The 56,851-nt window shown below is 56.5% G+C and carries 57 protein-coding genes and 1 pseudogene (1 of these 58 running past the window's edge); 20 read left to right on the plus strand and 38 right to left on the minus strand.

Translation table 11 applies throughout. The features are described from left to right. A protein-coding gene (locus tag NYE85_RS02350; protein ID WP_259002697.1) for a translocation/assembly module TamB domain-containing protein crosses the window boundary here: on the minus strand, positions 1-1,126 show its 5' portion. It extends 2,693 nt beyond the left edge of the window; 1,126 of the gene's 3,819 nt are visible here — the first part of the coding sequence; it begins with the start codon at positions 1,124-1,126; its stop codon lies off the left edge, out of view. After that, on the minus strand, positions 1,123-2,859 hold the full coding sequence (locus NYE85_RS02355; RefSeq protein WP_259002698.1) for an autotransporter assembly complex family protein: 1,737 nt from the start codon (positions 2,857-2,859) through the stop codon (positions 1,123-1,125). Before NYE85_RS02355 ends, NYE85_RS02350 begins: the two co-directional genes overlap by 4 nt. 202 nt (positions 2,860-3,061) lie before the next feature. On the opposite strand from NYE85_RS02355, the gene msrA reads away from it, so the two are divergent. Both msrA and NYE85_RS02365 read left to right on the plus strand, forming a co-directional pair. Further along, positions 3,062-3,700, plus strand: coding sequence for a peptide-methionine (S)-S-oxide reductase MsrA (gene msrA / locus NYE85_RS02360; RefSeq protein ID WP_259002699.1), 639 nt, complete (start codon positions 3,062-3,064; stop codon positions 3,698-3,700). A 203-nt stretch (positions 3,701-3,903) separates the two neighbouring features. Beyond that, positions 3,904-5,235, plus strand: a complete 1,332-nt coding sequence (locus NYE85_RS02365) for a hemolysin family protein (RefSeq protein WP_259002700.1) — start codon at positions 3,904-3,906, stop codon at positions 5,233-5,235. Positions 5,236-5,306: 71 nt separating this feature from the next. On the opposite strand, the gene NYE85_RS02370 is transcribed toward NYE85_RS02365, so the two are convergent. Continuing rightward, on the minus strand, positions 5,307-5,513 hold the full coding sequence (locus NYE85_RS02370; RefSeq protein WP_039991278.1) for a DUF1107 domain-containing protein: 207 nt from the start codon (positions 5,511-5,513) through the stop codon (positions 5,307-5,309). 325 nt (positions 5,514-5,838) lie between these two features. Between NYE85_RS02370 and NYE85_RS02375 the strand changes: the two genes are divergently transcribed. Next, the gene (locus tag NYE85_RS02375; RefSeq protein WP_259002701.1) at positions 5,839-6,396 is read left to right on the plus strand and encodes a YtfJ family protein; all 558 of its coding nucleotides are present in this window, start codon (positions 5,839-5,841) and stop codon (positions 6,394-6,396) included. Here the strand turns inward: NYE85_RS02375 and cysQ are convergent, their stop codons facing one another. After that, positions 6,397-7,137, minus strand: a complete 741-nt coding sequence (gene cysQ / locus NYE85_RS02380; protein WP_259002799.1) for a 3'(2'),5'-bisphosphate nucleotidase CysQ — start codon at positions 7,135-7,137, stop codon at positions 6,397-6,399. Positions 7,138-7,391: 254 nt separating this feature from the next. On the opposite strand from cysQ, the gene NYE85_RS02385 reads away from it, so the two are divergent. Together NYE85_RS02385 and ytfE are read left to right on the plus strand one after the other, a co-directional pair. Then, positions 7,392-9,344: a bifunctional 2',3'-cyclic-nucleotide 2'-phosphodiesterase/3'-nucleotidase gene (locus NYE85_RS02385; protein WP_259002702.1), complete on the plus strand. Its 1,953-nt coding sequence runs from the start codon at positions 7,392-7,394 to the stop codon at positions 9,342-9,344. Positions 9,345-9,466: 122 nt separating this feature from the next. Next, positions 9,467-10,132, plus strand: a complete 666-nt coding sequence (gene ytfE / locus NYE85_RS02390) for an iron-sulfur cluster repair protein YtfE (RefSeq protein WP_259002703.1) — start codon at positions 9,467-9,469, stop codon at positions 10,130-10,132. A 45-nt stretch (positions 10,133-10,177) separates the two neighbouring features. Here ytfE and fklB read toward each other — a convergent pair whose 3' ends face one another. Beyond that, complete coding sequence (gene fklB / locus NYE85_RS02395) at positions 10,178-10,798, minus strand: FKBP-type peptidyl-prolyl cis-trans isomerase (protein ID WP_259002704.1); 621 nt, start codon at positions 10,796-10,798, stop codon at positions 10,178-10,180. 263 nt (positions 10,799-11,061) lie between these two features. Between fklB and NYE85_RS02400 the strand changes: the two genes are divergently transcribed. Then, positions 11,062-11,751 (plus strand): OapA family protein, encoded by a 690-nt coding sequence (locus NYE85_RS02400; protein WP_259002705.1) that lies wholly within the window; start codon positions 11,062-11,064, stop codon positions 11,749-11,751. Here the strand turns inward: NYE85_RS02400 and NYE85_RS02405 are convergent. The 6 genes from NYE85_RS02405 to NYE85_RS02430 all read right to left on the minus strand — a co-directional run bounded on the left by NYE85_RS02405 (position 11,748) and on the right by NYE85_RS02430 (position 14,002). Next, a complete protein-coding gene (locus NYE85_RS02405; RefSeq protein ID WP_259002706.1) occupies positions 11,748-12,104 on the minus strand; it encodes a DUF488 domain-containing protein in 357 nt (118 codons plus the stop codon). The genes NYE85_RS02400 and NYE85_RS02405 overlap by 4 nt on opposite strands. 112 nt (positions 12,105-12,216) lie before the next feature. After that, positions 12,217-12,669 carry a 50S ribosomal protein L9 gene (gene rplI, locus NYE85_RS02410; RefSeq protein ID WP_004955963.1) on the minus strand — a complete coding sequence of 151 codons (453 nt, stop codon included), beginning with the start codon at positions 12,667-12,669 and terminating at the stop codon, positions 12,217-12,219. A 39-nt stretch (positions 12,670-12,708) separates the two neighbouring features. Then, positions 12,709-12,936, minus strand: coding sequence for a 30S ribosomal protein S18 (gene rpsR, locus NYE85_RS02415; RefSeq protein ID WP_000135199.1), 228 nt, complete (start codon positions 12,934-12,936; stop codon positions 12,709-12,711). A 4-nt stretch (positions 12,937-12,940) separates the two neighbouring features. Continuing rightward, complete coding sequence (gene priB / locus NYE85_RS02420) at positions 12,941-13,258, minus strand: primosomal replication protein N (protein ID WP_259002708.1); 318 nt, start codon at positions 13,256-13,258, stop codon at positions 12,941-12,943. An 8-nt stretch (positions 13,259-13,266) separates the two neighbouring features. Continuing rightward, on the minus strand, positions 13,267-13,665 hold the full coding sequence (gene rpsF / locus NYE85_RS02425; RefSeq protein ID WP_004933634.1) for a 30S ribosomal protein S6: 399 nt from the start codon (positions 13,663-13,665) through the stop codon (positions 13,267-13,269). A gap of 142 nt (positions 13,666-13,807) precedes the next feature. Beyond that, entirely contained in the window at positions 13,808-14,002 is a 195-nt protein-coding gene (locus NYE85_RS02430) for a hypothetical protein (protein ID WP_259002710.1), read from the minus strand. A gap of 114 nt (positions 14,003-14,116) precedes the next feature. On the opposite strand from NYE85_RS02430, the gene NYE85_RS02435 reads away from it, so the two are divergent. Beyond that, positions 14,117-14,383, plus strand: coding sequence for a DUF1471 domain-containing protein (locus tag NYE85_RS02435; protein WP_259002711.1), 267 nt, complete (start codon positions 14,117-14,119; stop codon positions 14,381-14,383). Positions 14,384-14,479: 96 nt separating this feature from the next. On the opposite strand, the gene yjfP is transcribed toward NYE85_RS02435, so the two are convergent. Beyond that, positions 14,480-15,232 (minus strand): esterase, encoded by a 753-nt coding sequence (gene yjfP, locus NYE85_RS02440; RefSeq protein WP_259002712.1) that lies wholly within the window; start codon positions 15,230-15,232, stop codon positions 14,480-14,482. Positions 15,233-15,408: 176 nt separating this feature from the next. On the opposite strand from yjfP, the gene bsmA reads away from it, so the two are divergent. Beyond that, positions 15,409-15,720, plus strand: a complete 312-nt coding sequence (gene bsmA, locus NYE85_RS02445) for a biofilm peroxide resistance protein BsmA (RefSeq protein WP_259002714.1) — start codon at positions 15,409-15,411, stop codon at positions 15,718-15,720. An 18-nt stretch (positions 15,721-15,738) separates the two neighbouring features. Here bsmA and NYE85_RS02450 read toward each other — a convergent pair whose 3' ends face one another. The 16 genes from NYE85_RS02450 to nnr form a co-directional block, all read right to left on the minus strand. After that, positions 15,739-16,137, minus strand: a complete 399-nt coding sequence (locus NYE85_RS02450) for a DUF350 domain-containing protein (protein WP_004955973.1) — start codon at positions 16,135-16,137, stop codon at positions 15,739-15,741. A gap of 50 nt (positions 16,138-16,187) precedes the next feature. After that, complete coding sequence (locus tag NYE85_RS02455; RefSeq protein WP_259002716.1) at positions 16,188-17,816, minus strand: isovaleryl-CoA dehydrogenase; 1,629 nt, start codon at positions 17,814-17,816, stop codon at positions 16,188-16,190. A gap of 123 nt (positions 17,817-17,939) precedes the next feature. Next, complete coding sequence (gene rlmB / locus NYE85_RS02460; RefSeq protein ID WP_259002718.1) at positions 17,940-18,671, minus strand: 23S rRNA (guanosine(2251)-2'-O)-methyltransferase RlmB; 732 nt, start codon at positions 18,669-18,671, stop codon at positions 17,940-17,942. Between the two features lie 86 nt (positions 18,672-18,757). Beyond that, positions 18,758-21,241: a ribonuclease R gene (rnr, locus tag NYE85_RS02465; protein ID WP_259002719.1), complete on the minus strand. Its 2,484-nt coding sequence runs from the start codon at positions 21,239-21,241 to the stop codon at positions 18,758-18,760. 198 nt (positions 21,242-21,439) lie between these two features. Further along, a complete protein-coding gene (gene nsrR / locus NYE85_RS02470; protein WP_004955978.1) occupies positions 21,440-21,865 on the minus strand; it encodes a nitric oxide-sensing transcriptional repressor NsrR in 426 nt (141 codons plus the stop codon). Between the two features lie 255 nt (positions 21,866-22,120). Continuing rightward, the gene (locus tag NYE85_RS02475) at positions 22,121-23,419 is read right to left on the minus strand and encodes an adenylosuccinate synthase (RefSeq protein WP_259002721.1); all 1,299 of its coding nucleotides are present in this window, start codon (positions 23,417-23,419) and stop codon (positions 22,121-22,123) included. Between the two features lie 97 nt (positions 23,420-23,516). Beyond that, entirely contained in the window at positions 23,517-23,717 is a 201-nt protein-coding gene (locus tag NYE85_RS02480) for a DUF2065 domain-containing protein (protein WP_004955982.1), read from the minus strand. 66 nt (positions 23,718-23,783) lie between these two features. Then, positions 23,784-24,788: a protease modulator HflC gene (gene hflC, locus NYE85_RS02485; RefSeq protein ID WP_004955984.1), complete on the minus strand. Its 1,005-nt coding sequence runs from the start codon at positions 24,786-24,788 to the stop codon at positions 23,784-23,786. Between the two features lie 3 nt (positions 24,789-24,791). Continuing rightward, positions 24,792-26,045 (minus strand): FtsH protease activity modulator HflK, encoded by a 1,254-nt coding sequence (gene hflK / locus NYE85_RS02490; RefSeq protein WP_259002724.1) that lies wholly within the window; start codon positions 26,043-26,045, stop codon positions 24,792-24,794. A gap of 113 nt (positions 26,046-26,158) precedes the next feature. Next, positions 26,159-27,439, minus strand: coding sequence for a ribosome rescue GTPase HflX (gene hflX, locus NYE85_RS02495; RefSeq protein ID WP_004955986.1), 1,281 nt, complete (start codon positions 27,437-27,439; stop codon positions 26,159-26,161). A gap of 98 nt (positions 27,440-27,537) precedes the next feature. Beyond that, entirely contained in the window at positions 27,538-27,846 is a 309-nt protein-coding gene (gene hfq / locus NYE85_RS02500) for an RNA chaperone Hfq (RefSeq protein ID WP_004955988.1), read from the minus strand. A gap of 234 nt (positions 27,847-28,080) precedes the next feature. Next, positions 28,081-29,025 (minus strand): tRNA (adenosine(37)-N6)-dimethylallyltransferase MiaA, encoded by a 945-nt coding sequence (miaA, locus tag NYE85_RS02505; RefSeq protein WP_259002725.1) that lies wholly within the window; start codon positions 29,023-29,025, stop codon positions 28,081-28,083. Further along, positions 29,018-30,901, minus strand: a complete 1,884-nt coding sequence (gene mutL / locus NYE85_RS02510; protein WP_259002726.1) for a DNA mismatch repair endonuclease MutL — start codon at positions 30,899-30,901, stop codon at positions 29,018-29,020. Before mutL ends, miaA begins: the two co-directional genes overlap by 8 nt. Positions 30,902-30,922: 21 nt before the next feature. Further along, positions 30,923-32,734 (minus strand): N-acetylmuramoyl-L-alanine amidase AmiB, encoded by a 1,812-nt coding sequence (amiB, locus tag NYE85_RS02515; protein WP_259002727.1) that lies wholly within the window; start codon positions 32,732-32,734, stop codon positions 30,923-30,925. 7 nt (positions 32,735-32,741) lie between these two features. After that, a complete protein-coding gene (gene tsaE, locus NYE85_RS02520) occupies positions 32,742-33,212 on the minus strand; it encodes a tRNA (adenosine(37)-N6)-threonylcarbamoyltransferase complex ATPase subunit type 1 TsaE (protein WP_259002730.1) in 471 nt (156 codons plus the stop codon). A 13-nt stretch (positions 33,213-33,225) separates the two neighbouring features. Further along, positions 33,226-34,737: a bifunctional ADP-dependent NAD(P)H-hydrate dehydratase/NAD(P)H-hydrate epimerase gene (gene nnr / locus NYE85_RS02525; protein WP_259002732.1), complete on the minus strand. Its 1,512-nt coding sequence runs from the start codon at positions 34,735-34,737 to the stop codon at positions 33,226-33,228. On the opposite strand from nnr, the pseudogene queG reads away from it, so the two are divergent. Continuing rightward, positions 34,736-35,587 (plus strand): annotated as a pseudogene (gene queG / locus NYE85_RS02530) (tRNA epoxyqueuosine(34) reductase QueG); the annotation flags it as partial. The gene nnr and the pseudogene queG overlap by 2 nt on opposite strands. Before the next feature lie 210 nt (positions 35,588-35,797). Here queG and orn read toward each other — a convergent pair. Next, the gene (orn, locus tag NYE85_RS02535; RefSeq protein ID WP_259002733.1) at positions 35,798-36,343 is read right to left on the minus strand and encodes an oligoribonuclease; all 546 of its coding nucleotides are present in this window, start codon (positions 36,341-36,343) and stop codon (positions 35,798-35,800) included. A 242-nt stretch (positions 36,344-36,585) separates the two neighbouring features. Here orn and rsgA point away from each other — a divergent pair, with 242 nt between their 5' ends. The 3 genes from rsgA (at position 36,586) to mscM (ending at position 41,982) form a co-directional block, all read left to right on the plus strand. Beyond that, positions 36,586-37,635: a small ribosomal subunit biogenesis GTPase RsgA gene (gene rsgA, locus NYE85_RS02540; protein WP_259002734.1), complete on the plus strand. Its 1,050-nt coding sequence runs from the start codon at positions 36,586-36,588 to the stop codon at positions 37,633-37,635. A gap of 74 nt (positions 37,636-37,709) precedes the next feature. Then, a complete protein-coding gene (asd, locus tag NYE85_RS02545; protein ID WP_259002735.1) occupies positions 37,710-38,606 on the plus strand; it encodes an archaetidylserine decarboxylase in 897 nt (298 codons plus the stop codon). Positions 38,607-38,619: 13 nt separating this feature from the next. Next, positions 38,620-41,982, plus strand: coding sequence for a miniconductance mechanosensitive channel MscM (gene mscM, locus NYE85_RS02550; RefSeq protein WP_259002736.1), 3,363 nt, complete (start codon positions 38,620-38,622; stop codon positions 41,980-41,982). A gap of 63 nt (positions 41,983-42,045) precedes the next feature. Here mscM and epmA read toward each other — a convergent pair whose 3' ends face one another. Beyond that, on the minus strand, positions 42,046-43,023 hold the full coding sequence (epmA, locus tag NYE85_RS02555; RefSeq protein WP_259002737.1) for an elongation factor P--(R)-beta-lysine ligase: 978 nt from the start codon (positions 43,021-43,023) through the stop codon (positions 42,046-42,048). A gap of 498 nt (positions 43,024-43,521) precedes the next feature. Here epmA and frdA point away from each other — a divergent pair, with 498 nt between their 5' ends. The 5 genes from frdA (at position 43,522) to blc (ending at position 47,444) form a co-directional block, all read left to right on the plus strand. Next, entirely contained in the window at positions 43,522-45,318 is a 1,797-nt protein-coding gene (frdA, locus tag NYE85_RS02560; protein ID WP_259002738.1) for a fumarate reductase (quinol) flavoprotein subunit, read from the plus strand. Further along, the gene (locus NYE85_RS02565; protein WP_259002739.1) at positions 45,311-46,045 is read left to right on the plus strand and encodes a succinate dehydrogenase/fumarate reductase iron-sulfur subunit; all 735 of its coding nucleotides are present in this window, start codon (positions 45,311-45,313) and stop codon (positions 46,043-46,045) included. The genes frdA and NYE85_RS02565 overlap by 8 nt, the downstream gene beginning before the upstream one ends. Positions 46,046-46,061: 16 nt before the next feature. Continuing rightward, positions 46,062-46,454 (plus strand): fumarate reductase subunit FrdC, encoded by a 393-nt coding sequence (frdC, locus tag NYE85_RS02570; protein WP_259002741.1) that lies wholly within the window; start codon positions 46,062-46,064, stop codon positions 46,452-46,454. 12 nt (positions 46,455-46,466) lie between these two features. Continuing rightward, positions 46,467-46,826, plus strand: a complete 360-nt coding sequence (gene frdD / locus NYE85_RS02575; protein ID WP_259002742.1) for a fumarate reductase subunit FrdD — start codon at positions 46,467-46,469, stop codon at positions 46,824-46,826. An 87-nt stretch (positions 46,827-46,913) separates the two neighbouring features. Beyond that, on the plus strand, positions 46,914-47,444 hold the full coding sequence (blc, locus tag NYE85_RS02580) for an outer membrane lipoprotein Blc (protein ID WP_259002743.1): 531 nt from the start codon (positions 46,914-46,916) through the stop codon (positions 47,442-47,444). Here blc and sugE read toward each other — a convergent pair. The 4 genes from sugE to efp form a co-directional block, all read right to left on the minus strand. Beyond that, on the minus strand, positions 47,441-47,758 hold the full coding sequence (gene sugE, locus NYE85_RS02585) for a quaternary ammonium compound efflux SMR transporter SugE (RefSeq protein WP_198773936.1): 318 nt from the start codon (positions 47,756-47,758) through the stop codon (positions 47,441-47,443). The genes blc and sugE overlap by 4 nt on opposite strands. 206 nt (positions 47,759-47,964) lie before the next feature. Continuing rightward, the gene (locus tag NYE85_RS02590) at positions 47,965-48,096 is read right to left on the minus strand and encodes an entericidin A/B family lipoprotein (protein WP_004956032.1); all 132 of its coding nucleotides are present in this window, start codon (positions 48,094-48,096) and stop codon (positions 47,965-47,967) included. Between the two features lie 121 nt (positions 48,097-48,217). Beyond that, entirely contained in the window at positions 48,218-48,349 is a 132-nt protein-coding gene (locus NYE85_RS02595) for an entericidin A/B family lipoprotein (protein WP_004956035.1), read from the minus strand. A gap of 71 nt (positions 48,350-48,420) precedes the next feature. Next, positions 48,421-48,987 (minus strand): elongation factor P, encoded by a 567-nt coding sequence (efp, locus tag NYE85_RS02600; protein WP_259002745.1) that lies wholly within the window; start codon positions 48,985-48,987, stop codon positions 48,421-48,423. Positions 48,988-49,029: 42 nt separating this feature from the next. Between efp and epmB the strand changes: the two genes are divergently transcribed. Continuing rightward, complete coding sequence (gene epmB / locus NYE85_RS02605; RefSeq protein WP_259002746.1) at positions 49,030-50,058, plus strand: EF-P beta-lysylation protein EpmB; 1,029 nt, start codon at positions 49,030-49,032, stop codon at positions 50,056-50,058. 68 nt (positions 50,059-50,126) lie between these two features. Here the strand turns inward: epmB and NYE85_RS02610 are convergent, their stop codons facing one another. The 4 genes from NYE85_RS02610 to NYE85_RS02625 all read right to left on the minus strand — a co-directional run bounded on the left by NYE85_RS02610 (position 50,127) and on the right by NYE85_RS02625 (position 53,546). Further along, positions 50,127-50,471, minus strand: coding sequence for a DUF4156 domain-containing protein (locus NYE85_RS02610; protein ID WP_039991297.1), 345 nt, complete (start codon positions 50,469-50,471; stop codon positions 50,127-50,129). 363 nt (positions 50,472-50,834) lie between these two features. Beyond that, a complete protein-coding gene (gene groL / locus NYE85_RS02615; RefSeq protein ID WP_259002748.1) occupies positions 50,835-52,481 on the minus strand; it encodes a chaperonin GroEL in 1,647 nt (548 codons plus the stop codon). A gap of 45 nt (positions 52,482-52,526) precedes the next feature. Continuing rightward, positions 52,527-52,820 (minus strand): co-chaperone GroES, encoded by a 294-nt coding sequence (locus tag NYE85_RS02620; RefSeq protein WP_025123790.1) that lies wholly within the window; start codon positions 52,818-52,820, stop codon positions 52,527-52,529. A 234-nt stretch (positions 52,821-53,054) separates the two neighbouring features. Beyond that, positions 53,055-53,546 (minus strand): FxsA family protein, encoded by a 492-nt coding sequence (locus NYE85_RS02625; protein ID WP_259002750.1) that lies wholly within the window; start codon positions 53,544-53,546, stop codon positions 53,055-53,057. Between the two features lie 352 nt (positions 53,547-53,898). On the opposite strand from NYE85_RS02625, the gene aspA reads away from it, so the two are divergent. Further along, positions 53,899-55,335 carry an aspartate ammonia-lyase gene (gene aspA, locus NYE85_RS02630; RefSeq protein WP_004956055.1) on the plus strand — a complete coding sequence of 479 codons (1,437 nt, stop codon included), beginning with the start codon at positions 53,899-53,901 and terminating at the stop codon, positions 55,333-55,335. Between the two features lie 125 nt (positions 55,336-55,460). Then, the gene (locus NYE85_RS02635; RefSeq protein ID WP_259002752.1) at positions 55,461-56,762 is read left to right on the plus strand and encodes an anaerobic C4-dicarboxylate transporter; all 1,302 of its coding nucleotides are present in this window, start codon (positions 55,461-55,463) and stop codon (positions 56,760-56,762) included. Positions 56,763-56,851 lie beyond the last annotated feature (89 nt).

The raw sequence follows: 56,851 nt of genomic DNA on the forward strand, positions 1-56,851 counted from the left end.
TCAGCCGTTTGCCTTCCAGCGTCAGCACCAGCGGTAAACCGGCCTGTGCCAGTTGAGTTTGCAGATCCAACTGCGCCCCCACCGGTCCGGACAGATTCATCGCCACGCTTAACGCCTCACGCAACGCGCCACCGACGTTCAGCTTCACTTTTTCGCCCTTCAGCGGCTCCACGTTCAGCGTGCCGTTGGCGACCATTTCCACCGGCCACTGGTCTTTCAACGTCGCCTGCCCGTGCGCAAACAGCGTGCCCTGCGGAGATTTGACCTCGAACTTATCCAGTTGCAGATGCTGATCCAGGGTGCTGGCCTGTAACAGCAGGCTGGTGATCAGTACGTCGGTATCGCCGGTCAGGCGCAGTTGCTCGCCACGGATCTCCTTCACCGTGATATCCAGCGGCAGGCGAACCTCCGGCAAATCCGGCAACAACGGCTTAGCAAACAGCGCCTTCAGCGTTTCCCCCAATGGGGTTTCCTCTGGCTGTGGTGCAGGTTTCGGCGACTCAAGCGTGCGCTCGCCGACCTGTTTGGCCACCTCAACCGCCGGTTGCACCGCCTCCGGCAACGGGTTTTGCGGGGTTTTTGGCAGCGCGATCAACAATGCACCGATCCTGGTCGGCATCAGGGTCAATGCACGTTGCTGCCATTGCGCTCCGGTGCTGAATTCGCCCAGCGAAATGGCAGTGTCGTCAACGCTGACCTTGACATTGTTCAGCGCCAGTTTGCGCAGGATAATCGGGTACGGCGTACTGAGATTGGCCGTCGGCTCGTCGCTGTCGGCGACCGGCTCCGACGGCGTCATTTCGCTGGTCTTCACCACCACGTCAACGTCGTCGGCGGTCAGCGCATTAACGCACAGCGAGCTACGCTTGAAACAGGACAGGTCGAGCGAAAGGTGGAATTGACCGGCATTGACCGTCACCCCGGGCATCTGATACTTGACGCCCTTCAGCGTCAGATCGCGCCAGCCGCCGGTGACGCTGGCAATGTCCAGTCCTGGCACCCAGCGCGCCGCCGCGTTAAGAGTCATATGCAAACCGCTGGTGGTGCCCAGCAGGAACGCCACGCCCCCCACCAGCAACAGCAGCACAATCAGAAAGCCAAGACAGATCTTTTTTACCAGGCTCATAGTTCGGGCCCCAAACCGATATAAAATTGCATCCCGTGGGTTTCCTTATCCCCGACCGGAGCGGCAATATCCAGTTTCACCGGGCCAACCGGCGATTGCCAACGTACGCCGACGCCAGCGCCGGTTTTGAAGTTGCTCTGTTTAATGTCGTTCACCGCTTCGCCGGAGTCGACGAACACCGCGCCCCACCACTTGCCGGTAACGTTGTATTGGTATTCCACCGAGCCGGTCAGCATTTTTGACGCACCGGACAGTTTGCCGTCCTCGTCACGCGGGGAGATATTCTTGTATTTGTAGCCACGAATGCTGCGGTCACCACCGGCGAAGAAGCGCAGATCGGGAGGAACCTTGTCAAAGTCGTTGGTTTCGATCCAGCCGACCTGGCCGCGCAGTACAAAGCGATGCTTGTCCGCCAGCGTGCGGATCCATACGTTTTGCGCCTGCATCAGCGCAAAATCGACGCCGGAGCCCCAGGTGGTGTCGGAAACGTCGATCGAATAGCGCTGTGAATCGCCCCAGGTCGGCATCAGCCCGCCGCGCGAGCGGGTGCGACTGACGCTGACGCCTGGATAAAGCAGCGCGGTGGTGTTGGTGACGTTACCCTGGGTAAAGTGGTCGAGCCGCCCGGTCAGGTTGATGGCATGCTGCCAGCCGCTGGACAGATCCCAGTTGCGCGATACCACTACCTTGGTACTGTCGGATTTGGTGTCGTTCCAGTCTTCATGCTTATAACCCCCCTGTAACAGGTAGTACTGTTCCAGCGGGTTTTTCAGCAACGGGATTTTATACGACAGATCCAACTGCTGCTCCGGGCCGGACAGATACAGGCTGGTTTCCAGGCTGTGGCCGCGATCGTTGAGCCAAGGCTTCTTCCAGGTGCCTTTAATACGTGGCCCGACGTCGGTGGAATAACCGACGCCGGCTTCGATGATATTGCGTTTGCGCGGCGTGACCAGCGCATCCAGCGGCAAAACCTTGTTCTCTTTGGCGTCGTCGAAATCAGGGGAAACCACCACCGAATTAAACCAGTTGGTCGCCGACAAACGGCGGTTCAGCTCAGCCAGATCCTGCGAGCTGTAATAGTCCCCCTGATGAAAGGGCACCAGATTTTGCAGATAGTCTTCACGGATTTGCGCGCCCTGAAAGCTCACTTTGCCAAAGCGATAGCGTTCGCCGCTGTTAAAATCAATGTCCCAAAACGCTTTATGCAGCTCTTCGGAGACGCCGAGCTGGCTTTTGGTCAGTTCTGCGTCGAAATAGCCCTTGCGCAAAGCCAGACCGGTAAGTGACCCTTTGAAGCCGTCATATTTGCCATGGTTAAGAATTTCACCGATGGTCGGCCGGCCTTTTTTGACCAGCGCCAGGTAGTCTTCGTCTTCCCTGGCACCGCCCTGCAGCGTGATGTTGGCACCGGCGATGCGCACCGGTTCGCCCGGGCTCACCCTGGCATGCAACACCGGGCGCGAAAGTTTGGGGTTGTTGTCGAGGGTGAAATCAATGGTCGGTTCATAATAGCCGAGCGCACGCAGCCCCTGCTTGATGGCATCCGCCACGCGAGCGCGGAAACGCCCGCCGTCGCTCACCTCTTCCGGAGTGATCGATGACAAACGAACGCGAACGTTTTTTTCCAGTTCCCCACTAAGACCTTCCACCTGCAACCGGATATTGGCCGATAACGCCGCTGGTGCGACAAACAGCGCGCATAAAACGCAAAGGGCACGATATCGTGGCACGCGTTCTCCTTAATTATTTTACTTTCCTGTCAATGTCGCCGTTCTGACGCCGACGCATTATTGGCTTTTTGCGCTCAAAATACTGCGTTAAGCTTATACGTAATCGCAACATGGGGCTTATTGTGAGCAAAGAAGCGGCGAGTTACAACTCACGCAGCCCGTGTTGGGTAAATTCTTACTGTGACAATAGGAGTCAACCGTGGTGCCTTATACCGATCAATCCAATATCCTCAATAAAGCCGATGCGCTGCCTGGCCGCACCACACCGATGCCGGTGGCCCCGCTTAATATTGTTACCCAGCATTCGATGACCCAGGTGCCGGAAGGCATGGAAGTGGCCATTTTCGCCATGGGCTGCTTCTGGGGCGTCGAGCGCCTGTTCTGGCAACAGCCAGGTGTTTATAGCACCGCCGCCGGCTACAGCGGCGGGTATACCCCCAATCCAACCTATCGCGAAGTGTGCAGCGGCCAGACCGGTCATGCCGAAGTGGTACGGGTAGTATTCGACCCCGCCGTGGTCAGCTACAGCCAATTATTGCAGGTATTCTGGGAAAACCACGATCCAGCACAGGGGATGCGTCAGGGCGGCGATATCGGCACCCAATATCGTTCGGCGATCTACACCCTGTCGCCAGAGCAGCAGGCGCAGGCGGAAAGCAGCATGGTGCGCTTTCAGCAGGCGATGGACGCCAGCGGCGACTCGCGCACCATTACCACGGAAATTGCGCCAGCGCTGCCGTTTTACTATGCAGAGGACGATCATCAGCAGTATCTGGAAAAGAACCCAGGCGGTTACTGCGGGCTGGGCGGCATCGGCGTCTGCCTGCCGCCGCAGGGCTAAGGCGTTAATTTTTAACCGCTGGCGGCCTTCGTCGGGCTACTGCTATACTATCCAGGCCGCGCTTGCGGCCTGTTTTTTCGCGAGGCATAACAGATAGCCAATGCGGTTGAATAGGCACACAATGCCGCGCGCAACAATTCTTTTGACAATGTATTACCCTTCCTCAAGAGCGCCGTCATCCCGTCGGCACGTATGGATAGATTATGTTAAACAGTATTTTACTGATTCTTTTTCTGATCGCCGTGAGCGCATTTTTCTCACTGTCGGAAATTTCTCTGGCTGCGTCGCGCAAGATCAAACTCAAGTTGATGGCCGACGAAGGTAACCTCAATGCCGCCAAGGTACTCAAACTGCAAGAAACGCCGGGGCTGTTCTTTACCGTAGTGCAAATTGGCCTGAACGCGGTCGCCATCCTCGGCGGTATCGTCGGCGATGCGGCGTTTTCACCGTCCTTCCAGGTGTTGTTCGATCGTTTCCTGCCACCAGAAATGTCTGAGCAGGCCAGCTTCATCTGCTCGTTCGTGCTGGTCACCAGCCTGTTTATTCTTTTCGCGGACCTCACCCCGAAGCGCATCGGTATGATTGCACCAGAGACGGTTGCCGTCCGGATCATCAACCCGATGCGTTTCTCCATCGCCATTTTCCGACCGCTGGTATGGTTCTTCAACGGTATGGCAAACCTGATCTTCCGCCTGTTCAAACTGCCCATGGTGCGCAAGGACGACATCACCTCCGACGACATCTATGCCGTGGTTGAGGCCGGTGCACTGGCCGGCGTACTGCGCAAGCAGGAACACGAGCTGATAGAAAACGTCTTCGAGCTGGAATCGCGTACCGTGCCGTCGTCAATGACCTCGCGTGAAAGCGTGGTCTACTTCGATTTGCGCGAAAGCGAAGAAAGCATCATCGCGAAAGTGTCGACGCATCCGCATTCCAAATTCCTGGTTTGCGATGGTCACATCGATCAGGTGGTGGGCTATGTGGATTCGAAAGACCTGCTGAACCGCGTACTGGGTAATCAAAGCCTGGTATTGAGTAGCGGCGTACAGATCCGTTCGGCACTGATCGTGCCAGACACGCTGACGCTGTCCGAAGCGCTGGAAAGTTTCAAGGCCGCCGGCGAAGACTTCGCGGTGATCCTCAACGAATACGCGCTGGTGGTAGGCATCATCACGCTTAACGACGTCATGACCACGCTGATGGGCGATCTGGTCGGCCAGGGGCAGGAAGAGCAAATCGTGGCGCGTGACGAGAGTTCATGGTTGATTGAAGGCGGTACGCCGATCGACGACGTGATGCGCGTGCTGGATATCGACGAGTTCCCACAGGCTGGCAACTACGAAACCATCGGCGGCTTTATGATGTATATGCTGCGCAAGATCCCGAAACGCACCGACTTCGTCAAGTACGCTGGCTACAAGTTTGAAGTGGTGGATATCGACAGTTACAAGATTGACCAGTTGCTGGTCACCAAGTTGAGTGACAAACCGGCGGCGGTACTGCCGAAGGCCCCGGACGAAAACCTGACGGCCTGAGTCGGGCTGAAACATCAGCGGCCCCGTTGAGGGCCGCAATTACATCTCTTTTTACTGCAACGCCTGGCGTATCAACCCATTTCAGATTGCAGCAACAACACCTGTCGGTTAACTTCGGACATCACGCTGAGATGGCGTTTGTCGCGAACCTTCGGCACCAGAATTTTACCCTTATCGAATTCAAATGCGCCGACATCCTTGATATACAGCCTTCCACGGAACAGGGTTTTCACGTATTTTGCAACTTTCAATGGGTTATAACGCTGGAAGATTCTCATTCTTTTACTCTCCTCCCGTTGGACCATGCGCTCCGCGAGCCGCTAAAGTGGCAGCCTCTATCCAGAGAGCGCAACATGATTGCATGGGTGTAGACCTAGTTAAGACTATTTTGTTCACTTTCGCTTGGTCATCCTCACTGGATTTACACTTTTTGACAGAATTGTATATGATAATTTATAACCTTTTCAGAATATCCCTTCAAAATACAGGCATTAAGCGTCGAAAGGGAAAACTGAGAGCACGCCAACAGGACAGACCTCCGATCAGCACCTATGCTTTAGGATCTGGAGACTGTCTTCATCGTTCCCCCTACAAGGAGAAAGCATGAAAAAAAGTAACATGCTAATTGTATCCCTGCTGTTTGCTCCCTTACTGGCCTGCGCGCATAACTTTCAAATCCAGCAGCGCGTTGCGCCGGTCGGCGTCAGCGATCGGGGAGAGTTAAACTACGCCAATGATGATTTTAGCTACAAAAACTGGAATAGCGGTCAGCTCAGTGGAAAAGTGCGAGTGATCCAGCATATTGCCGGCCGCAGCTCCGCCAAGGAAATGAACGATCCGCTGATTGAAGCCATCAAGCAGGCCAAGCTACCACGCGATCGTTACCAAACGACGACAATCGTCAATACCGATGACGCCTTGGTTGGCACCGCAATGTTCGTGCGCAGCAGCATTGAAGACAGCAAGCAAGAATTCCCGTGGTCGCAGTTCATCGTCGACAGCAACGGCAACGTACGTAAAGCCTGGGATCTGCAACCGGGCGGTTCGGCGATTATCGTGCTGGATAAGCAGGGCAAGATTCAATTTGCCAAAGACGGCAAGCTGACGGCAGAAGAAGTGCAGCAAGTGATGAACAAGCTGCACCAGTTGTTGGCTGACTGATCAGAACAGCGAAACCCGGAAGCCGGGGTTGAGGAATGATTCACGCGGGGTATAAAGCAATGGCTTGCCCTGCCAGTCATGAATCTGCGCCCCGGCGGCCACCGCTACCGCATGCCCGGCCGCGGTGTCCCAGATATTGGTCGGCCCGAAACGCGGGTATAACTGCGCCTTCCCCTCGGCGACCAGACAGAACTTCAGTGAGGACCCGACCGCAACCGTCTGGTGCACGCCGAGCTGATTTAAATAATCCTTCAGCTCATTGTCGCTATGCGAACGGCTGACCACCACCAGTGGCGGCGTTCCTTCCTTGACGCGAATGGCCTGCCGTTGGCCGTTCTCTTCCTTCCACGCTTTGCCACGCTCGGCCAGATACAGCACCTCCAGCGCCGGCGCGTATACCACACCCATTACCGCCTGGCCGTCTTCGATCAGCGCGATATTGACGGTGAACTCGCCGTTGCGCTGCAAAAACTCCTTGGTACCGTCAAGCGGATCAACCAGCCAGTAACGCGTCCAGGTTTGCCGCTGTTCCCAAGCGGGTGGGTCTTCTTCTGACAACAGTGGAATGTCCGGCGTCAGCGCCGCAAGGCCGCTCTTGATGATGTGATGCGCAGCCAAATCGGCCGCCGTCACCGGTGAGTCGTCTTTTTTCTGCACGACATCAAGCGGTTGCTCCCCGTTGTATACCGCCATGATCGCCGCGCCCGCATCGCGGGATAGCTGGCAAATTTGCTCTAACATCATTCACCTCTGTTTATACTTCCGTGGGAAATTTTCCCCTGTCTTAGCTAGCAGACTAGTTTTTTTTGCGTGGAATATCCATCTCCGCCGCTTAACCCACGGTAATTCCTCATATCTTGTTCCGCTCAACTGTGAACTTCCCCGCGTTACCGGCGCTGATTTTCTGCCAAACTTCACAGTTTAATGAGAACATCCAATGTAATTGCAACAACCTCTGCGATAACAAACTAAAAATGGCATGGAGAACCGTCATCATGATCACGCGACCACTGTCGTTGTCCACTCTCGCCCTATTGGTCTGCGCCTCGGCGCAAGCGGCTACGGTCGATTTGCGCGTGCTGGAAACCAGCGACCTGCACAGCAATATGATGGACTTTGATTACTACAAGGATAAGCCCACGGAGAAATTCGGCCTGGTTCGCACCGCCAGCCTGATCCAACAGGCGCGCCAGCAGGCCACCAACAGCGTGCTGGTCGACAACGGCGACATTATTCAAGGCAGCCCGCTGGGGGATTACATGGCGGCCAAGGGGTTGAAAGCCGGCGACATTCATCCGGTATATAAAGCGATGAATACGCTGGACTACGCGGTAGGCAATATCGGCAATCACGAATTCAACTACGGCCTGGACTATCTGAAATCCGCCATCGCCGGCGCCAGGTTTCCTTACGTCAATGCCAACGTCATTGATGCAACGACCCAAAAGCCGCTGTTCACTCCGTACATCATCGTTGATACGCCAGTAACCGATCGCGACGGCCAAAACCACACCCTGCGCATCGGCTACATCGGGTTTGTGCCGCCGCAGATCCTGGTGTGGGACAAGGCCAATCTGCAAGGCAAGGTAACGGTTAACGACATCACCGAAACCGCCAGACGCTACGTACCGGAAATGCGCCGGCAAGGCGCCGATCTGGTGATCGCCATTCCGCACTCCGGTCTGTCCAGCGAACCGTACAAAGCCATGGCGGAAAACTCGGTTTATTATCTCAGCCAGGTGAAAGGCATCGACGCTATCATGTTCGGCCATGCCCACGCGGTGTTTCCTAGCGAGGACTTTGCCGCCATCAATGGCGCCGACATTGAAAAAGGCCTGCTGAACGGCGTACCGGCGGTAATGCCCGGCCAATGGGGCGATCACCTCGGGGTGGTCGATTTACAGTTGAATAACGATGGCGGCGCATGGAAAGTGACGCAGGCCAGCGCGCAGGCCCGGCCGATTTACGACAACCAGGCAAAAAAATCGCTGGCGGCGCAAGACAACACGTTGTTGAAAGTACTGGCACAGGATCACCAAGGCACCCGCGAGTTCGTCAGTCAGCCGATCGGCAACGCCGACGGCAACATGTACAGCTATCTGGCATTGGTACAAGACGATCCGACGGTTCAGATCGTCAATAACGCGCAGAAGGCCTATGTCGAGCATTACATTCAAGGCGATCCCGACCTGGCAGATTTACCGGTGCTTTCCGCAGCGGCGCCGTTCAAGGTCGGCGGACGCAAGAACGATCCTGCCAGTTTCGTTGAAGTGGAACAGGGGCGGCTGACCTTCCGCAACGCTGCCGATTTGTACCTGTATCCGAATACGCTGGTGGTGGTCAAGGCCAGTGGAAAAGAGGTGAAGGAGTGGCTGGAATGTTCTGCCGGACAGTTTAACCGCATTGACGTCAACAGCCGCCAACCGCAGTCGTTAATCAACTGGGACGGTTTCCGCAGCTACAACTTCGACGTGATCGACGGCGTTGACTATCAGATCGATGTCAGCCAACCGGCGCGTTACGACGGCGAATGCCAATCGATCAATCCGCAGGCCGAACGCATCAAACAACTGACGTTTAACGGCAAGCCAATCGATCCAAACGCCATGTTCCTGGTGGCGACCAACAATTACCGTGCGTACGGCGGCAAGTTTGCCGGCACCGGTGACCGGCATATCGCCTTTGCCTCGCCAGATGAGAATCGCTCGGTGCTGGCAGCCTATATCAGCGCCGAAAGCCAAAAGCACGGTGCGGTTCGGCCACAAGCCGATCACAACTGGCGACTGGCGTCGTTCAGCAGCCCTCAACCGCTGGATATACGCTTTGAAACCTCGCCGAGCGACAGGGCCGCCGCGTTTATCAAACAAAACGCCCAGTACCCGATGCGACAGGTTGGCAGTGACGGCGTTGGCTTTGCGCTTTATCAGATTGATTTAACAACCAAGTAATCAAACCGCCAGGGCGCGGATCGGCGCGCCCTGAACCACTACCTCCATTTAGCCATGGCGCACCCTTTAAATTGCATTTAAAATGCATGTTATAAGATTTATTCATTTCAAAGGACACCATCATGGATTACCACAATCAAACTCTCGGTGCGTTGGCCATTGCCATTCCTGGTGCCAGCAAGCTGTTTCGCGATCATGATTTGGATTTCTGCTGCGGCGGCAACCGTACGCTGGAGCACGCCGCGCAACGCAAATCGCTGGATCTGCAGCAGCTACAATCACAACTGGCGGCGCTGGCCACCGGCGAATCGGACGCGCGGGACTGGCGCCAGACCCCGCTGGCAGAGATTATCGATTATATTCTGCCGCGTTTTCATCAGCGTCACCGGGAACAGTTGCCGGAGCTGGTGTTGATGGCGGAAAAGGTCGAACGGGTGCACGGCGATAAACCGACCTGCCCGCGCGGTCTGGCCAAGCAGCTAACGCTGATCCGCCAGGATCTGGATAATCACATGATGAAAGAGGAACAGATCCTGTTCCCGATGATCGTCAACGGCATGGGTCGGCAGGCGATGGGACCGATTGCGGTGATGGAGCACGAGCACGTCGAAGCCGGCGAGCAGTTGGAAGTATTGAAGTTTCTGACCAATAACCTGACGCCGCCTGCAAACGCCTGCACTACCTGGCAAGCGCTGTATCGGGGCATCGATCAATTTATTACCGATCTGATGGAGCACATCCACCTGGAAAACAACCTGCTGTTTCCCCGGGCGCTCGGCGGCGAATAAAAACAGGGCGCCACTGGGGCGCCCTGGAGGGAGAAACCGTGTGTCTTACAGGATTTCCAGCAGTTCAACCTCGAACACCAATGCGCTGAATGGCGGGATCGAGGCGCCGGCACCGCGTTCACCGTAGGCCAGGTGATGCGGAATGTACAGTTGCCATTTGGAGCCGACCGGCATCAGGGTCAACGCTTCGATCCAGCCCGGGATAACGCCGCTGACCGGGAATTCTGCCGGTTGGCCGCGCTCTACCGAGCTGTCGAACACTTCGCCGTTGATCAGACGACCGGTATAATGCACACGTACGCGGTCCTGACGAGATGGGATTGGGCCATTGCCCTGCTCCAGTACCGAGAACTGCAGGCCTGATTCGGTCAGCGACACGCCGTCACGCTTGGCGTTTTCTTCCAGGAACTGCTGTCCTTCTACCGCCATCGCCTGCTGACGCTCGCGGCGCACCGCATCCGCGCGTTCGTGGATTTCACGCAGCGCACGATGAACAACATCAACGGGAACCGCTGGCGCATTCCCTTCCATCGCGTCACGCAAACCCGCCAGCAACGCTTCCGGTTGTAAACCTTCCAGACCGGATTCCTGCAATTGCTGGCCGACCTGTAAACCAATCCCGTAGCTTGCTTGCGCTTCAACGCTGTCAAATGAAGGGGTTGTCATGGGTTTTCCTTTAGTCTGTAAAAAGTCGAAGGCGCAGCATAACAGTGCCAGAAAGCCGGGTAAAATCTTGTGTTGATAATGATGACTTTTGTCGTGGAAAAAGAAACAATGGCGATCTGTTAACGCCCGTTGCCACACGCGCCGCTGCCGATCGCCGCTGCCTGTCACATCAAGCAGTTAGCGGTCTATACTGAAGGTGTCGTCGGTTCGGCGGTACGCCATCGGTACCGTGGCATTTTTACGCAGTCTGAAGAGAGGTCACCATGGGCAGAATCGCGCCCAGGAGAAGGAAAACCACCCGCGTCTACCAGCCGTTGCTTCGCACCTGGCTGAACTTCAGCCAACGCCTGAAGCCTGGCACAGCCCCACGGACGCCCGAGGATCCGGATTCGGAGCAACTACCTGAAAACGGTAAAGGACATGGAATCAAAGCGCTGTTGCTGAAAATCTGGCATTTGCCGGACGGTTTCCGCTGGCTGGAACCCCTGCCTTACTTTCACCGCCGCTGGGTGATTATCTTCGGCGTCATACTGTTGCTGGCCCTGCTGTGGCCATACTCACCACAGAACAGCGGCCATCCCTATCCGGTGAGCAATCAACAGCATGACACGTCACCCATGCAGGCCGATCTGCAAGGTGAAGGCAGCAACGACGCCGCTCTGTCGCAAGAAACCCCGGTAACGCCGCCGGGCAACTGGCAGCGTTATCAGATCCAGCCGGGGCAAACATTGGCGCAGCTGTTCCGCGACAATAACCTGCCGGTAAATGAAGTGTTCGCCATGGCGCAGGTCGAAGGCAACGACAAACCGTTAAGTAACCTGCAAGCCGGCCAGGAAGTGCGCATCGAACGCGACGCCAACGGCGTGATAACCGCGCTGTCGGTCACCGCAGCGGATAACAGCCAGGCCCTGTTCCGTCGTCAGGCCGACGGTAGCTATCGCCGCCAGCGCTAGTCCCCGAGCTGTTGATACAGGAAATCACGCAGTACCACCCCCTGGTTGTGCTGCGTGTCCTTGCTGCCATACAGCAGGGTCAGGGTCGCGCCCTGGCGCAATAACGCCGCCAGCGGCTGCCAGGCGCTGTTTTCGGCCAGTTGCCGACGGTAGCGCGTGACAAACTCTGGCCATTGGTCGCTGTGCTGGTGAAACCACTGGCGCAATGCGTTGTCCGGCGCTACCTCCTTCAGCCATTCCACGCCGGCAAGACGCTGCCGGCTAATGCCGCGCGGCCAGAGCCGGTCGATAAGAAAGCAGTGTTGTGGCACCGGGCCGTTAAAATCATACACTCGCTGTAACACGATATTCATGCCATCCCTCCATGCTGATGCATCAGAAGCAGGGTAGCGCGTTTTCGCCGCCACAGAAAAGCAAAACGCCAGCACGAGGCTGGCGTTTTAACCGGATTGACAGAGGCTTTAATTAAGCTTCTGCAACCACAACTACATTCAGCTGTGCGAACACGTCGCTGTGTACCTGGAAGTGCACTTCGTGCTCACCAGTGGTACGCAGAACGCCGTTCGGCAGGCGAACTTCGCTCTTGGCAACTTCAACGCCAGCCGCAGTAACTGCGTCAGCGATGTCGCGGGTGCCGATAGAGCCGAACAGTTTACCTTCGTCGCCTGCTTTAGACGCGATGGTTACTGAAGCCAGTTCGTTGATCTTGGTTGCGCGCGCTTCAGCAGCGGCCAGAACGTCAGCCAGTTTGGCTTCCAGTTCAGCACGACGTGCTTCGAAGAACTCAACGTTTTTCTTGGTAGCAGGAACAGCTTTGCCCTGTGGTACCAGGAAGTTACGAGCGTAGCCCGCTTTAACGTTAACTTGATCACCCAGGCTGCCCAGGTTTGCTACTTTATCAAGCAGAATAACTTGCATTACCTTATCCTCTCAAAGTCGTTAATGGACAGTGGCCGATTACTGATGACGATCAGTGTACGGCAACAAAGACAGGTAGCGCGCGCGCTTGATAGCACGGGCGAGCTGGCGCTGATATTTTGCACGAGTACCGGTGATACGGCTCGGGACAATTTTACCACTTTCAGTGATGTAGTTTTTCAGCGTAGCGATGTCTTTATAGTCAATCTCTTGAACGCCTTCCGCGGTGAAACGGCAGAACTTGCGACGACGGAAATAACGTGCCATTTGGCTAGTCTCCAGAATCTATCAATTCAATCTGCTCGGCATGCAGTACCAGTTTGTTCAGCCCGTTGCGCCCTTGATGGCAACTTACGAAGCCTTGCACGGTAATCTGACTGCCGACCGTTAATCTTTGAGTTAGTGCTTGTGACTGTTGTCCGCTGACAACCACGGGCATACGGCACCATGCCTGTCTGCTGAATCCGGCTTCCACCTGCGTTGATCTGTGCTCAAGCACAAACTGGCAATGGGGGATCCCGGAAGGACTCACTTTTCGAACCGGCGGCTTGCACACTGTGCCAGACAACACCAGACGATTAGCCGTCACGGCGGCAATTACTCTTCAGAATCCCCAGCATCTGCATCATCTGCGGTTTCGTTAGCGAAGTCTTCGCGGCGATCGCCACGACGTTCGTCTTTCGCTTTAACCATCGGAGATGCTTCGGTTACCGCGTGCTTAACGCGCATAACCATGCTGCGGATAACGGCGTCGTTGAAGCGGAAGTTAGTTTCCAGCTCATCGATCGCTTCCTGCGGGGCTTCAACGTTCAGCAGAACGTAGTGAGCCTTGTGCAGTTTGTTGATCGGGTAAGCCAGTTGACGGCGGCCCCAGTCTTCCAGACGGTGAATCTGACCTTGCGCGTTAGTGATGGTAGCACTGTAACGCTCGATCATGCCCGGAACCTGTTCGCTTTGGTCAGGATGGACCATAAAAACGATTTCGTAATGACGCATCGAATTGCTCCTTACGGATTATTCAGCCTCCTGTCAGGGTCAGCCGTGGCCCATGGAAGCAAGGAACGTGATTTTTGTACGGCTGAAAAATGACGCGTAATCATACTGGCGCAGGGGGGGAAACTCAAGGACCGCGTGGGATTTATTCGCAGTTATTGGCGCTCGTTGGCAAAAGCGCACGATTTGCTATCAGCTGAATATATGGATGCGGATCCACTAGTTTTGAAAATCCTTCAACAAAATCATCATCGCCGACGCTATATCGTTCATTTTTTTTGAAAGTTGCCATCAAAAGCCTGCGCTTTTCTATCTGGCAGAAGCCACTAGAATTAACCATATCCGCCGCCAATCAAGCGACGAAAAGAATTTGCAGTCGTTCAACAGAGACAAATAACTTCTTGCCATCCGTCCGCCGCCGTCTGGCGTTCCGGGCAAGTCAAGAGAGGCACTTATGAAACGCATTACCCTCGCCACCGTCGTGGCCTTGCTGCTTTCCGCCAACGCCATGGCCGCCACTGAAATCACCGCACACCAGGCAGATCAGCGCCAGAGCATCGGTTTCGTTACGCTAAGCCATAATGTGGTATCACCGGATGATGCTTCTTCCCAGGTAAATGATATCGCCGAACAGCGCGGCGCCAGCGCCTATCGCATTATCGCCCTACATGAACCGGGCAGCACCGCGTCGATTCACGTCAGCGCCGAACTGTATCGCTAACAGAAAAGTGCAGTACCAGGGAACCAAGCCGCACTGAAAAGCGGCAGCTTAACGACAGTAACACGCTCTCACGCCCCCTGTTCGCAGGGGGCTTTTTTACAGGTTACGCGCAAAGAATGCGACGGTAGCAGCCAGCGCCGCTGGCGTGATGCGATGCGCTACGCCAGGTTCGGTATCCAGGGTCAAGCGCTGGTCCCAACCGCGTTCGCGCAGCGCCTGCGCCAAACGCAGGCTTTGTGATGCCGGTACCAGATCGTCCGCTTCGCCGTGCCATAGCAACAACGGCCGGCCGGCCAGCGTTTCCAATTGATGTTCAACGCCGTAATCCGCCAGTGGCGCTATCCGTTCGGCATGTCGCATCGGCGACAAAATCTGCCCGTGTTCATCCAACGGCGGAAACAGGGTTTGCGACAGCGAGGTGAAATAGCCGGCCCCCATCAGGCTGGCCGCGGCGGCAATCCAGGGATAACGCGTCAGCGCGCCCAGGGTGGTCATGCCCCCCATCGACGCGCCCGCCACGCCAATCCGCGTGCCGTCGATCAAGCCACGCTCGACGAAATGCGCCTTCAGCGTCGGCAGTTCCTCAATGTTGCGCTGCAGAATTTCCCAAAAGTGCGCCAACCGTTGCGCGGCATCACCGTGATAACGTTCGCCGTGCAGTTCGGCATCCGGCAGTATCACGCGAAAGCCGGCCTTGGCCAACGCATAACCAAAATAGGCATAGACCTCTTTCGACGATGTATAACCGTGGTAGAAAAACACCGTCGGTAATGGCTGTTGGTATTGCCCGGCCGGCACCGCATGGATCAGCGCAATACCGCCCACGCGTTCGTCATACAGTTCAATCATGCTTTACCCCTTCCCGCCCAATGCCCCATAGTCTACATAATGCTGTCCGCACCGCGCAGTCGGATCGCACACCGCTCTATGATGGCAAAAAAACGTCATACGCATTAGCTCATTATGTTCCACTATATACTTAAGCATTACTCTGACGATTTTCCGCTGCGCATTCTGAGGTCACGATGGATATAGCACGCTGTACCGCCATGCTGCTGTTGCTTGGGCTGTTGTCCGGCTGCGGCATCCTCACCACCACGCCGAAGCCACCGCCGCCGCCGATTGCCGGGCAAGCGCAGGAAATTACCCGTGCGCAAACTGCCGGGCTGGAGAAGATTGCGACCATCAGCGCGCTGGTTTATGGCAGCCCGATGAATGTGGAAGACGAGATTCAGCGCAAGGCCACCGCCGCCGGAGCACGCTATTACATGATCATCATGAATAGCGAAACCGTGGTGCCGGGGCAGTGGTATTCGCAGGCAATTATTTATCGCTAGGCGTAGAGAGGCTGCGGGTTAATAGGTCATGCAGGCGGCGTTCAATACCCCGCCGCTGACCGAGACGCCCCCCAGGAAAATACCGGCTGCGGTATGGTTGGCCTCGATTTTCTCGCTGATGCGCGGCATATACAGCTTAACCGCGGTAAAGATCAGCAATTGCACCACCAGCGCCACGCAACCCCATAACAGATAGTCCAACAGACTAATCGAGTTGATCGCCGCACTGGCCAGCGGAATAACGTAGCCCAGACAGGCACCGATAAAACCCAATGCCGCCGCCTGATTATCCTGTTTGATCAGCGCCCATTCATCATGCGCGGTGATGCGGGTATAAATAAACAGGAACACCAGCACCATGGCAACCCCGCTGAAAAAGTACGAGGCGAATGCCGCTAATAAGTTGATTATTTCCATATTTTTACCCGTTGATTGTGGTGGTACGAGGATCTGAAGCCTACTTATGCCTAGCCGCCTACCGCCCTGTCAAGCAGCGACTCGCACAATGTGCCGGATAATGCCCGCTGCCCGCGCTCGTCAAGCATCGACTGGCACCAGGCTTCGGCTATCGGCGGCGGTGCATAACGCAACAACTGCGCAGCGGCAAACAGAGTGAACAACCGGCCAGTCAAGGTACGAGCCTGCGTTTCCTGCAATTTTCCGGTCTGCTGCAACAGCTGTCGCCATTGACGATCGTAATGACGATTCTGTCCTTTTACCTCTGCCAACTCCTGGTGCACCGCCTCCTGCACCAAAGGACTTTTTGCCCAGGCGCGCAGCACGTCCAGGCACATGATATTACCCGAACCTTCCCAGATGCTATTGACCGGCATCTCGCGATACAGACGCGGTAACTCGCTGTCCTCGCAATAGCCGATACCGCCAAGCACTTCCATCGCTTCGGCAACAAACGGTATGCCTTGCCGGCAAACGTCAAACTTGGCCGCCGAGGTCATGATGCGGCACAGCCCCTGCGACAGCGGCTCCTGCTGGCTACCGTAGGCGCGAGCCAGGCGCATCAGCGCTGCCGTTTGCCCCTCCAGCCGCAGCGCCATGCCCGCCAGTACCTGACGCATCAGCGGCTGCTGGATCAACGTCTTGCCGAACGCCTGGCGCTGGTGGGCATGATAGAGTGCCACCGACAGCGCACGGCGCATCAAACCATGGCTGCCGAGCGCGCAGTCAAAGCGCGTCTGGCTGCCCATCTTTAAAATTTGCCGTACGCCATCGCCTTCATCTCCCAGCAGCCAGGCGGTAGCATCCTGGAACTCTACCTCACTGCTGGCGTTGGCGCGGTTGCCCAGCTTGTCTTTCAGCCGCTCCAGACGCACCGCGTTACGGCTGCCATCCGGCAGGATACGTGGCAGGAAGAAGCATGACAGCCCGCCTTCGGTCTGCGCCAAAACCAGATGCGCATCGCTTTGCGGCACCGAAAAAAACCACTTATGTCCTACCAGCCGATACGTTTCACCGTCGCCGCGTCCAGCCAGCGGCGTCGCGCTGGTGGTATTGCTCAAAACGTCCGAACCGCCCTGCTTTTCGGTCATGCCCATACCAATCAGCAACCCGCGTTTTTGCCCACCAGGCAGCAGATGTGCGTCGTAACGGTCGGAAAGCAGCGGCGGCAGCCAGTCCCGAAACGCCGTTGGCAGGCTGCGTTGCAGCAGCGGAATGGCGCCGTAGGTCATGGTTATCGGACACAGCGTGCCAGCCTCCACCTGCGCATGCAGTATGAAACGAGCAGCGCGTGCCACCACCGATCCAATGCGCGCCTGCTCCTCCCACGGCAGATTATGCACGCGGTTGGCCACCAGCCCCTGCATCAGAATGTGCCAGGCAGGGTGGAAACGCAGATCGTCCAACCGTTGACCACTGGCGTCATAGCGCAACAGCTCTGGCGGGTTGGCATTGGCCAACCTCCCCAGTTCCAGCGACTCCTGGGTGCCAAGCTGTTGCCCCAGAGAGGCTAATACGTCGGCATCCCAACCGGCGTGTTCACGCTGTACCGCTTCACGCAACGGAGTATCGGAAAGGAACAGATTACTGTTGCCCAGCGGTTTGGGCTGATTAAAAACCGTATGTGTAGACCAGACCATTGGCGTGCTCCCTTTAAGGCTTCAGGAGTCATTATGGTCGATGACACGATTTCTGCCGCAGGCGGGATCACAAGATGAGGGGGAAAACGAGGGCCCGGCCACCGCTGGCGCCGGGCCAGAAGGTTAACTGCGCTGCCGCACCGCTTCGAACAGACAGATACCGGTCGCTACCGACACGTTGAGCGAGGAAACGCTGCCGGCCATCGGGATGCTGATCAGCTCGTCGCAGTGCTCACGGGTCAGACGGCGCATGCCTTCGCCTTCCGCACCCATCACCAACGCCATCGGACCGGTCATTTTGCTTTGGTACAGCGTGTGGTCGGCCTCGCCGGCGGTACCGACCACCCAAACGTTCAGTTCTTGCAGTAAACGCAGAGTACGCGCCAGATTGGTCACACGGATCAACGGCACGTTTTCCGCCGCGCCGCAGGCAACTTTCTTCGCGGTGGCGTTCAACTGTGCGGAACGGTCACGCGGAACGATCACCGTATGTACGCCGGCGGCATCGGCGCTGCGCAGGCACGCACCGAGGTTATGCGGGTCGGTCACACCGTCCAGCACCAGCAGAAACGGGGTATCGATACCTTCCAACAGCCCCGGCAGATCGTTTTCCTGATATTGGCGCCCTTCGCGCACCCGGGCAACAATCCCCTGGTGCACCGCCCCTTCTACCTTGTCGTCCAACCATTGGCGATTGGCCACCTGAATGACGATGCCGGTTGCTTCCAGCTCGGCGATCAGCGGTTGCAGGCGGCGGTCGTCGCGGCCTTTAAGGATAAACACTTCCAGGAAGCGTTGCGGATCTCGCTCTAATAGGGCTTTGACGGCGTGGATGCCGTAGATGATTTCGCTCATGATGCTCTTTTAACTGTGCGGCCGACATACGCCGGCCGGTGATAATAATGTACGACAGGTGACCGGGCTATGCCCGTAAGCGGCTATCAGCCTTCACTCTGCTGCGCACCTTTCTTCTTCACGGCGCGCTTGGCTTTGGTGGCCGCCGCTATCTTTTTGGTTTTGTCGGACACTTTTTTGGCCTTGGCCTTTTTGTCCTTCTTCACCTTGTCGGCCGGTTTGGCGCCGTCTTTACGAAACGCGCTGTCCGGCTCAAAATTGGCCGGTGGCTTGCCGCCACGGCGTTTACGGCCGTTGCCGTTGCCGCCGCCGTCACGCAGCGTGCGTGGCGCACCCTTCTTGGCGCGTTCGCGTTCGGTCTTGCCTTCGCCGCGCGGCTTGCGGGTGCTGGAAACCAGAGCAAAATCGATTTTACGCTCGTCCATATGCACCGCTTCAACACGGATCTCCACGGTATCGCCCAGGCGATAGACCATACCGGACGATTCGCCGATAAGACGCTGGCCGATATTATCGTAGCGATAGTAATCATTATCCAGCGTTGATACATGCACCAAACCATCAATAAACAGATCGTTCAGGCGCACGAAGAAACCAAAGCCAGTGACGCTGGCAATAATGCCGGTAAACACTTCACCGACGTGATCCTGCATAAAGTCGCATTTCAGCCAGTCGGCGACGTTGCGGGTGGCTTCGTCGGCGCGGCGTTCGGTCATCGAACAGTGCAGACCCAGTTGCAGCATCTCTTCAAGATCGCTATGCCAACCGCCGGTCGGCGTCCAGCGGTGCTGCGGTTCGCCGTGCTCTTTGGCTAACAGATACTTGATAGCCCGGTGCAGTGACAGATCCGGGTAGCGACGAATAGGCGAGGTAAAGTGGCCGTACGACCCCAACGCCAGCCCGAAGTGGCCACGGTTTTCCGGATCGTAAATCGCCTGTTTCATCGAACGCAGCAGCATGGTCTGCAGCATTTCGTGATCGGGACGCTCGGATACGATATCCATCAGTTGCGCATAGTCTTTCGGCTGCGGCTTGTTGCCACCACCCAGGGTCAGGCTCAGCTCGCTGAGCACGCTGCGCAGCGACTTGATATGGTCGTCGCTTGGGCGATCGTGCACGCGGAACAGCGCCGGCTCATTGTGTTTTTCAACAAAGCGCGCCGCCGCAACGTTCGCCATGATCATGCATTCTTCGATTAGCTTGTGCGCATCGTTACGCACCGTCGGCTCCACGCGTTCGATGCGGCGCTCGGCGTTGAAGATGAACTTGGCTTCTTCGGTTTCAAAGGCAATGCCGCCACGTTCGGCGCGCGCGCGATCCAGCACCTTGTACATGGCGTGCAACTCTTCCAGGTGCTTGACCAGCGGATGGTACTGCTCGCGCAGCTCCTGATCGCCCTGCAACATGTGCCACACCTTGGTGTAGGTCAGGCGAGCATGGGAGCTCATCACCGCTTCATAGAACTTGGCCGTCGACAACCGCCCCTGGGCCGAAATGGTCATTTCGCACACCATACACAGGCGATCCACCTGCGGATTCAGCGAGCAAAGGCCGTTGGACAGCACTTCCGGCAGCATCGGCACCACCTGTGACGGGAAGTACACCGAGGTACCGCGGCTGCGGGCTTCGTCATCCAGTGCGGTCCCAGGACGTACGTAATAGCTGACGTCGGCAATGGCAACCCACAGGCGCCAGCCGCCGCCGCGCTTCTTCTCGCAGTAAACTGCGTCATCGAAGTCGCGCGCGTCTTCGCCGTCAATGGTGACCAACGGCAGGTTACGCAAATCTACGCGCCCGACCTTGGCCTCTTCCGGCACCTCTTCGCTGAGGGAGGCGACCTGTTTTTCCACCTGTGGTGGCCAGGTATGCGGGATTTCATGGGTGCGCAGCGCAATATCGACCGCCATGCTGGTGCCCATTTTATCGCCGAGGATCTCGACGATTTTACCAACGGCCTTGGTGCGGCGGGTCGGACGCTGGGTCAGTTCAACCACCACCATAAAGCCCATGCGCGCACCGCTGACCGCCTCGCTCGGGATCAGAATATCGAAGCTCAGACGGCTGTCGTCCGGCACCACGAAGCCGACGCCGGCGTCGGTAAAGTAGCGGCCGACGATCTGACTGGTTTTTGGCACCAGAACGCGCACAATGCGCGCTTCGCGACGGCCTTTGCGGTCGGCACCCAGCGCCTGCGCCAGCACCACGTCGCCATGAATGGCCATTTTCATCTGTTCGGCCGACAGGTACAAATCGTCCTTGCTGCCCTCAATGCGCAGGAAACCATAGCCATCGCGGTGGCCGATCACCGTACCGCGCAGCAGGTCCAGACGCTCCGGCAGGGCGTAGCATTGACGGCGAGTAAATATCAGTTGCCCATCGCGCTCCATGGCGCGCAGGCGGCGGCGCAGCGCTTCCTGATGTTCTTCGCTGGTCAAATCCAGCTCTTTTGCCAGCTCTTCACGACTGGCCGGTGTTTCACGCTTGGCCAAATGGGCAAGAATGAATTCGCGGCTCGGGATGGGGGATTCGTATTTTTCTGCTTCTCGTTCCAGGAAAGGATCTTGTGACATTGCGGTTCCTCCGTTGTCATCAGCAGGGTGTCGCGAGAATAGGCCAACGGGCTCGATTGTCGCAGACTGTCTGGGGCGGACAGCACGTAAACCGGAGCATGCACCGGGCACCTGCGGTTCTTGAACGCTGTCTCGCCGCAAAATGGCAAGTAAACTGGCTTATGGGGCCACTTCTCAGCCCTGTTTACTTATCGATGTTTATTCGACAAGCAATAGCTTGTAGAGCGGAGCGTTGTCTTCGACCATATCGGCCAAGGTATAATTGTCCAGCTCTGCAAGAAAATTCTGTACCCCCTGCTGCAACACCTGCTTCAGGCGGCAAGCGGGGGTGATATGGCAAAAATCGCCGCTGCAGTTAACCAGCGATAGCGGCTCCAAAGCGCGCACCACGTCGCCAATGCGTATCGATGCCGCAGGTTGCCCCAGGCGGATACCCCCATTTTTACCACGCACGGCAGTGACCAGCCCGATACGACTCAACTGGTTGATTATTTTCACCATATGGTTGCGGGACACGCCATACACTTCGGTCACTTCCGAAATGCTGGTCATTTTATCCTTCGGCAATGAGGCCATGTAGATCAGCGCCCGCAGGCCATAATCAGTAAAACTTGTTAACTGCACGTCTACCTCTGGGTAGGATTTACCCGTCTGACACGCCGCTTTTCGGCATTTATCAAAAGATTACTTATAGGATAATAAACCAGGCTGAGAGTTCGTCGTTAATTATTTATACCCTAGGGTACACGACCGACAGGGCAATGAAATCATTAAGCCGGGATAATGAAAGGATTTTTGCTGGGCAACCGCATTTGGCGAGGTGAACACCATAAAAACAAACCGGGACGGCGCCCGGTTTGCTGATGACAGGAAAACGGTTTATGCGTCGAACGGATCGCGCAGAACCATGGTTTCGCTGCGGTCTGGGCCGGTGGAGATAATGTCTACCGGTACACCAGTCAGTTCTTCAATGCGCTTGATATAGTTCAGCGCGGCCTGCGGCAGTTGGTGGTGTTGCTTCACGCCGAAGGTGGTTTCGCTCCAGCCCGGCATGGTTTCGTAGATTGGCTCGATACCTTCCCAGCCTTCTGCTGCCAGCGGCGTCGTGGTCATTTCGCGGCCGTCTGGCATGCGGTAACCCACGCAGATTTTCACTTCTTTCAGGCCGTCCAGAACATCCAGCTTGGTCAGGCAGAAGCCGGACAGCGAGTTGATCTGCACCGCGCGGCGTACCGCAACCGCATCCAGCCAGCCGGTACGACGACGGCGACCGGTGGTGGCGCCGAACTCGTTACCCTGCTTGCACAGGAACTCGCCGGTTTCGTCGAACAGTTCGGTTGGGAACGGACCGGCACCAACGCGGGTTGAGTAGGCTTTCACGATGCCAAGCACATAGTCCACGTAACGCGGACCAATGCCGGAACCGGTCGCCACGCCACCGGCAGTGGTGTTGGACGAGGTGACGTACGGATAGGTACCGTGGTCGATATCCAGCAGCGTACCCTGCGCGCCTTCGAACATGATCAGATCGCCACGCTTGCGCGCGCCGTCCAGAAGTTCGGAAACGTCAACCACCATCGAGGTCAGAATGTCGGCAATGGACATGACATAGTCCAGCGTCGCCTGGTAATCCACCGCGTCGACTTTGTAGTAGTTAACCAATTGGAAGTTGTGGTAGTCGATGATTTCTTTCAGCTTGACAGCGAAAGTTTCTTTATCGAACAGGTCGCCAACGCGCAGACCGCGACGAGCGACCTTATCTTCGTAGGCCGGGCCGATACCGCGACCGGTGGTGCCGATGGCTTTCGCGCCACGTGCCTTTTCGCGCGCAATATCCAGCGCAACGTGATAAGGCAGGATCAGCGGGCAAGCTTCAGACAATAACAGACGTTCGCGTACCGGGATGCCGCGCGCTTCGAGTTCACCCATTTCTTTCATCAATGCGTCAGGCGCCAGTACCACACCGTTGCCGATGATGCTGGTGACGTTTTCACGCAGGATGCCAGAGGGAATTAAATGAAGAACGGTTTTTTCACCGTTAATAACCAGAGTGTGGCCAGCGTTATGGCCACCTTGGTAGCGCACAACATATTGAGCCCGTTCAGTCAGCAGGTCTACGACCTTGCCCTTACCTTCGTCACCCCATTGGGTGCCCAGTACGACGACGTTCTTACCCATTTTCAAAATCACCGGTTGCTTAAAAATGGATTCTACCACCGTAATTTTAGAGTTTCAGCACTTTTAGCATACGATTGCGTATTTTTTCGGCTACACTTCAGCCACCAAGGCGTGTGCTCAACATATAGTAGATAACGATGCCGGCAACCACTATTCCGCCGCCAAAACGGCGCAGCGTGGCGTCGGGCAATTGCGTCATTGCCAGGATCATTTTGCGCCAGGCCTGCGGAAACAGCATTGGTCCCAGCCCTTCCAGCACCAAAACCAGCCCAAGCGCCAGCCAGATCGTCGAATTCATGTTTCCCTCCGGAAAAGAAAAAGGCCCGCGATTAAACGGGCCCTGATAACTATGATGCTTTAAGCATTACTTACGCGTCGAATCCGGCGACTTCATGTAGCGGAAGAAATCGCTGTCCGGGCTGAGCACCATCACATCCTGGTTGTTTTTGAAGCTGGCTTCATAGGCACGCAGGCTACGGATAAAGGCATAGAAGTCCGGATCCTGGCTGAACGCATTGGCGAACAGCTTGGCGGCTTCGGCATCGCCTTCACCACGGGTGATTCGAGCCTGACGCTCGGCTTCCGCCAGGGTACGAGTCACCTCATAGTCCGCGCTGGCGCGCAGTTTCTCGGCTTCTTCCTGACCCTGTGAACGCAGACGACGAGCGACCGCTTCACGTTCGGCGCGCATACGCTGGTAAATCGCATCGGACACTTCCGCCGGCAGGTTGATCTGCTTGATACGGACGTCGATAACTTCAATACCCAATGCGGCCATGCTGTTCGGGTTGACCTGTGGCTGCTTGCCGGTGGTTTCCCGCTCAACGCGCGCCGCTGCAGAAGCGATAGCGTCGTCGGCTTCGGTGGTGGCAACTTCTTCGCCATCGCCGACGGTGCCGGTGTTCAGCGCATCACGCACGTCGGACATCAGCTTGCCGCGCGAGTCGGTAACGATATCCTTCACGTCCAGACGACCGATTTCGGAACGCAGACGGTCACTGAATTTACGTTTCAGCAGCACTTCGGCCTGGGAGACGTCACCGCCGCCGGTTGCCAGATAGTAACGGCTGAAATCGCTGATGCGCCATTTCAGATAGGAGTCGACGATCAGGTCTTTCTTCTCGCTGGTAACAAAGCGATCGGCCTGGTTGTCCATGGTCTGGATACGCGCATCCAGGTTCTTCACGGTCTCAATGAACGGGATCTTGAAGTGCAGACCCGGCTCATACACCAGCGGTTTATTTTCGCCGTCACGCAGTACCTTGCCAAAGCGCAGGACGATGCCACGCTGGCCTTCCTGCACCACGAACAGTGAAGCAAAAAGCGCCACCAGCACCACAATGACGATAACTACAAAAGACTTACGCATTGATTATTCTCTCCCTACGCGAGTGGTATCGTCACGCTGCGCATTTGCCCGGCGTTGGTCCATGATCGTACCGCTGTTCTGCGGTCTGTTGCCGGCATTGCCGCTGGCAGACGGAGCGGGGTTGAGACGAATCAGGCTGGTGTCCTTATTGCCGCTGTCTGCCGCTGCGCCGGTCTGGCCACGCAGCATCTGATCCAGCGGTAACACCATCAGATTGTTGCCTTTGTCACTCACCAGCACCTTGCGGGTATGGCTCAGGACTTTTTCCATGGTTTCGATATACAAACGCTCGCGGGTAATTTCCGGCGCAGACTTGTATTCCGGCAGCAGCTTGGCAAAGCGCGCGACTTCACCCTGAGCTTCCAGAACCGTACGGTCTTTATACGCCTTAGAGTCTTCCAGCAGACGCTGCGCCTGACCGTTGGCGCGAGGCTGAACTTCGTTGGCATAAGCTTCTGCTTCACGAATGTACTGCTGTTCGTTTTCACGTGCGGCAATCGCATCATCGAACGACGCCTTGACCTCTTCCGGTGGACGCGCCGCCTGGAAGTTGACGTCCAGCAGGGTGATGCCCATGTGGTAAGGACGAATGGTCTCTTCCAGCATGCGTTGCGTATCATTACGCACCACGGTACGGCCTTCGGTCAGGATGCGGTCCATCGAATATTTGCCGATCACTCCACGCAACGCGCTGTCGGTAGCCTGGCTCAGGCTGTCGTCCGCATTCACCACGCTAAACAGATAGGCTTCCGGGTTGGTCACGCGATACTGCACGTTCATTTCCACCCGCACCACGTTTTCATCGGAAGTCAGCATCACGCCGGACGCCGCCAGTTCACGAACCGATTCCACGTTAACCGGGCGTACCTCATCAATGAAGGTCGGCTTCCAGTTCAGGCCCGGTTGCACCAGGTGGCTGAACTTGCCAAAACGCGTCACAACGCCGCGCTCGGCTTCCTTGATGGTGTAGAAGCCACTGGCTGCCCAGATAACCACTACCGCCACTGCCGCGATACCGATGATACGGCCGCTGAAACGCGGGCCGGATGAACCGGTACCGCCAGTATTATTGCCGTTGGAGCCTTTGCCGCCGCCCAAACCACTCAGCTTCTTGCTCAGTTTGCGGAAGATGTCATCCAAATCAGGTGGCCCTTGTTCACGACCGCCTTTGTTACCGCCAGAGTTGCCGCCATTATTATTGCTGCTCCCCCACGGGTCGCGGTCCTGTCCGTTATTACCGGGCTGATTCCACGCCATGTTTTAGCTCCATTATTCTGTGATTGGGTACTTCAGGCTTATACGCCGGCTGTCGCAAGGCTGCGACGCCGATCGTGCCTACAGACCGAGCGTACAAATGTAACAGGATATGATCATACGATAAAGTTAATCAGTTCCTGTTCCTGTTTACAAAGGCGACGCCACTCGACGATCGGCATGCGCACAACCATGCCAATGCTGCCGTCCTCTTCGATCCACTCTTTCTCTATCGCCTGAAGCTGGTAAAAACGGCTACGAAGACGGCCTGCCTCTGGCGGTAAGCGCAGTTCATGTTGCGCAATTTCCCCCGATAAGCGCTCCGTCAACGCCTGAAACAGCAACGGGATACCTTCTCCGCTGGCGGCGGACAGCCACACCCGGATCGGTAAATTTTCTTCGTTGCGGTCGATACGCGGCACAAAATCGTCCAGCATATCTATTTTGTTCATCACTAACAGTGTAGGGATCTCATCCGAGTCAATCTCTGCCAGCACGGTATTCACCGCTTCAATGTTTTCATCCACGCGGGTGTCCGCAGCATCGATAACATGTAACAACAGAGAGGCCTGACGCGTTTCTTGCAGCGTCGCTTTAAAGGCAGCGACCAAATCGTGCGGCAAGTGCCTGATGAACCCTACGGTATCCGCCAGCACCGTATCGCCCACATCCGCCACGTCAATGCGGCGCAGCGTTGGATCCAGGGTGGCAAATAGTTGATCCGCCGCATACACATCGGCAGAGGTAATTCGATTAAACAGGGTAGATTTGCCGGCATTGGTGTACCCCACCAAAGATACGGTGGGTACATCGGCGCGGGTACGCGCACGGCGACCTTGTTCACGCTGCTTTTCCACCCGCTCAAGGCGGCGCAGAATCAGGCTGATGCGATCGCGCAGCAAACGACGGTCGGTCTCCAACTGGGTTTCCCCTGGGCCGCGCAGGCCGATCCCCCCTTTCTGGCGCTCAAGGTGAGTCCAGCCACGCACCAAACGCGTCGCAATGTGGCGCAGCTGCGCCAGTTCTACCTGCAGCTTGCCTTCGTGTGTACGGGCTCGCTGGGCAAAGATATCTAGAATCAACCCGGTGCGATCGATCACGCGGCATTCACATAGGCGCTCGAGATTTCTCTCCTGCGCCGGGGAAAGGGAATGATCAAACAGGACAACAGATGCGCCACTGGCTTTAACTGCATCTGCAATTTCTTCGGCCTTTCCTTCACCGACAAAGTACTTGGGATGTGGGGCTTTGCGGCTACCAGTAACCACTTGCAAAGCGTCTACACCCGCGGAAGAAACCAGCGATTCGAATTCACTGAGGTCTTCGGTGTCTTTGTCCTGCGAGAAATAGATATGAACCAGTACGGCCTGCTCACCGGCTTCATAACGGTCAAACAAGCGTGCAACCTCTCAAACGGACACAAACCGTGAGTTTGGGGAACACAGGCAGCACTTTACTGCCCATGTTCCCCGACATGGTTGTCTTGCAACGCGCTTTACTCAGCGTCATCGCTTTCCTGCTGCGGCTGTTGCGGCGCAGACGGATTATTACCATGGTGATAGTTACTGGTGCCGCCGCTCGGATTATTGCTATGGTGCGAAACCGGGCGTGACGGGACAACGGTAGAGATAGCGTGCTTATAAACCATTTGACTCACTGTGTTTTTCAACAGGATGACAAACTGATCAAAAGACTCGATCTGGCCTTGCAGCTTAATACCATTCACCAAATAAATAGAAACCGGAACACGTTCACGACGCAATGCGTTCAGGAACGGATCTTGCAAAGATTGCCCCTTAGCCATTCTATCTTTTCCTTATTTGCTTGTTGTTTGTAACTAAGAACCTGTCGGCTCTAAAATAAACGACGTAAAAAATTTGCGCGCTGAATACTCATCAATTGTACACAATCACTCGACCTATGCACTATATCCTTCATCTTTCAAGCCTGTAACGGCAGTGGCTACTTGCATTACCCCTTCACTTAACGCTTCAAGCTTCAGGAATTCCCGCATTAGCCTGCTGACGACAACCTGAAATCAACGGGATAAAACCACCTGTGTTACCGAGTTCAAAGCCTCTCCCGGCTTTTCACTGTCCAGCCAATGGACCGACTCCCAACCTCGTAACCAGGTCATTTGGCGTTTGGCCAACTGACGTGTTGCGCAAATACCACGATAAACCATCTCATCGTAACTAATCTCGCCAGAAAAATATGACCACATCTGGCGATAACCGACACAGCGAATGGAAGGCAAATCCGTATGCAAATCACCCCGCGCAAAAAGTGCGCGCGCTTCCGTTTCAAAACCTGCCGCCAACATTTGATGGAACCGCTGCTCAATGCGTTGATGTATCAACTCACGGCTGGTCGGCGCTATCGCAAATTGGTGAACATGATACGGCAACGATTCACCCGAAATTTTAGTCAGTTCCGTTAAAGTTTTACCCGAAATAAAAAAAACTTCCAGTGCTCTGGACAGTCTCTGCGGATCATTCGGATGAATTCTCAATGCGGCAACCGGATCAATGGCCTGTAACTGACGGTGCAGAGCTTCCCAACCCTCTGCTTGCGCCTGCCGTTCAATACGCTCGCGCACCGCCGCATCGGCCGGTGGCAACGGCGACAGGCCTTCCAGCAACGCCTTGAAATACAACATGGTTCCACCCACCAGCAGCGGGATACGCCCGGCGGCGGTGATGTCGGCCATTTCTTTCAGGGCATCGGCACGAAAATCGGCGGCGGAGTAAACCTCGGCGGGATCGCGAATATCAATCAGCCGGTGCGGCGCCTGCGCCAATTCTTCTGCGCTGGGCTTGGCGGTGCCGATATCCATGCCACGATAAATCAGCGCAGAGTCCACGCTGATCAGTTCTACCGGCCAACGTGCGCGCAACGCCATTGCCAGCGCGGTCTTGCCCGATGCCGTAGGCCCCATGACGAAAATCGCCGGGGGACGTGATGCTATTTCAGTTTCAGTCATGCGTAAGGGCTGCCAGTGCAGCCTGTAAATCAACAGGTTGTAAAAGTCCGGCCGGTGGCGATTTGACCAGCTGCGGGCAAAGTCGTTCAACGTCGGTCAATAATTGTATCGCTTGCGAGCTGTTCCACTGTTCATGTTCGCTGCCTATGTGGCGGGCGATCCAGGTGGCCAGCACCGTCGGCGACATCTCGTGATGTTCGGCCAGATAGCCTAACAGCTCCGGTATCAGTTTTTGTAAATTTTGTTGGCGTAATGGTAAAGGCACTGCGCGCAGCGTCACACGCCCGTGATCAACCTGCAGTTCCAGCCCCATTTTCACCAGCAACGCCTGATGCCTGGTACAGGCCGACGCTTCGTTATTGCGCAGTGTCAGCTTGAGCGGAATCAGCAGTGGTTGCGGCCGCAACCCCTCTTCCGGCGGGTTCAGCTGCGCCTGACGCAGCCAGCGTTCGGCCACCGGCAAATTGAGTAACGCCAGCTGCTGGCGCTGTTCCAGCAGGGCATAGCACGGCGGATAGACCATCAGCACGCGGCCAAAGCCATGCTGACTGCCGGCCAGCGGCGTTTCCTGCGCGACTTTCGGCGCGGGGAACAGCGGGGCCTTCACCGTCTCGGCCGTCGGCATAACTGCCGGCTCGGCCGTCGCCTGCATCAAACGGCCGTACAGCTCTCCTTCGCGCTTTTGATAGCCGGAAGCGCCGCCGTGGTAGGGCTGAGGGGGACGTTCGCGCGCCGCCGGCGGACTTGCCGCTGACGGTTCGCGGCGCGGTGCCGGCTGGGAAAAATGATTGCCACCGGCCGCAACGCGGTTTTCCGGCTGCCATGCCGGCGCGGCGTCTGGAGCATCGGTTGCTTCTGCCAGCGGTAGCGGCGCACTGCCAAGCTGTTGCAATACCGTGGTCACCGCCTGATAGATAAAGTCATGCACCAGCCGCGCCTGATGGAAGCGCACTTCATGCTTGGCAGGATGCACGTTGACGTCCACCTGATGCGGATCCACCTCGAGATACAGCACATAGGCCGGCTGCTGGTCGTCTTTCAGCTGATCCTGATAGGCCTGGCGGATCGCATGGTTGATCAGGCGGTCGCGCATCATGCGGCTGTTGACGTAACAGTATTGCAGTTCGCCCAGTTGCCGCGCGCCGGCCGGATCGGCCACCCAGCCGCGAATGGTCAAATCGCCGTGTTGCCAGGAAACCGCCAGCGCATGCTGCAAAAACGCCGGCCCGCAAATACTGCCAAGTCGGCGCTCGTGCTGGCTTTCTTCCTTCGCTGTACGGTACTGACGCATCAGCTTGCCGTTATGACTGAGATTGATAGCCACATCGAAACGCGCCAGCGCAATGCGCCGCACCACTTCATCGATATGACCGAATTCGGTTTTTTCGGTGCGCATGAACTTGCGGCGCGCCGGGGTATTGTAGAACAGATCGAGTACTTCAACCGTGCTGCCAACCGGATGCGCCGCCGGTTTGACCATCACCGCCTGATCGCGCCCTTCGGCGTAGGCCTGCCAGGCTTCTGGCTGTTCGGCAGTGCGCGACGTCAGCGTCAAGCGTGACACCGAGCTGATACTGGCCAGCGCTTCGCCGCGGAACCCCAGGCTGACGATGGCTTCCAGATCGTCAAGCGTGCTGATTTTACTGGTGGCGTGACGCGCCAGCGCCAGCGCCAGATCGGCCTTGCCGATGCCGCAGCCGTTGTCACGAATTCGGATCAGCTTGGCGCCACCGCGCTCAATATCAATATCAATACGCGTCGCGCCGGCATCCAGACTGTTTTCCACCAGTTCCTTCACTACCGACGCAGGCCGCTCCACCACCTCTCCGGCGGCGATCTGGTTGGCGAGCTGTGGTGGCAACACCTGGATTGGCATACTGGCTCCTCGAGAGTGGCGTTACGCCTGCGGAATGGTCAAAGTCCGATCCAGCGGCGCAACGTCCGATTTCAGTTTATTGGCGCTTTTTAATTCACTGACGCTCACGCCATAACGGCTTGCAATCGATGACAGCGTATCACCGCGCACCACTTTATATCTGGCCGGTTTCTTGCTGACCGGTTTCGCCTTGGCGACGCTCCGGCTCTGACTGCCAGCGGTGCTGCCCGCCGGCACTTTCAGGCGCTGGCCAACCCAAACGCCGTCTTTCTTCAGATGGTTCAGGTCACGCAGCGCCGCCATGCTGATGCCGTAGCGACCCGCGATGCCGGAGAGCGTTTCCGCCCGTTTCACCACGTGGATCTGGGTCTTACCCCGATAACTGCTGTTGCCAGCGGAGCGGGTAGTCACCGGCTCCGGCTGGCTGACGTCTGGTGTAGATTCGTTAACCGCCGCTGCGACGTCCAGCGGTCGGTTTTCCACCTTTGGGTCGGCTTGTAGCGGATGCGACAGGAAATAGCTGCGCAGGCCGCGATGGATCGCCTTGGCTATTTTCTCCTGATACGCGCTACTGCCCAGCAGTCGCTCCTCCGAAGGGTTACTGATAAAGCCGGTTTCCACCAGCAGGGACGGAATGTCCGGTGAACGCAGCACGCCAAGGCTGGCAGGCTGCGGACGGCTCTTGTGCAATACGCCGATGGTTTGCATTTCACTCAGTACCTTGGTCGCTACGTCATAGCCGACGCGCTGTGAATGACCGAACTGCAGATCCAGTACTGCCTGGCTGAGATAAGGGTCCGCCTGGCTATTGGCCAGCAGATCGCCCGCGCCACCCAGCAGCTCGGATTGCTTTTCATGCTGTTCCAGCCAGTTGGCCATTTCGCTGTTGGCGCGGCGGTTGTTCAATACCCATACCGATGCACCGGTGGCACTGCGGTTTGGCGCAGAGTCGGCGTGAATCGATACCAATACGTTAGCACCGTGCTTGCGCGCCACGTCCGAACGGCCCATGACCGAAATAAAATAGTCGCCGTTGCGCGTCAGCACCGGCTTGAACATCGGGTCATCGTCCAGCAGCGCCTGCAAGCGGCGCGCGACGGCGATAGTAACGTTCTTTTCACGCAGACCGTTCGACCCGATGGCACCGGGATCCTGCCCGCCGTGGCCAGCGTCAATCGCTACCACCACGCGGTTGCCGGAGCCGGCTGACACCCGGCTGCTGCGCGGCGTATCCGCCGTTGCCGTACCAGCCACCACCGCCGGCTTGTTCTTGAACGGGTTGGACGCCGAAGAGCTGGTGGGCGCACGACGTACCGGTTCGGCCGGCTCCTCGATCAGCACCGGTTGGCGAACCGCCGGCTTGCTGACAATCGGCTTGCTGACCGTCGGTGCCGGAGCCTGGCGAGTGGTGGTGGACCCACCGCCTTCCGCTGCGATGGTAAACACCACGGTATACAGGTTACCGTTTTGCCGCGTTACCGCCCGCGTTTTGGCCCGCCGGGTCAGATCGAACACCAATCGCACGCTTTGCGCATCTTTCGGCGTGCTGGAACGAATGCTCTTCACCAGGTTTTGACCGCTAAAGTTCAACGGCAGGCCGTTGACCTTGCCGCTCTGGTTGACGTCCAGCACTACGCGCTCAGGCCCGTGCAGCGGGAAGAACGCATATGCCGGCGGGCCGTTGAAGCTCACCGAAACGGTGGCCTCACGCTGCGCATTGGTCACCTTGATGTCCGCCAACGACGAGGCTGCCGCCAGCGCATTGCCGGCGCCAAGCAGACCCAGACTCGCCAGCAACGTCACCAGCAGGATTCTTTTTAATCCATACATCATGTTGGCGTCATCCCTGTTGCCCGTGGATTCGGTCGATGAGTTGGTGACCATGGGGGGAAAGCGGCACAATGCGCGCTTCACGGCCCCGATCGTGATAGCTCAGGTGCAGTGCCAGATCCGGCTCCGGCAATACGCCGGTGCCCTGCTGCGGCCATTCCACCAGGCAGATGGCATCCTGCGCAAAATAATCGCGGATGCCCATAAATTCGAGTTCTTCCGGGTCGGCCAGGCGATACAGGTCGAAGTGATACACCGCCAGCGGTTGCAGCGCGTAAGGCTCAACCAGCGTATAGGTCGGGCTTTTAACGTTGCCCTGGTGGCCCAATGCCTGCAAAAAACCGCGGCTGAAGGTGGTTTTCCCCGCCCCCAGATCGCCATAAAGGTAAATGACGCTGGCGCGATCGCACGCCTTCGCCAACGCGGCACCCAATGCAACAGTCGCTGCCTCATCCGGCAGAGGTAATACGAGTTCTTTCATTCGATGATATCTATTATGCCAACTGAGGATTAACGTAATGAGGGATTTCGGGCAACAGATCGGTTGCCAGCAATCCTCTTGTTCCTTGTCTGTCTGCCACTTTATCGGCGGCGGCGCCGTGTACCACACAACCTGCGCAGGCGGCATCATACAGCGAGAGCTTTTGCGCCAGCAAACCGCCGATAATGCCGGCAAGCACATCTCCCATACCGCCGGACGCCATACCGGCATTACCGACGTCGGCAATCGCCATTTCGCCATGTTCGGCAGCAATCACCGTACCCGCGCCTTTCAAGACCACCACGCCGCCATAGTTTTCCACCAGACGTCGAGCGGAAAGTAAGCGATCACTTTCAATTTCTAGCGTACGGCAACCCAACAGCCGCGCCGCTTCGCCGGGATGTGGCGTTATCACGCGATTCTGACGCTTCTCGGGATTTATTGCCAGCAGGTTAAGTGCATCGGCGTCCCATAACGCGGGTTTATCACTACGCTGAAGGATTTTCAGCGCATTCTTACCCCATTCGCCCTGACCCAAACCGGGGCCGACTACCAGAACATCGGCCCATTCCAGCCCCTGTTGCAGGCTATCGTCAGTCAAGCGCTGAGCCATCAGCTCTGGACGTGCGGCGAGCAATGGCGCCAGGTGATCTATGTGAGTAAGCACTCGCACTAATCCGGCACCGCTGCGCAGCGCGGCTTCGGCCGCCATGCGTATCGCACCGCCAAAACCGAGATCGCCGCCGACCACCAGCAGGCGGCCATGTTCTCCCTTGTGCGAACATGGCCGGCGTGGTGGCAACCAGCCCGACAGGTTCGACGCCGACAAACGCTGAATCGGCACAGGTTGCTGTGCCAGCCAGTCAGATAATCCTAGCGTAGTCTGATGAAGTTGCCCGACCCAATCACGCGCCTGCCCGGTTAACAGCCCCGGCTTCAGGGCGATAAACGTCAGGGTATGGGCGGCGCGTATCACCGCCCCCGGCGCCGCGCCACTCTGCGCCAGCAAACCGGACGGGATGTCCAGTGCAACGATCGGCAGGCCGGTGCGGTTGGCGGCTTCAATCAGCGCATCCACCGGCGCACGCGGCGCGCTACCCAGCCCGGTCCCCAGCAGACCATCGATAATCAGATCAATATCGTTTGGCCAGCGGCTGTCAGCCGGTTGAATTTCCCCACCGCCGTCGATCCAGGCCTGCCGCGCCTGCGTGGCCTCCGGCGGCAGCGGTCGAGCCCCTTGGCAGGCAATCAGCGTCACCCTGATACCGGCGGCAGCGGCCAGCCCCGCCACCACATAACCATCACCGCCGTTATTACCATGGCCGCACAGTACCAGCCAGTGACGGCTGGTCGGATAGCGGTCTCGCGCCAGCTGGTACGCCGCAGCGCCGGCGCGCTGCATTAATGCATACAGAGACAGGCCGAGCGAAGCGGCGGCGGCCGGTTCGGCCTGGCGGATCCAGTCCGCAGACCAGACAGAGTGTGGTAAACTGGCGCAGTATTGTTTCTCACTATGGCTCGTCATGACACACCCTCTCGATCTCAATCAACTCGCCCAACATATCAAGCAATGGGGGCAATCGCTAGGATTCCAGCAGGTTGGCATCTGCGATACCGATCTGAGCATGGAAGAGCCAAGATTGCAGGCGTGGCTGGACAAACAGTATCACGGCGAAATGGAATGGATGGCACGCCACGGCATGTTGCGTGCACGACCGCATGAGCTGTTGCCCGGCACGCTGCGCGTTATCAGCGTGCGTATGAATTACCTGCCGGCCAAAGCGGCCTTTGCCAGTACCTTGAACAATCCGCAACTGGGGTACGTCAGTCGTTATGCGCTAGGCCGCGACTATCACAAACTGCTGCGCCAGCGGTTGAAAAAACTCGGCGAACAGATCCAGGACTACTGCGGTGAACTGAATTTCCGGCCGTTTGTCGATTCCGCGCCGGTGATGGAGCGCGCCCTGGCGTCGAAAGCCGGTATCGGCTGGGTTGGCAAGCACTCACTTATTCTTAACCGCGAAGCCGGTTCCTGGTTCTTTCTTGGCGAGTTGCTGATCGATTTGCCGCTGCCGGTGGACCAACCGCAGGAAGAGCAGTGCGGCCGCTGCGTCGCCTGTATTACCACCTGCCCAACCGGTGCGATTGTCGCGCCCTATACCGTTGACGCGCGGCGCTGCATTTCGTATCTAACCATCGAACTGGAAGGCGCGATACCGGAGGAATTCAGGCCGCTGTTAGGCAACCGTATCTACGGCTGCGACGACTGTCAGCTTATCTGCCCGTGGAACCGTTTCTCCCAGCTAACCGACGAGAATGACTTTAGCCCACGCGCTGCGTTGCATGCGCCGCAGTTGATTGATCTGTTTGGCTGGTATCGATAGCCGAACTTTTTCAAATTCTTCATCGGTACGGGGTGCGCATTATACGAGAAATCCTTTTTGCCGCAAGCCCCTAAAAGCAAAAAAACGCTTTTTTTGTTTGATTGCCGATTAATGCGCCAAGGTGGCGAAATAAACGACGACCGGCGTTCATTTGGCGTTCAACCACGGGTAAAACGGCCGATATCGGCCGCAATCTCTGAGTTAAAGCTGAATAAAGTGCTCGCGATAGTAGGCCAGTTCGGCCACCGATTCGCGAATATCATCCAGCGCCTGATGCGTACCCTGTTTTTTAAAACCGACCAGTATTTCCGGTTTCCAGCGGCGCGCCAGTTCCTTCAGGGTGCTGACATCCAGATAGCGGTAATGGAAGTAGGCTTCCAGCTGCGGCATGTAGCGGAACAGGAAACGCCGATCCTGTCCTACGCTGTTACCGCAGATCGGTGATTTACCGGCAGGCACCCACTGTTGCAGGAAGGTAATGGTAGCCAGTTCGGCAGCCTGATCATCGTACGGACTGTCTTTAACCCGCTGCACCAGCCCACTGCCGGTATGGGTGCGCACGTTCCAGTCGTCCATCAGCGCCAACTGCTCATCCGACTGATGCACCGCGATCACCGGCCCTTCTGCCAGGATGTTCAGGTTGGCGTCGGTCACCAACGTGGCGATTTCGATAATGCGATCGCGTTCGGGATCCAGACCGGTCATTTCCAGATCGATCCAAATCAGATTGTTTTCGTTTCCTGTCATGTGATGTCCTGCTTATCAGTCCTGGCGGCGACCGCCGTCGCCCACCGATTGCCGTAGTACGGTCAACAACGGTTATTTAATATAAAATAGCGTGTATCATAGTCTTTTTGGTCGTAACGAGCGATATACTCGTCGTATCTATCCCCCGCAGCGGCGTTGGCTCTCCTGTTTGCCCAGGTGCCACGGGTTTGTCGCCTTGCCGCCGCGTGAATGATGCCGAGTATCCCGCCGAGAGAGGTGCAGTGAGCAAGAACAAACTGTCGAAAGGTCAGCAACGCCGCGTGCAGGCGAACCATCAGCGTCGCCTGAAGCGCACTGATAACAAACCGGAACTGGACGATTCCCAACTGGGCGAGCCGCAAGACGGGATCGTAATCAGCCGCTTTGGCATGCACGCCGATGTTGAAGCGGCAGATGGTAGTCAGCATCGCTGCAACATCCGCCGCACGCTGCGTTCGCTGGTCACCGGCGATCGCGTGGTGTGGCGTCCGGGACTGGGCAGCCATGAAGGGGTAAAAGGCATCGTTGAGGCGGTTCACGAACGAACCTCGGTGCTCACCCGCCCGGATCTTTACGACGGCGTCAAGCCGATCGCGGCCAATATCGATCAGATCGTCATCGTTTCGGCGATCTTGCCCGAACTGTCGCTGAACATTATCGATCGCTATCTGGTGGCCTGTGAAACGCTGGAGGTTGAACCGCTGATCGTACTGAACAAGATCGATCTGCTGGATGCCGAAGCCCGTAAGCTGGTCGACGGCATGATGAACATCTATCGCAACATCGGTTATGCCGTGCTGGAAGTCTCCAGCCGTACCCGTGAGGGCATGGACGCGTTTGAAAAAGCCCTTGCCGGGCGCATCAGCATCTTTGCCGGCCAGTCCGGTGTCGGCAAATCCAGCCTGCTAAATGCCCTGCTGCCACCGTCCAAACAGCAAATTCTGGTAAACGAGGTTTCCGATGTCTCCGGCCTCGGGCAACATACCACCACGGCAGCGCGTCTGTATCACTTCCAGCATGGCGGTGATGTGATTGATTCGCCGGGGGTGCGTGAATTTGGCCTGTGGCATTTGGAGCCGGAACAAATTACCCGTGGTTTTGTCGAATTCCGTGACTATCTGGGCAGTTGCAAGTTCCGCGATTGCACCCATGACAACGATCCCGGCTGTGCCATTCGCGCGGCGGTCGAGCGTGGCGATATCGCGGAAGAACGTTTCGACAACTACCACCGCATCCTGGAAAGCATGGCGCAGGTCAAGGTTCGCAAGAACTTCCCCGACGCCAACGGCTAAGTCTATCGGGCGAGCGTTGACAGCGGCCAAACCGCCGCTACAATGCGCGCCCTTTACCCTTTCAAGAGGTTAACGTGCTGGATAGCATTAAAATTACATTGCAGTACTGGCTGCCAAAGCTGGCGCTAACGCGTCTTGCCGGCTGGGGCGCCGATAAAAAGGCCGGTTGGCTGACTCAACTGGTGGTAAAGGCATTTGCCCGCTTTTATCGCGTCGACATGCAGGAAGCGCAAAACCCGGATCTGGCTTCCTACCCGACATTCAACGACTTCTTTGTGCGCCCGCTGCGCGACGGCGCGCGTCCGATCGTCAGCGATGCCAACGTGTTGGCGCTGCCTGCCGATGGCGCGATAAGCCAGCTCGGCCCAATCCGCGACGATCAGATTTTCCAGGCCAAGGGCCACAACTACAGCCTGGAAGCGCTGCTGGCCGGCAATTATCTGCTGGCAGAACCATTCCGCAACGGGCTGTTTGCCACCATTTATCTGGCGCCGCGCGACTATCACCGCGTCCATATGCCGTGTGACGGCGTGCTGCGCGAAATGATCTACGTGCCTGGCGATCTATTTTCGGTCAATCCGCTGACCGCCGCCAACGTGCCAAACCTGTTTGCCCGTAACGAACGCGTCATCTGCGTATTTGATACTGCCTTTGGACCAATGGTGCAGATTCTGGTCGGCGCAACCATCGTCGGCAGTATCGAAACCGTATGGGCCGGCACCGTCACGCCACCGCGCGAAGGCATCATCAAACGCTGGACCTACCCGGCAGAAGGCATGGAAGGCGCCATTCAACTGCTCAAAGGCGAAGAAATGGGTCGCTTCAAACTCGGTTCAACGGTCATCAACCTGTTTACGCCAGGCAGCGTGCACTTCGAGCCGCGCCTGAACAACGGCACCGTCACCCGCATGGGCGAAGCGTTTGCCGAAGCGTCTGCGGCAGCTGCAACCGCAACCCCCCCACAGACCTAAAGGAACTGCTGCTGTGCGCCTGATTATTACCACGTTGTTGCTCGGTTGTTTATTGACTCAGCCAGCGCTGGCTGCGCCGCTGCCCGATGAGTCACAGCTCCAACAAGAGCTGAAGCAGGCCGAAGGCAATAAAAATGCGCCTAATCAGGCGGAAACGGTGGAGGCGCTGCAAAGCGCCATCAACCGGCTGGCCGAACGCAAGGAGTCCATCACGCGTTCGGAGCAGTATCAGAAGGTGATCGACGAATTTCCCCGGATGACGCAGGAACTGCGTCGTCAACTGACGATTGAAGATGCCAAAATCCTGCCCAATGGCGACAACCTGCCCGCCAGCGATCTGGAACAGCAAATCCTGCAAACCAGCAGCCAGTTGCTGGAACAGGCGCGTTTGCTGCAACAGGAGCAGGATCGCACGCGAGAAATCAGCGATTCCCTTGGCCAACTGCCACAGCAGCAAGCCGAAGCCCGCCGTGCATTAACCGAAACGCAACGGCGTCTGCAAGCTCAGCCGGCCAACCCGACTACGCCGAACGCACTGGCACAGCTGTCGCTGTTGCAGGCGGAGGCCGCGGCGCGCAAAGCCAAGGTTGACGAACTGGAACTGGCGCAGCTCTCCGCCAACAACCGCCAGGAGCTGGCGCGTATGCGCGCCGAGGTGCATAAAAAACGCCACGAAAAGCTGGATGTCCAGTTGCAGGCTCTGCGTAATAATCTCAATAGCCAACGTCAGCGCGAGGCCGAACTGGCGCTCGAAAAAACCGAACTGCTGGCCGAGCAGAGCGGCGAACTGCCAAAAAGCATTAGTCAGCAGTTGCAAATCAACCGAGAGCTGTCCACCGCGCTGAACAATCAGGCTCAGCGTATGGATTTGATTTCATCGCAGCAGCGCCAGGCCGCGTCGCAGACCTTACAGGTACGTCAGGCGCTCAGCACCATCATCGAACAGGCCCAATGGCTGGGATCGTCGTCGGTTCTGGGTGAAACCCTGCGTGCTCAGGTTGCAACGCTACCAGAAATGCCGAAACCGCAGCAGTTGGACAGTGACATGGCGCAACTGCGGGTACAGCGGCTGCAGTTCGAAAGCCAGTTGGAAAAACTGCCGCAACGTGCGCAGAGCATCAAACAGGACGACGGTTCCGATCTGACGCCGGCGCAACAACGCATTATCGACGCGCAGATCCGCACCCAGCATGAGCTGCTCAACTCGCTGCTGTCCGGCTGCGATACGCAAATTCTTGAACTGACCAAACTGAAGGTAGCCAACACCCAGTTGGTGGATGCGCTAAATGAAATCAAGGACGCCACCCACCGCTATCTGTTCTGGGTGCCGGACGTCAGCCCGATCAGCCTGTCCTACCCGCTCAACGTCGCACATGACCTGACCAGACTGCTGTCGCTCGATACCCTGGCTCAGTTGAGCGGGGCAATCATGATGATGGTCACCAGTCGCAGCACGCTGATCCCGATCTTCGGGGCCCTGCTGCTGGTGATTTTCAGCATCAGTTCGCGCAAGCATTACCACGCTTTTCTGGCCCGCTCGAGCAGTAAGGTCGGCAAGGTCACCCAGGATCAGTTCTATCTGACGCTGCGCACCGTATTCTGGTCGATTCTGGTGGCCTTGCCGCTGCCGGTATTGTGGGCCGCGCTGGGGTATGGCCTGCAAAATGCCTGGCCTTATCCGGTGGCGGTAGCGATCGGTGACGGCGTTACTGCCACGCTGCCGATCCTGTGGGTGTGCATGATCAGCGCCGCCTTCGCCCATCCGCAGGGGCTGTTTATCGTTCACTTCCGCTGGCCGGTGCAGCAGGTTTCACGCGCCATGCGTTACTACAAAATGTCGATCTGGCTGATTGTGCCACTGATCATGGCGCTGATTACCTTCGATAACCTGAACGATCGCGAGTTTTCCAATACGCTGGGGCGCCTGTGCTTTATTTTGCTGTGCGTAGCGCTCAGCCTGGTGACCAACAGCCTGAAGCGAGCCGGTATTCCGCTATATCTGGACAAGAAGGGCTCCGGCGAGAACATGCTTAACACCGCGCTGTGGGGGCTGCTGCTGTCGGCACCGCTACTGGCGGCCCTGGCGTCGACCATCGGCTACCTGACCACTGCGCAGGCGCTGTTGGCGCGCCTGGAAACCTCGGTCGCCATCTGGTTCTTCCTGTTGGTGGTATACCACATCATCCGCCGCTGGATGCTGATCCAACGCCGTCGAATTGCCTTCGATCGTGCCAAACAACGGCGCGCCGACATCCTGGCCCAGCGCGCACGCGGCGAAGAAGACGCACCGTACACCACGTTCATCAGCAGCAACGAAGGATCGATGGACGTCGATGAATCCGAGATCGATCTGGACGCGATCAGCGCCCAGTCGCTGCGGCTGGTACGGTCGATCCTGACGATGATCGCGCTGGTGTCGGTGATCTTCCTGTGGTCGGAGATTCATTCCGCCTTTGCCTTCCTGGAAAACATCACCCTGTGGGATGTAACGTCCAAGGTGAACGGCGTCGACACCGTACAGCCAATCACCCTCGGCGCGGTACTGATCGCCATTCTGGTGCTGATCGTTACCATGCAGCTGGTGCGTAACCTGCCTGCGTTACTGGAGTTGGCAGTACTACAGCACCTGGATCTGGCTCCCGGTACCGGTTATGCCATTACTACCATCACCAAGTATCTGTTGCTGCTGTTTGGCGCAATCCTCAGCTTCGCCTGGATCGGCATCGAATGGTCGAAACTGCAATGGGTCGTCACCGCGCTCAGCGTCGGCTTGGGCTTCGGCATGCAGGAGATCTTTTCCAACTTTATCTCCGGCCTGATCATTTTGTTTGAAAAACCGATCCGCATTGGCGATACCGTGACGATCCGCAATCTGACCGGCAGCATCACCAAGATCAATACGCGCGCTACCACCATTTCGGACTGGGATCGCAAAGAGATCATCGTGCCAAACAAGGCATTCATCACCGAACAGTTCATCAACTGGTCGCTGTCCGATTCGGTAACGCGCGTGGTGCTAACCGTGCCTGCGCCGGCGGAAGCCAACAGCGAAGAAGTAACCAAGATCCTGACCGATGCCTCCGAACGCTGCTCGCTGGTGCTGGATAACCCACCACCGGAAGTGTATCTGGTCGATCTGCAACAAGGTATCCAGATATTCGAGCTGCGTATCTACGCCGCAGAAATGGGCCATCGCATGCCGCTGCGTCATGAGATCCACCAGCTGATTCTGGCCGGCTATCGCGAACACGGCATTACTCTGCCGTACCCGCCGTTCCAGGTTCGTACCGAAACGCTGTCCCGTATCAACAACAATGGCCGGGCGGTGTCATCCACTCCGGCACCAAACACCAAACGCGAGTCGGGTGGTTTGTAGAGAGCAGACAAAAAAAGGCCGGCAGTGATTCTGCCGGCCTTTTTTATACCCGATAATGCTTTGTCATGCTCGAGTCACCGGGAAGGCAATAACCTCACTCAGGCTTTCAGCCCCCAGCGCCAGCATCACCAGGCGATCCACGCCCAGCGCTACCCCGGCGCAGTCCGGCATGCCATGGCGCAACGCATCCAGCAGGTTGTGGTCAATCGGCTGTTCAGGCAAACCGCGAGCGGTACGTTTACGATTATCCTGCTCAAAACGCTGGCGTTGTTCGTTGCCATCGGTTAATTCGCGGAACCCGTTCGCCAGCTCCAGCCCCTTGAAGTACACTTCAAAGCGTTCCGCCACCCGGTGATCTTCGGTACTGATTTCCGCCAATGCCGCTTGCGAGGCCGGGAAATGATAGACAAACGCCGGCTTTTCGCGGCCAATGTGCGGCTCGACGCCGACGGTGAACAGCAATTGCAACAGCGTGTCACGGTCTTCTTCCGTGTCGGCAATATTGCCGAGATCCAGCTTGGCCGCCGCTTCACGCAGTTGGGCTTTTTCTGCCGACAGCGGATCGATATCCAGATGACGCAAAAACGCCTGCTGGTACGACAGGGTTTCCGCGCTGCCGCAGTCCAGCACCTGTTGCAGCAGATCGTCCACTTCATTCATCAGCCGGTACATGTCGTAATGCGGGCGATACCATTCCAACATGGTAAATTCAGGGTTGTGGTGACGCCCCGCCTCTTCATTGCGGAACGCACGCCCCATCTGATAGATCGGGCCACTACCGGCCGCCAGCAGACGCTTCATGTGATATTCCGGGCTGGTCATCATGTACAGCGTCATCCCTTCTGCCGCTCCCGGGCCGACAAAACGCGTTTCGAACGGGAACAGGTGAACGTCGGTCACCGTCGCCTGGCTCATCGCCGGCGTTTCAACCTCCAATACGCCGCGATCGGCAAAAAAACGCCGGATCTCAGCCAGGATCGCTGCGCGCTTCAACAAATTGGCGATGGGTGCACTAGGCTGCCAGCTTGCCGTTTCGCTCATGGTAATTACTCCGAAATCAAACAGGGGATGCAGTCTACTCGTATCCTGCCCGGCAAACAAATTCTCGGCTAAAAAGCGTACCTCTGCGGATAAACCCCTTCATTTCCTGGGCCAGACTCTCTTCGGTCCTACGCGTGAACATTGGCTTGCCGCCTGGCGATATCCTCCGCGCTCAGCGCGTCGCTGAAGATTGTGGCAACGCTAGCGGAAAACACAGATACAACCGCCAATAAGCCGGTAAAAAAGCGCGAAATGGATGACAATCGCGTCTCTGCAGGACAGCCTCTCGCCAAATGAATAAAAGACAAAACAATCGATCACATCAAATTTCTACTACTTAACTTTAGGTATAGTGAAAACCCTATAGTTGGTAAGCGTTATTTATCCTTAGTATTTATCGCCAACGGCACATATTTAGTTAGCACCCGAATTATTTACCTGAATTTTAAGTATAGATAATCAATCAGCTATTTTTGACAAGTTTACTGGAGGAATGCAGTGCAAACCTTTAATGCCGATCTCGCCATCATTGGCGCAGGAGGGGCCGGTCTACGCGCAGCAATCGCCGCCGCGGAGGCCAACCCCCAATTAAAAATCGCGCTGATCTCGAAGGTCTATCCGATGCGCAGCCACACCGTTGCCGCAGAAGGCGGATCTGCCGCCGTCACACAGGATCATGATGCCTTTGATTACCATTTCAATGACACCGTCGCCGGCGGTGACTGGCTGTGCGAGCAGGACGTGGTCGATCACTTCGTTCACAGCTGCCCGCGTGAAATGGCCCAATTGGAGCAATGGGGCTGCCCGTGGAGCCGCAAGCCGGACGGCTCGGTCAACGTACGTCGTTTCGGCGGCATGAAGATCGAACGCACCTGGTTTGCCGCAGACAAAACCGGCTTCCACATGCTGCACACCCTGTTCCAAACCTCGCTGAAATACCCGCAAATCCAGCGTTTTGACGAACACTTCGTGCTCGACATTATGGTGGACGACGGGCAGGCTCGCGGCCTGATTGCTATCAATATGATGGAAGGTACCCGGGTGCAGATCCGCGCCAATGCGGTGGTCATGGCCACCGGCGGTGCCGGGCGCGTTTATCGCTATAACACCAACGGCGGCATCGTCACCGGCGACGGCATGGGCATGGCGTTCCGTCACGGCGTGCCGCTGCGTGATATGGAATTTGTCCAGTATCACCCCACCGGCCTGCCGGGTTCCGGCATCCTGATGACCGAAGGCTGCCGCGGCGAAGGCGGCATTCTGGTCAACAAGGACGGCTACCGCTATTTACAAGATTACGGCATGGGGCCGGAAACCCCGCTCGGCGAGCCGAAGAACAAATACATGGAACTCGGCCCGCGTGACAAAGTGTCACAGGCATTCTGGCACGAATGGCGCGCCGGCCGCACCGTGGCTACGCCGCGTGGCGACGTGGTGTATCTGGATCTACGTCATCTGGGCGAGAAGAAGCTGCTGGAACGCCTGCCGTTCATTTGCGAGCTGGCCAAAGCCTACGTGGGCGTCGACCCGGTCAAGGATCCGATCCCGGTGCGCCCTACCGCGCATTACACCATGGGCGGCATTGAAACCGATCAACACTGCGAAACCCGCATCAAGGGGCTGTTTGCCGTCGGCGAGTGTTCTTCCGTCGGCCTGCATGGCGCCAACCGCCTCGGTTCCAACTCGCTGGCAGAGCTGGTGGTATTTGGCCGCGTCGCCGGCGAGCACGCCGCGCGTTGTGCGCTGGAAAGCGGCCCGGCTAGCGGCAGCGCGCTGGACGCGCAGGGTCGCGATGTGGAAACCGCGCTGAGCAACCTGATGAAACAGGAAGGCAGCGAGAATTGGTCGAAGATCCGCGACGAGATGGGGCTGTCAATGGAGGAAGGCTGCGGTATCTACCGTACGCCGGAGCTAATGCAGAAAACCATCGACAAGCTGGCCGAACTGAAGGAGCGTTTCAAACGCGTCAAGATCACCGACACTTCCAGCGTGTTCAATACCGATTTGCTGTACACCATTGAACTCGGTCATGGTCTGGACGTCGCCGAATGCATGGCGCATTCCGCATTCAATCGTAAAGAATCACGCGGCGCTCACCAACGTCTGGATCCTGGCTGTACCGAACGTGATGACATCAACTTTCTCAAGCATACGCTGGCTTTCCATAATCCGCATGGCGTACCGCGCCTGGAGTACAGTGACGTGAAAATCACCAAACTGCCGCCGGCCAAACGTGTCTACGGCGCAGAAGCCGACGCACAGGAGAAAAAGGATAAGGAGCAGGCGAATGGCTGAGATGAAAACCCTGAAAATCGAGGTCATGCGTTATAACCCGGAAAGCGATACGCAACCGCATTTCGAAACCTATAACGTACCTTACGATGAGCAAACCTCGCTGCTTGATGCATTGGGTTATATCAAGGACAACCTGGCGCCGGATCTTTCCTACCGCTGGTCATGCCGTATGGCTATTTGCGGCTCCTGCGGCATGATGGTCAACCGTGTACCGAAACTGGCGTGCAAGACCTTCCTGCGCGAATACACCGGCGGCATGAAAGTCGAGGCATTGGGCAACTTCCCGATCGAGCGCGATTTGGTGGTCGACATGACCCACTTTATCGAAAGTCTGGAGGCGATCAAACCGTACATCATCGGCAACGATCGCAAACCGGAAGACGGCCCAAACCGGCAAACGCCGGCGCAAATGGCCAAATATCACCAGTTCTCCGGCTGCATCAACTGTGGGCTGTGCTATGCCGCCTGCCCGCAGTTCGGCCTGAATCCGGAGTTTATCGGCCCGGCGGCGATCACCCTGGCGCATCGCTACAATCTGGACAACCGCGACCACGGCAAGAAACAGCGCATGCCGCAGCTTAATGGCCAGAACGGCGTCTGGAGCTGTACGTTTGTTGGCTATTGTTCTGAAGTCTGTCCAAAACACGTCGATCCGGCCGCTGCCATCCAGCAGGGCAAGGTAGACAGTGCCAAAGACTTCATGATCGCCATGCTGAAACCGCAATAAGGGAGAGGAGACGGCAATGACAACACAACGTAAACCGTATGTGCGCACCATGACGCCAACCTGGTGGCAAAAACTGGGTTTCTATCGCTTCTATATGCTGCGGGAAGGCACCTCGCTGCCGGCGGTGTGGTTCAGCATCGTGCTGATCTACGGCCTATTCGCGCTCAAAGGCGGGCCGGATAGCTGGGTAGGGTTTATCGGTTTTCTGCAAAACCCGCTGGTGCTGCTGATTAACATCGTCGCGCTGCTGGCGGCGCTGCTGCACACCAAAACCTGGTTCGATCTGGCGCCTAAAGCCGCCAATATCGTGGTCAACAGCGAAAAAATGGGTCCAGGCCCGATCGTCAAGGCCCTATGGGCAGTGACCATCGTGGTGAGCGTGATTATCCTCGCCGTCGCGCTACTGTAATCCGGAGGAAACATGACAAATTTAACACCTAAACGCTCCGACGAGCCGGTATTCTGGGGTTTGTTCGGCGCCGGCGGCATGTGGGGAGCCATCGTTGCACCGGCGATAGTATTATTGGTGGGTATTCTACTGCCACTCGGCCTGTTCCCTGGCGACGCGCTGAGCTATGAGCGCGTGCTGGCCTTCAGCCAAAGCCTGATCGGCCGGTTGTTCCTGTTGCTGATGATCGTCCTGCCGCTGTGGTGTGGCCTGCACCGCATTCACCACGCCATGCACGACCTGAAAATCCATGTGCCGGCCGGCAAATGGGTATTCTACGGCCTGGCGGCGATCCTGAGCGTGGTCACGCTGATAGGCGTTGTCACGCTATAATCCCCCTTGGCGGCCAGCGTTGATTGGCCGCCAGCCCCCCGCTTTTCCGCTACACTGTTTATCTCACCGGTAAACAGGAGTTACCTAATGCGTTTTTGGTCAAAACTGTGCATGATGCTTCCCGCACTGCTGTCTGTCGCCTGCAGCGTATCCCCGCCAAAGGACGTCAAGGTGGTGGATAACTTCGATGCTAAACGCTATCTCGGCACCTGGTATGAAATCGCCCGGCTCGATCACCGCTTCGAACGCGGCCTGGAGCAGGTTAGCGCACAGTACAGTCCGCGCCAAGACGGCGGCCTGAAGGTGATAAATAAAGGATTTAATCGACAAAAACAGCGGTGGCAGCAAAGCGAGGGAAAAGCCTACTTTATCGGTTCGCCACAGCAGGCGTCACTAAAGGTGTCGTTCTTCGGGCCATTTTACGGCGGTTATAACGTCATTGCACTGGATGCGGACTACCGCTATGCGCTGGTCTGCGGGCCAAACCGCGACTATCTGTGGATCTTGTCACGTACGCCGACGCTGGATGCCAGCGTACGCGACCAACTGCTGCAAACCGCACGAGGCTACGGTTTCGAGATCGACAAGCTGATCTGGGTGAAACAGCAAGGCAACTAATGGCTACTGAATTTCAACCCGAGAATACCGACAATAATCAGGCACAGGCTTAAAACGCGCATGATATTGGTCGACTCGCCGAGCAGCACCATGCCCATAATCGCCGCTCCGACGGCGCCAATGCCGGTCCACACCGCGTAGGCGGTGCCGGCGGGCAGCGTTTTCATTGCATTTGCCAATAGCACCATGCTGACTACCATCGCCACAATGGTAATAATGCTGGGTGTTAGACGGGTAAATCCGTGGGTATATTTCAGGCCTATGGCCCAGACAACTTCCAGTAAACCGGCAATAACAAGAATGATCCACGCCATGGAACAGGCTCCAGGATATATGGGGTCGTCCCCTGAACAACGACGCGCAGGAAGGTCGTCCAACCTGGCTAAATGAACGGTACAATGATAACGCACAGTCGGCGGCAAGGTCGCGCCAGACATGGTCAAGCAGGGTATTCCACGACGGTAAAACTGATTAACACCGATTATCGCACGTGGAATACCACAGACAACATCAGTGAACGCTATTGTGCGCTGCGTTGGATAGCCTCGCCACCGGCTTGTACGTCCTTGCCGACGCCTTCGGTGGTATTGCACGCAGTCAGTGAAGACAGAACCAGCACAGAGAAAATCGCAATAATACTTTTCTTCAACATAAGAAAATCCTTATTAGTAAGTGACGAAAAGATACAGCTCTCTAAGCGTAGTCAAAATTGGCAGGCGTTGCCGTTAGAAACAGACTTTTCTCTCTCTATCCATTAATAACGCTTAGCGTTTTTAGTCTGCGCCGCGAGAAATAGCACCGCCAAGATGCTGCACGTCTTCGCCAAAGCCGCGGAAGGTATTACAGCCGCTCAGGGACAGCAATAATGCGAGGGAAATAATGGCTAACAGCGTTTTTTTCATCATGCCAATTCTGCCAAAGTTCTAAAAAAGGACGCTAAAACGCGGGAGCCACACGGGCTCCCGCGCATAGATACTTATTTAACGCGCGATACGTATTCGCCAGAGCGGGTGTCAACCTTGATCACTTCGCCGATCTGCACGAACAATGGCACCTTAACCACCGCGCCAGTGGACAATGTCGCTGGCTTGCCGCCGGTACCGGCAGTATCGCCTTTCAGGCCTGGATCGGTATCGATGATTTCCGCTTCGATAAAGTTCGGTGGCTGTACGGCGATCGGGCGACCATCCCACAGCGTAACGATACATTCCGCATTATCTTGCAGCCATTTGGCGACGTCAGAAACGGTTTTTTCTTCAACCTGGTGCTGTTCAAAGGTTTCTGGATGCATGAAATGGTAGAACTCACCGTCGTTGTACAGGTAGTTCATGTTGGTATCAACCACGTCGGCGCCTTCGCAGGAGTCGGTAGATTTGAAGGTTTTCTCAACGCGGCTGCCGGTCAGCAGACGACGCATTTTAACACGAGCAAAAGCCTGGCCTTTGCCCGGCTTGACGAACTCGCTGGATTCGACGGCGTAAGGCTCGCCCTCGAACATGATTTTAAGACCCGGACGGAAATCGTTGCTAGAATAAGTCGCCATGATGGCCCTCTGAATATTTAAACTGGTAGCTTAGCCAAAAAAATGGCACACATTATAACCCAAAACATCGCGGATAGAGAAGAATGGTTACATCAACTCGCCGATGTTATTACCGACCCCGATGAATTACTGCAACTGCTGTCACTGAACGCACACCCGCTGTTGCCGCAGGGGCGTGAAGCGCGTCGGCTGTTTCCGCTGCGCGTACCGCGCGCCTTTGCTGCACGCATGCGCCCCGGCGATGCCAATGACCCTTTACTGCGACAGGTGCTGACCGCCAGCGAAGAATTCGTTATCGCCCCCGGCTTCACTACCGACCCGCTTGACGAACAGCGCAGCGTGGTGCCAGGACTGTTGCATAAATATCGCAACCGCGCGCTGCTGTTGGTCAAAGGCGGCTGTGCGGTCAACTGCCGCTACTGTTTCCGCCGCCACTTCCCTTATCAGGATAACCAAGGCAACAAGGCCAACTGGCGTCTTGCGCTGGAGTATATCCGCCATCATCCGGAACTGGATGAAATTATTTTCTCCGGCGGCGATCCGTTAATGGCGAAAGACCACGAACTTGATTGGTTAATCGGTGAACTGGAGGCTATCCCACACCTGAAACGTCTGCGTATCCACACCCGCTTGCCAGTGGTCATTCCAGCGCGCGTTACCGAGGCGCTGTGCCAGCGGCTGGCGACGTCACGGCTACAGGTGTTGCTGGTAACGCATATCAATCACGCCAATGAAATCGACGCCGCGCTAAGCACCAGTATGGCGCAGCTGCGCCGGGCCGGGGTAACTCTGCTCAACCAGAGCGTGCTATTGCGTGACATCAATGACGATGCCGACACGCTGGCAGCGCTGAGCAATGCGCTGTTCGACGCCGGGATCCTGCCGTATTACATTCATGTGCTGGATAAAGTTCAGGGAGCGGCGCATTTTATGGTCAGCGACGACCAGGCCCGCGATATCATGAAAGCGCTGCTAAGCAAAGTTTCAGGCTATCTGGTACCGCGTCTGACGCGTGAAATAGGCGGCGAGCCGAGTAAAACGCCACTGGATCTGCGCCTCACCCAGCAATAGTTACCGCCGTCAGATGCAAAAAGAGGAATGCCTGGGCATTCCTCTTTTGTTTTAAACCGCCAATCGGATCAGGGGCATTTATACACCTGGCCGATCATTTTGCTGTCCAGTGGAGCAAAGCTGGAAAGCAGATTCTGGCTCGGGCTGGTTGCACCGTAAATCACGTTGCCGCCCATTGCCGCCGCCTTATTGCGCAGATCGTTGGCCGCGCCGCGCAGGCCACCGCTTTCAGCATTACTGCCAGATAGCCAATTGCTCTGGGTGCCGGTCACTTCACCCACCAGCTGGCATTCTGCCGCCGGTTTGGTGTCGGTGAATTTAACTTGCTGACCTGCGCTGGTCAGTTCATTGGTCGTGCTGCATCCTGCCAGCAGCAACGCTGCTGAAAGTCCCAGTAAGGCTTTAATCCGCATCTTGTTCCCCATATGATGTTGAGAATTACGCAAAAGCTTATCAGAAAGCGATGCTATCTCTTAAGCTTCCGTTGCCACATGTGCCTGGTCAACGCCTTGAGCGACAGCTGATGATGTACCAGTTTACACGCTAAAGCAGCCCGGTCTGCAAAAATATCATCAAATACCGTGCGCTAATGCGCGCATTATTCGCCAGCCTTGCTTGCATAGCCAATGACGGGCGCGCTGTCATACACCTGCTCCACCCGAGATTATGGTGTTCCCCGCAATGAAATCTTTTTTGCGCCAGTCCGTTGCCAGATCCCGCGCATAAAAAAACCCCGGCTTTCGCCGGGGCTTATCACACTACGGTGTGGGGGATGATTACATCATGCCGCCCATGCCACCCATGCCGCCCATACCGCCAGCGCCACCCATATCAGGCGCGTCAGCTTTAGGCAGATCGGTAACCATGCACTCGGTGGTGATCATCAGGCCAGCCACGGATGCTGCGTATTGCAGAGCAGAACGCGTTACTTTGGTTGGATCCAGGATACCCATGCCGATCATGTCGCCGTACTCTTCAGAATAGGCGTTGTAGCCGTAGCTGCCTTCGCCTGCCTTCACGTTGTTGGCGATGACAGAAGCTTCTTCACCGGCGTTGATTACGATCTGGCGCAGAGGCGCTTCCATCGCACGCAGTGCAACCTTGATACCCACGTTCTGATCTTCGTTGGCACCTTTCAGTTCGGCAATTTTGCTGGCAACGCGTACCAATGCTACGCCACCGCCGGCAACCACGCCTTCTTCAACCGCAGCACGGGTTGCGTGCAGGGCATCTTCAACGCGGGCTTTCTTCTCTTTCATTTCAACTTCAGTTGCAGCGCCAACCTTGATAACGGCAACGCCGCCAGCCAGTTTGGCCACGCGCTCTTGCAGTTTTTCGCGATCGTAGTCAGAGGTCGCTTCTTCGATCTGCTGACGGATCTGGCTAACACGGCCCTGAATGGTCGCTTCGTCGCCCACGCCATCGATGATGATGGTGGTGTCTTTGCTGATTACAACGCGTTTTGCCTGACCCAGATCTTCCAGGGTGGCTTTTTCCAGTTCCATACCGATCTCTTCTGAGATAACGGTACCGGCAGTCAGGGTAGCGATGTCCTGCAGCATGGCTTTACGACGGTCGCCGAAGCCTGGCGCTTTAACCGCTGCAACTTTAACGATGCCACGCATGGTGTTGACCACCAGGGTCGCCAGCGCTTCACCTTCCACGTCTTCAGCAACGATCAGCAATGGCTTGCCGGCTTTCGCCACGGCTTCCAGTACTGGCAGCATTTCGCGGATGTTGGAGATTTTCTTGTCAGCCAGCAGGATGAACGGGCTTTCCAGCTCAACAGAACCGGTTTCCGGCTTGTTGATGAAGTAAGGAGACAGGTAACCACGGTCGAACTGCATACCTTCAACCACGTCCAGCTCGTCTTGCAGGCCGGTGCCTTCTTCAACGGTGATAACGCCTTCTTTGCCGACTTTTTCCATCGCTTCTGCAATCAGTTTACCCACGGTTTCGTCGGAGTTTGCAGAGATGGTGCCTACCTGAGCAATTGCCTTGGAGTCAGAGCAAGGTACGGACAGATTCTTCAGTTCTTCAACTGCGGCCACAACGGCTTTGTCGATACCGCGCTTCAGATCCATCGGGTTCATGCCCGCAGCCACGGCTTTCAGACCTTCGTTGATGATTGCCTGAGCCAATACGGTGGCGGTGGTGGTGCCGTCGCCCGCAGCGTCGTTCGCTTTAGAGGCCACTTCTTTCACCATCTGCGCGCCCATGTTTTCGAACTTGTCTTCCAGTTCGATTTCACGTGCTACGGAAACGCCGTCTTTGGTGATGGTAGGAGCGCCGAAAGATTTATCCAGCACTACGTTACGGCCTTTCGGGCCCAGGGTCACTTTCACTGCATCAGCGAGAACATTCACGCCGCGTTGCATTTTTACGCGAGCGTCATTGCCGAATTTTACGTCTTTAGCTGCCATTGGTATTTCCCTTCAACTCTTTTCAGTTCAGAAGATAAAGCGTAATTACGCTTCAACAATTGCCAGAATGTCGCTTTCGGACATGATCAACACTTCTTCATTGTCGATCTTCTCTGCTTTCACGCCGTAACCGTCGTTGAAAATCACGATGTCGCCTACTTTCACATCCAGCGGTTGAACATTACCGCTTTCCAGAACGCGCCCTTTGCCGACGGCTACTACTTCACCACGGGTGGATTTACCCGCCGCAGAGCCAGTCAGTACGATGCCGCCAGCAGATTTTGATTCAACTTCTTTACGCTTGACGATAACGCGGTCATGCAATGGACGAATACTCATTGAACGCTCTCCTGTAAGAAGGTCTGTATCAGATTTAGGGTTATTCACCGGATTATCATATTTACCGGCCTCGTGGGTTTGAAATGGGGGCATTCCATTCCCCTTCAAGGGGGCCGAGTAAAAATTTTTTGCTTTTATGGCTGACGACACCCTGCCGCCGGCCACACACGGCCCGCAGGCCGCATTGGTGCGCCGTGCATGCCGGTTTTCCGGACCACACGGCGCCAAAAATATTTAGCGCTCGTCGCGTTTGTCGTGGTCGTCCGGACGGTGCTCAATCACGTTGCGATCGTCGTCCTTACGCTGGAACTCGCCGTCAAACGTGTTGCCGTCGGCCGCGCCGCCACCCTGCCCCCAACCGCCGGGACGATACACCGACAAATGCGGCATCAGTTTCAGCGTCAGGGATTTCTGCACCGGCGGCAGCAACAGCAGCAGGCCGAGAAAATCGGTAAAGAAACCTGGCACCAGCAGCAAAAAGCCCGCCAGCACCAGCGAAACACTCTTCACCATTTCCGCCGCCGGACTTTCGCCGGCCGCCAGCTTCTGCTGCATCTGCACGAAAGTCTTCATGCCCTGATTGCGCACCAGCGAAACACCCACGCACGAGGTAAAGATCACCAGCAACAGGGTGACGGCGACGCCCAGCACGGCGGCAACTTTGATAAACAGCGATATTTCGATGTAAACCAGCAAAAATATCAGCAAAAACGGTAACCAGCGCACCGCGTTCTCCTATCAGATGGCTTCGCGTACCCGCGCGGTGGCGCATACGTGAAAGAAAAATGGGGCCTGATTCAGGCCGATTCAATAACAATGGGGGCGGCTTGTGGACATTTCAACCAGACTGCATTTTTTATTGCTAGAGTTAACAAACGTGAATGAGATCACAGAATGCAAAAGCTGTGGTTTTTGAAGCGTCAGATAGTGATCTGGGTTCATTCATTTATTCCAAAGCAGCATATGATCTGGGCTGCAACAATTGCTGCGGTCGATACTTCGGCAGTTGAAGCTCACGGCGACATAAATTAGTTAACAGACAAATAATTAATTCGGCAGCAACATAGAGAAGGTTCTCATGTCAAACAACATTCGTATCGAAGAAGACCTGCTAGGAACACGTGAAGTACCCGCAGAAGCCTATTACGGTGTTCATACTCTGCGTGCGATTGAAAACTTTTATATTAGTAACAGTAAGATAAGTGACGTTCCTGAGTTTGTCCGTGGCATGGTTATGGTGAAGAAAGCCGCTGCGCTAGCTAACAAAGAGCTAAAAACCATTCCGCGTAAAATCGCCGATACAATCATCCAGGCTTGCGATGAAGTGCTGGATAAAGGCAAGTGCATGGATCAATTCCCGGTGGATGTGTTCCAGGGCGGTGCAGGCACCTCTTTGAACATGAACACCAACGAAGTGCTGGCGAATATCGGCCTGGAGCTGATGGGGCATCAGAAAGGGGAATACCAGTACCTGAACCCCAACGATCACCTCAACAAGAGCCAGTCCACCAACGACGCCTACCCAACAGGTTTCCGCATCGCGGTCTATGCGTCGATCATCAAACTGAATGACGCCATCAACCAACTACGCGAAGGCTTCGACCGCAAAGCCAAAGAATTTGAAACCATCCTGAAAATGGGTCGTACCCAGTTACAGGATGCGGTACCGATGACCCTCGGTCAGGAATTCCACGCCTTCAGCGTATTGCTGAGCGAAGAAATCCGCAGCCTGCAACGCACCTCGGAGCTACTGCTGGAGGTGAACCTCGGCGCGACCGCCATCGGCACCGCGCTGAACACGCCGGAAGGCTACCAGCAACTGGCGGTACAGAAACTGGCGGAAGTCAGCAATCTGCCGGTGGTGCCGGCAGAAGACCTGATCGAAGCCACCTCTGACTGCGGCGCCTACGTCATGGTGCACAGTGCGTTGAAACGCCTGGCGGTGAAACTGTCCAAAATCTGTAATGACCTGCGCCTGCTGTCCTCCGGCCCGCGCGCTGGCCTTAATGAAATCAACCTGCCAGAACTGCAGGCGGGCTCATCGATTATGCCGGCCAAGGTAAACCCGGTGATCCCGGAAGTGGTGAACCAGGTGTGCTTTAAGGTGATTGGCAACGACACTTGCGTTACTATGGCCGCCGAAGCAGGTCAGTTGCAGTTGAACGTCATGGAGCCGGTGATTGGCCAGGCGATGTTCGAGTCAATTCACATCCTGACCAACGCATGCTACAACCTGCTGGAAAAATGCATCAACGGCATCACTGCCAACAAAGAAGTGTGCGAACACTACGTATTCAACTCTATCGGTATCGTGACCTATCTGAACCCGTTCATTGGCCACCACAACGGTGACATTGTCGGCAAGATCTGCGCGGAGACCGGTAAGAGCGTACGTGAAGTGGTGTTGGAGCGCGGCCTGTTGACCGAAGCCGAACTGGATGACATTTTCTCGGTTGAGAACCTGATGCACCCGGCCTATAAAGCGAAACGCTATACTGATGAAAACGAACAATAACAACGACATCCGTTAGCCCAAAAGGCACGCTAAATCCTCTGGATAGCGTGCCTTTTTACTTTCTGGCGCCCACAAAATTTTAACGTTTCATTTTCATAATGTTTTCTATTAAGGAGTAACACACTATGTTAGCGGTGGAATTGATTATCGTTCTGCTGGCCATTTTTTTGGGGGCCAGATTGGGCGGTATCGGCATTGGCTTTGCAGGGGGCCTTGGGGTTTTAGTCCTGGCAATGATCGGCGTTAAGCCGGGCAATATTCCCTTTGACGTTATTTCAATCATCATGGCGGTTATCGCTGCCATCTCCGCGATGCAGGTCGCGGGCGGTATGGATTATCTGGTACAGCAAACTGAAAAATTGCTGCGTAAAAACCCAAAACACATCACTATTCTGGCACCCATCGTTACCTATTTCCTGACCATTTTTGCCGGCACCGGCAATATTTCGCTCTCCGCGCTGCCGGTGATCGCCGAAGTGGCCAAAGAGCAAGGCATCAAACCGTGCCGTCCCCTGTCGACCGCAGTCGTGTCAGCCCAGATCGCCATCACCGCATCACCGATATCCGCGGCGGTGGTGTACATGTCGTCAGTAATGGAAGGCCACGGCGTCAGCTACCTGCACATGCTGATGGTGGTCATCCCGTCTACCTTCTGTGCGGTGCTGCTGATGTCGCTGCTGGTCAGCTGGATCTTCGACTCAAAACTGTCTAGCGACCCGGTTTACCTGAAACGATTCGAGGAAGGTCTGGTCACGCTGCGTGGCAATAACGTGGTCGCCATCAAGCCACGCGCCAAATTGTCGGTGATGCTGTTCCTGCTGGGTGTACTGTGTGTCGTGGCCTACGCCATTATCAACAGTCCGGGCCTGGGGCTGGTGGCCACACCATTGATGAATACCACCAACGCCATTCTGATCATCATGTTGAGCGTGGCCACCTTGACCACGCTGCTGTGCCGCGTCGATACCGATCTGGTATTGAATTCCAGCACCTTCAAGGCCGGCATGAGCGCCTGTATCTGTATTCTTGGCGTAGCCTGGCTGGGTGATACCTTCGTTCAGGCCAACCTCGGCTGGATCAAGGAAACTGCGGGCAACGTGATTCAGGCGCACCCGTGGCTGCTGGCGGTAATTTTCTTCTTCTGTTCGGCGTTGCTCTACTCGCAGGCGGCAACCGCCAAGGCGCTGATGCCAATGGCGCTGGCGCTGAACGTCAGCCCACTGACCGCCATTGCCTCCTTCGCTGCGGTATCCGGCCTGTTTATTCTGCCTACCTACCCCACGCTGGTGGCTGCGGTGCAGATGGACGATACCGGCACCACTCGCATTGGCCGCTTCGTGTTTAACCACCCGTTCTTTATTCCCGGTACCATCGGCGTGGTCTTCGCCGTGCTGTTCGGCTTCCTGCTGGGCAGCGTCATCTTGTAACACCACCACCGGGGTTGCCGTGCAGCCCCGATTTCCTCCTGGTTTTCTCCGGTCGTGATAAACTCGCCTTCTGGCCCGACGGCCTTCAA

Origin of the sequence: Serratia sp. AKBS12, assembly GCF_024793895.1 — a bacterium.
Classification (GTDB): Bacteria; Pseudomonadota; Gammaproteobacteria; order Enterobacterales; family Enterobacteriaceae; genus Serratia_F.

Coding starts and splice junctions, on each gene's coding strand:
- rpsF (WP_004933634.1), bottom strand. CDS start 13,665: ATGCGTCATTACGAAATCGTTTTTATGGTCCATCCTGACCAAAGCGAA.
- fklB (WP_259002704.1), bottom strand. CDS start 10,798: ATGACAACCCCTTCATTTGACAGCGTTGAAGCGCAAGCAAGCTACGGG.
- NYE85_RS02405 (WP_259002706.1), bottom strand. CDS start 12,104: ATGAATATCGTGTTACAGCGAGTGTATGATTTTAACGGCCCGGTGCCA.
- bsmA (WP_259002714.1), top strand. CDS start 15,409: ATGGATATAGCACGCTGTACCGCCATGCTGCTGTTGCTTGGGCTGTTG.
- NYE85_RS02370 (WP_039991278.1), bottom strand. CDS start 5,513: ATGAGAATCTTCCAGCGTTATAACCCATTGAAAGTTGCAAAATACGTG.
- hflK (WP_259002724.1), bottom strand. CDS start 26,045: ATGGCGTGGAATCAGCCCGGTAATAACGGACAGGACCGCGACCCGTGG.
- sugE (WP_198773936.1), bottom strand. CDS start 47,758: ATGGCGTGGATCATTCTTGTTATTGCCGGTTTACTGGAAGTTGTCTGG.
- NYE85_RS02365 (WP_259002700.1), top strand. CDS start 3,904: ATGTTAAACAGTATTTTACTGATTCTTTTTCTGATCGCCGTGAGCGCA.
- mutL (WP_259002726.1), bottom strand. CDS start 30,901: ATGCCAATCCAGGTGTTGCCACCACAGCTCGCCAACCAGATCGCCGCC.
- yjfP (WP_259002712.1), bottom strand. CDS start 15,232: ATGATTGAACTGTATGACGAACGCGTGGGCGGTATTGCGCTGATCCAT.
- NYE85_RS02565 (WP_259002739.1), top strand. CDS start 45,311: ATGGCTGAGATGAAAACCCTGAAAATCGAGGTCATGCGTTATAACCCG.
- rlmB (WP_259002718.1), bottom strand. CDS start 18,671: ATGAGCGAAATCATCTACGGCATCCACGCCGTCAAAGCCCTATTAGAG.
- NYE85_RS02450 (WP_004955973.1), bottom strand. CDS start 16,137: ATGGAAATAATCAACTTATTAGCGGCATTCGCCTCGTACTTTTTCAGC.
- rplI (WP_004955963.1), bottom strand. CDS start 12,669: ATGCAAGTTATTCTGCTTGATAAAGTAGCAAACCTGGGCAGCCTGGGT.
- epmA (WP_259002737.1), bottom strand. CDS start 43,023: ATGAGCGAAACGGCAAGCTGGCAGCCTAGTGCACCCATCGCCAATTTG.
- blc (WP_259002743.1), top strand. CDS start 46,914: ATGCGTTTTTGGTCAAAACTGTGCATGATGCTTCCCGCACTGCTGTCT.
- ytfE (WP_259002703.1), top strand. CDS start 9,467: ATGGATTACCACAATCAAACTCTCGGTGCGTTGGCCATTGCCATTCCT.
- NYE85_RS02385 (WP_259002702.1), top strand. CDS start 7,392: ATGATCACGCGACCACTGTCGTTGTCCACTCTCGCCCTATTGGTCTGC.
- NYE85_RS02435 (WP_259002711.1), top strand. CDS start 14,117: ATGAAACGCATTACCCTCGCCACCGTCGTGGCCTTGCTGCTTTCCGCC.
- NYE85_RS02375 (WP_259002701.1), top strand. CDS start 5,839: ATGAAAAAAAGTAACATGCTAATTGTATCCCTGCTGTTTGCTCCCTTA.
- cysQ (WP_259002799.1), bottom strand. CDS start 7,137: ATGTTAGAGCAAATTTGCCAGCTATCCCGCGATGCGGGCGCGGCGATC.
- NYE85_RS02610 (WP_039991297.1), bottom strand. CDS start 50,471: ATGCGGATTAAAGCCTTACTGGGACTTTCAGCAGCGTTGCTGCTGGCA.
- epmB (WP_259002746.1), top strand. CDS start 49,030: ATGGCACACATTATAACCCAAAACATCGCGGATAGAGAAGAATGGTTA.
- frdD (WP_259002742.1), top strand. CDS start 46,467: ATGACAAATTTAACACCTAAACGCTCCGACGAGCCGGTATTCTGGGGT.
- amiB (WP_259002727.1), bottom strand. CDS start 32,734: ATGATGTATGGATTAAAAAGAATCCTGCTGGTGACGTTGCTGGCGAGT.
- NYE85_RS02635 (WP_259002752.1), top strand. CDS start 55,461: ATGTTAGCGGTGGAATTGATTATCGTTCTGCTGGCCATTTTTTTGGGG.
- rpsR (WP_000135199.1), bottom strand. CDS start 12,936: ATGGCACGTTATTTCCGTCGTCGCAAGTTCTGCCGTTTCACCGCGGAA.
- NYE85_RS02480 (WP_004955982.1), bottom strand. CDS start 23,717: ATGAATTCGACGATCTGGCTGGCGCTTGGGCTGGTTTTGGTGCTGGAA.
- tsaE (WP_259002730.1), bottom strand. CDS start 33,212: ATGAAAGAACTCGTATTACCTCTGCCGGATGAGGCAGCGACTGTTGCA.
- aspA (WP_004956055.1), top strand. CDS start 53,899: ATGTCAAACAACATTCGTATCGAAGAAGACCTGCTAGGAACACGTGAA.
- NYE85_RS02430 (WP_259002710.1), bottom strand. CDS start 14,002: ATGGTTAATTCTAGTGGCTTCTGCCAGATAGAAAAGCGCAGGCTTTTG.
- nnr (WP_259002732.1), bottom strand. CDS start 34,737: ATGACGAGCCATAGTGAGAAACAATACTGCGCCAGTTTACCACACTCT.
- frdC (WP_259002741.1), top strand. CDS start 46,062: ATGACAACACAACGTAAACCGTATGTGCGCACCATGACGCCAACCTGG.
- groL (WP_259002748.1), bottom strand. CDS start 52,481: ATGGCAGCTAAAGACGTAAAATTCGGCAATGACGCTCGCGTAAAAATG.
- rnr (WP_259002719.1), bottom strand. CDS start 21,241: ATGTCACAAGATCCTTTCCTGGAACGAGAAGCAGAAAAATACGAATCC.
- NYE85_RS02595 (WP_004956035.1), bottom strand. CDS start 48,349: ATGATGAAAAAAACGCTGTTAGCCATTATTTCCCTCGCATTATTGCTG.
- hflC (WP_004955984.1), bottom strand. CDS start 24,788: ATGCGTAAGTCTTTTGTAGTTATCGTCATTGTGGTGCTGGTGGCGCTT.
- orn (WP_259002733.1), bottom strand. CDS start 36,343: ATGACAGGAAACGAAAACAATCTGATTTGGATCGATCTGGAAATGACC.
- NYE85_RS02590 (WP_004956032.1), bottom strand. CDS start 48,096: ATGTTGAAGAAAAGTATTATTGCGATTTTCTCTGTGCTGGTTCTGTCT.
- NYE85_RS02620 (WP_025123790.1), bottom strand. CDS start 52,820: ATGAGTATTCGTCCATTGCATGACCGCGTTATCGTCAAGCGTAAAGAA.
- hfq (WP_004955988.1), bottom strand. CDS start 27,846: ATGGCTAAGGGGCAATCTTTGCAAGATCCGTTCCTGAACGCATTGCGT.
- NYE85_RS02475 (WP_259002721.1), bottom strand. CDS start 23,419: ATGGGTAAGAACGTCGTCGTACTGGGCACCCAATGGGGTGACGAAGGT.
- NYE85_RS02400 (WP_259002705.1), top strand. CDS start 11,062: ATGGGCAGAATCGCGCCCAGGAGAAGGAAAACCACCCGCGTCTACCAG.
- miaA (WP_259002725.1), bottom strand. CDS start 29,025: ATGACTGAAACTGAAATAGCATCACGTCCCCCGGCGATTTTCGTCATG.
- efp (WP_259002745.1), bottom strand. CDS start 48,987: ATGGCGACTTATTCTAGCAACGATTTCCGTCCGGGTCTTAAAATCATG.
- NYE85_RS02455 (WP_259002716.1), bottom strand. CDS start 17,816: ATGGTCTGGTCTACACATACGGTTTTTAATCAGCCCAAACCGCTGGGC.